The sequence below is a fragment of the Vibrio sp. 1F169 genome, from assembly GCF_041439605.1.
GTDB lineage: Bacteria > Pseudomonadota > Gammaproteobacteria > Enterobacterales > Vibrionaceae > Vibrio > Vibrio tasmaniensis_A.
Genome location: NZ_JBGOOI010000006.1, coordinates 1 through 57,671, shown reverse-complemented (window position 1 = coordinate 57,671; position 57,671 = coordinate 1). Strand labels below are relative to the sequence as shown.

Genomic DNA, 57,671 nt, shown 5'->3' with positions numbered 1-57,671 from the left:
ACCTTCAGCGATCATGTCACAACGAACGATGCCACCGAAAATGTTTACGAGTACTGCTTTAACATTGTCATCAGAAAGGATGATCTTGAATGCTTCAGCTACACGCTCTTTTGTCGCGCCGCCGCCTACATCAAGGAAGTTTGCTGGCTTGCCGCCGTGTAGGTTTACGATATCCATCGTACCCATCGCAAGGCCTGCACCGTTAACCATACAGCCAACGTTGCCATCAAGTGCTACGTAGTTCAGTTCCCACTGAGCTGCGTGCGCTTCACGCTCGTCTTCTTGTGAAGGATCGTGCATTTCACGAAGCTTTGGCTGACGGTACATTGCGTTTGAGTCAATGTTGATCTTGCCGTCTAGACAAAGCAGGTTGCCTTCGCCAGTAATTACAAGCGGGTTGATTTCTAGTAGAGCTAGGTCGTACTGAGAGAACATTTGGCCAAGACCCATGAAGATCTTAACGAACTGTTTAATTTGATCGCCAACTAGACCAAGTTTGAACGCAAGTTCACGGCCTTGGTAAGCTTGAGGGCCCACTAGAGGATCGATCGCTGATTGGTGAATCAACTCTGGAGTTTCTTCAGCGATTTTCTCAATGTCCACGCCGCCTTCAGTTGACGCCATGAATACAATTTTGCGCGTTGCACGGTCAACAACAGCACCTAGGTAAAGTTCGTTAGCAATGTTCGATGCTTCTTCAACTAGGATCTTTGTTACAGGTTGACCATTAGCGTCTGTTTGGTAAGTCACTAGGTTTTTACCTAGCCACTTTTGTGCAAACTCTTTAACGCCTTCTTTGGTGTCATGTAGCTCTACGCCGCCCGCTTTACCGCGACCACCAGCGTGTACTTGACACTTAACGACTTTCTTGGCTGTACTGATACGACCTGCAGCTTCGAAAGCTTCTTGTGCAGTATCACATGCGAAACCTTCTGGTACAGGCAAACCGAATTCTGCAAACAGCTGTTTGGCTTGGTATTCATGCAAATTCATTTTGATATTCCGTTTATTTTCCCTTAAGGGATTATTATTTCCATAACGACACAGTTTCCTGTGGTACGTCTGTAGGGTCTTCTCAAATCAACTGCTGTCCATTTTCTAATGGCTTTACAGTTCAATTGAAGGCCAGACGTTGAGCAGCCTAGCCTTTGAAACTTTTTACGTCTAGCTAACCGGGTTAACTAGACGTTTTAGAGATACTAAACGTCTAATAGCAGACGTGCAGGATCTTCCAGGAGCTCTTTGATTGTCACTAGGAAGCCAACTGATTCTCGACCGTCGATTAGACGGTGATCGTAAGAAAGCGCTAGGTACATCATTGGTAAGATCTCAACCTTGCCATCAACAGCCATTGGACGATCTTGGATTTTGTGCATACCCAAAATTGCCGCTTGAGGCGGGTTGATGATTGGCGTAGACATTAGAGAACCAAATACACCACCGTTCGTGATAGTAAAGTTACCGCCCATCAACTCATCAACAGTTAGCTTGCCGTCACGGCCTTTGATTGCTAGCTCTTTGATGCCTTTTTCAATGTCAGCGAAACCTAGTGTGTCACAGTCTTTCAGTACTGGAGTTACTAGACCACGTGGTGTTGATACTGCCATGCTGATGTCGAAGTAGTTGTGGTAAACGATATCTGTACCATCGATAGAAGCGTTGACTTCTGGGAAACGCTTCAGTGCTTCTGTTACTGCTTTCACGTAGAAAGACATGAAACCAAGACGCGTATCGTGACGCTTCTCGAATTGGTCTTTGTACTGCTTACGAAGATCCATGATTGGCTTCATGTTCACTTCGTTGAAAGTAGTCAGCATCGCTGTGCTGTTCTTCGCTTCTAGAAGACGGTTTGCAACTGTCTTACGTAGGCGAGTCATAGGCACGCGTTTTTGGCTACGAGCCGCTGCTGGCGCTTCAACTGCTGGTGCAGATGCTGCTGCCGGAGCCGCTTTCGCTGCTGCTAGGTGTGCATCGATGTCTTCACGAGTAATACGACCACCAACACCAGTGCCTTTAACGTCAGCTGGTTGTAGGTTGTGTTCAGCAAGAAGACGACGAACAGCAGGGCTTAGTGCGTCGTTGCTTTCTTCTGTCAGTGCCGCTTTGTGGCGTTTATCAGGAGAAGCTTCTGTATCTTCAGTCGTGTCTTTCGTTGGTTCACCAGCGACAGCACCAGGCTTAATTTTAGCCAGAAGCTGCTTAGAAAGTACCGTAGCACCCTCTTCTTCGATGATAGCTTCCAGAACACCCGCTTCAGGAGCCGGTACTTCTAGAACTACTTTATCTGTTTCGATGTCTACAATGACTTCATCACGTGCAACGGCTTCGCCTGGTTTTTTGTGCCAAGTCGCTACTGTTGCATCAGCCACAGATTCAGGTAAATCTGGAACCAGAATTTCAATTGTCATGTGCGTATTTTCCTTTTACTTCTAGTTCTTAAGTAGGGTCAAAGCGTCGTCAACTAACGCCTTTTGTTGTTTCAAGTGTACCGACATATAGCCAACAGCTGGTGACGCTGATGCAGGACGACCTGCGTATTGAATATCAGCACCCACTGGGATAGCAGCTCGGAAATTATGTTGGCTACTGTACCAAGCACCTTGGTTTTGTGGCTCTTCTTGACACCAAACGTAATCGACTACATTGGTGTATTGTGCGATGGCAGCTCTCACGTCCTCATAAGGGAACGGGTAAAGTTGCTCAATACGTACAATAGCGACATCGTCTTGCTCGTTCTTACGTCTTTGGTCAAGCAGGTCAAAGTAAACCTTACCTGAACAGAACACGACGCGTTTTACGTTCTCAGGAGCCAGATCATCAATTTCTGCGATAGCTGGTTGGAACGTGCCTTCTGCCAAATCTTCAAGAGAAGATGTACACAAAGGGTGACGAAGCAATGACTTAGGTGACATTACAATCAGTGGACGACGCATTGGTCGAACAACCTGACGGCGAATCATGTGATAAACCTGAGCTGGCGTTGAAGGAACAACAACCTGCATGTTTTGTTCAGCACACAACTGAAGGTAACGCTCAAGACGCGCAGAAGAGTGCTCAGGGCCTTGGCCTTCATAACCGTGAGGAAGCAACATAGTTAGACCACATAGACGTGCCCACTTTTGCTCACCTGATGAAATGAATTGGTCGATAACAACTTGTGCACCGTTTGCGAAATCACCAAATTGTGCTTCCCAAAGGGTGAGACCGCTTGGCTCTGCTGTCGCATAGCCATACTCAAATGCGAGTACCGCTTCTTCAGATAACACAGAGTCAAACACTTGGAATGGCCCTTGTTTATCATGAATGTTCGCAAGAGGAACATACGTGCTTGCATCTGATTGATTGTGCAGTACTGAGTGACGGTGGAAGAACGTACCACGACCTGAATCTTGGCCAGAGATACGAATACGCTTACCGTCGTCAACAAGTGTTGCGTAAGCCAGTGTTTCAGCCATACCCCAATCGACTTGTTTCTCACCATTCACCATGGCAGTTCGATCGTTGTACAGTTTATTTACTCGGCTTTGCAGCTTGTGGCTGTCTGGGTATTGGCAAAGTTTAGTACCAAGCTCTTTCAGGCGCTCGATATCAATCTTATTGTCCCACTCGATGTTCCAGTCGTGACCTAGGTAAGGAGACCAGTCCACAGAGTGAAGTGCCATTGGGCGCCACTCTTTAACCACAACTTCACCGTGATCAAGTGCATCACGATATTCGTTAACCAGTTGAGTTGCCGTATCAATACCAAACTCTCCACGCTCCATTAGCACGTCAGCGTAAAGCTTACGTGGTGTTGGATGCTTCTTGATTTTTTGGTACATCAAAGGCTGTGTTGCATTCGGCTCATCGGCTTCGTTGTGACCGTGGCGACGGTAACAAACCAAATCAATAACAACATCACGCTTGAAGGTATTACGGTAATCCAATGCAAGACGCGCTACGAACGCAACCGCTTCTGGATCATCAGAATTAACGTGGAAAATCGGAGCCTGAACCATCTTCGCGATATCTGTACAGTACATCGTAGAACGTGTATCGCGAGGGTTAGACGTCGTAAAACCAACTTGGTTATTTACAACGATACGAACCGTACCACCAACACAGAAACCACGAGCTTGAGACATGTTGAACGTCTCTTGTACTACACCCTGGCCAGCGATAGCTGAATCACCATGGATAGTAATTGGAAGTACACGACTGCCATCTTTATCGTCTAGACGATCTTGGCGAGCACGTACCGAACCGATAACTACCGGGTTTACGATTTCTAAGTGAGATGGGTTAAATGCAAGTGCTAAGTGAACGTTGCCGCCTGGTGTTGCGAAATCCGCAGAGAAACCTTGGTGGTATTTCACATCACCAGTGCCCCACGAGTCATCGCTGTGCTTGCCCGCAAACTCGTCAAACAGGTCTTGTGGCTTTTTACCAAGCACATTGACCAGCATGTTTAGACGACCACGGTGAGCCATACCAACAACAACTTCACGCATGCCTTGTCCACCAGCATGACGAATAATTTCCTTCGTCATTGGGATCAACGCATCACCACCTTCCAACGAGAAGCGTTTTGCGCCTGGGAATTTAGCACCAAGATAGCGCTCAAGACCTTCAGCAGCCGTTAGCTCTTCTAGGAAAGCTTGCTTTTCTTCTTTATCGAAAGAGGGTTGACCAGAAACAGACTCTAAACGTTGTTGGATCCAACGCTTTTGCTCTGTGTTAGTCATGTGCATGTATTCAGCACCAATCGAACCACAATACGTTTGCTTTAAAGATTTGTACAAATCTCGAAGCACCATCGTCTCTTGGCCAATGGCGTAGGAGCCGACGTTAAACGTCTCATTGAGGTCATCTTCGGTAAGAGTGTGGAAAGAAGGATCCAGTTCAGCGACTGTATCTCTTTCCCATAAACCTAGGGGGTCTAGATTTGCTGATTGATGCCCTCGGAATCGATAGGCATTAATAAGTTGCAGAACCTTTACTTGTTTCGCATCGACATCTGGATCACTAACTTGGACACTGTAATGCTTTGTTTCTTGAGCGAGTCGACGGAAGTATTCACGAACACGAGAGTGTGGTTGTTCCACTGCTTCTGAAGCTTGCACAGGCAGTTCTTCAAAAACACTTCTCCATTCGTCACTTACCGAATCGGGGTCACTAAGATACAGTTCATAGAGTTCTTCTACGTACGTTGCATTGGCGCCAGCCAAGTGTGAAGACTCGAGCCATGCCTTCATCACGCCGTTGTGCATATTTTCCCTTAACCAGTAGTTTTCACGTTTGCTGCGGTCTATGCCGAGCTATTAAAAGGCCGCCCCAAAACTTCTAGGGCGGCAATTTTTATATAACTTAAACCGAACGATTCACTAGCATGGTCTTAATGTGACCAATCGCTTTCGTCGGATTTAATCCCTTAGGACAAACACTTACACAATTCATGATGCCATGGCAACGAAAAACGCTAAATGCATCATCAAGATCGGACAGACGTTCGTCTGTCGCCGTATCTCGGCTATCTATTAGCCAACGGTATGCTGCAAGTAGGCCTGCTGGTCCGATGAACTTATCTGGATTCCACCAGAATGATGGGCATGAAGTCGTACAACATGCACACATAATACATTCATACAAACCATCTAAATGAGCACGCTCATCAGGGCTTTGTAGGTTTTCACGAGCCGGTGGCACATTGCCATCAGACACTAAGAACGGCTTAACTTTTTCGTAGTTATCGTAGAACTGAGTCATGTCTACGATTAAATCACGCACAACAGGCAAACCTGGAAGTGGGCGAATTACGATCTTATCTTGGCCAGAAAGTGCAGACAGTGGCGTGATACACGCCAATCCATTTTTACCATTCATGTTCAAACCATCAGAACCACATACACCTTCACGGCATGAGCGACGGAATGAAATCGTTGGATCTTGCTCTTTCAAAAGAATAAGCGCGTCCAAAAGCATCATGTCAGAACCTTCTTCCACCTCTAGGGTGTACTCTTTCATGTAAGGTTTCTGGTCCACATCTGGGTTGTAACGGTATAAAGAGAAATTCAGTTTCATGGTCATATCTCCTTAGTACGTACGTGCTTTCGGCGGGAATGCTTCACGATGGATAGGTTCCATGTTCACGCCACGCTTAGTCATACTTTCTGATTCAGGGTTGTACAGAGAATGGCATAGCCATTGCTCATCATCACGATCTGGGAAGTCGAAACGAGCATGCGCTCCACGACTCTCTGTACGGAAGTTTGCTGCAACCGCGGTTGCGAATGCCGTTTCCATCAAGTTTTCAAGCTCTAAACACTCAATACGTTGCGTGTTGAACTCAGTCGACTTGTCTGAAAGGTGTGCATTTTTAAGACGCTCACGAATCACTTTCAGCTCTTCTAAGCCGTCAGCCATCGCTTTACCTTCACGGAATACAGAGAAGTTGTTCTGCATACATTGCTGAAGGTCTTTACGAATTACCGCAGGATCTTCACCGTCAGTACTGTTTTCCCAACGATTGTAGCGCTCTAGTGAACGTTCAATGTCAGCTTCAGTTGCAGGTTTTGCTTCAGCTTGTTTGTTCAAAGTCTCACCAAGGTGAAGACCTGTCGCACGACCGAACACAACCAAATCAAGTAGCGAGTTGCCACCTAGACGGTTTGCACCGTGTACTGATACTGAAGCGATTTCGCCACAAGCGAATAGACCTTGAATTTCAACGTCTGTACCGTCTTCAGTTTGTTTAATTGCTTGACCAGAAACCTGTGTAGGAACACCACCCATCATGTAGTGACACGTTGGGATTACAGGAATTGGTTCTTTAACAGGATCAACGTGAGCGAACGTACGAGAAAGCTCACATACACCCGGTAGACGAGATTCAAGCGTCTCTTTACCTAGGTGATCGAGTTTCAGCTTGATGTGTGGACCCCATGGACCATCACAACCACGACCTTCACGAATCTCAACCATCATCGAACGAGCTACAACATCACGACCAGCTAAATCTTTAGCATTCGGAGCATAACGTTCCATGAAGCGCTCGCCGTCTTTATTGAGAAGGTAACCACCTTCACCACGACAACCTTCTGTTACCAAAACACCTGCGCCAGCGATACCCGTTGGGTGGAACTGCCACATTTCGATGTCTTGCATTGGAACGCCTGCACGAATCGCCATGCCAACACCGTCACCAGTGTTAATGTGAGCATTGGTTGTTGATGCGTAAATACGACCAGCACCACCAGTAGCAAGGATTGTTGCCTTCGCTTTGAAGTAGCAAACCTCACCCGTCTCCATACAAAGCGCGGTAGTACCTAAGATTGCACCATCTTCGTTTTTAACAAGATCCAGTGCATACCACTCAGAGAAAACCGTCGTTTTGTGTTTAATGTTTTGTTGGTAAAGCGTGTGTAACAGTGCGTGACCAGTACGGTCGGCTGCCGCTGCGGTACGAGCCGCTTGCTCACCACCAAAATTCTTAGATTGGCCACCAAACGGACGTTGGTAAATACTACCGTTATCAAAACGAGAAAATGGAAGACCCATTTTTTCTAGTTCGATAACCGACTCAGGACCATTTTTACACATGTATTCGATAGCATCTTGGTCGCCGATGTAATCGGAACCTTTTACCGTGTCGTACATGTGTTGTTCCCAGTGATCTTCATGCGCATTACCAAGAGCAACGGTGATACCACCTTGCGCAGATACAGTATGAGAACGAGTTGGGAAAACTTTAGAAAGCAACGCACAAGATAGGCCTTGCTCAGAAATTTGTAGCGCGGCGCGCATACCAGCACCACCAGCGCCAATTACTACAGCATCAAACTCACGAACAGGAATAGTCACTTACGCACCCCACAAAATAAACAGACCAGAGAAGAAATATCCTAGAAGAACCGCAACAACACCGACTTGAAGACCAACGCGCAATTTTGCACATTTGATGTAGTCAGTTAGTACTTGCCACAAGCCGATCCACGCGTGAACCAAAATTGAAGTAAGCGCTAACATGGTGAAGACTTTAGTGAAAGTACCACCAAAGAATTGCGTCCAAGATGCGTAAGAAATATCACCTGAGAAAGCACAGAAGCTCACTAGGTAGATAGTGTAAAGCGTCATAATGATGGCTGTTGCACGAATCAATAGATAATCATGCACACCATTACGACCAAAAGTAGAAACGTTGTTTACCATACTAAGATCCCCGCTAGTAGAGACAATACCGCTGTTGCTGCGAATGCAACCTTCGCGCTCTTAGCGCCAGATTCCAGCTCTTCAAAGTGACCAAGGTCCATAAGAAGGTGACGAATACCACCAGCAATGTGGTAAGCCAAAGCGGTTAAAATGCCCCACAGAATAAACTTCACGAAGAAACCGTCGACAATGTCGCTAGCTTCCATAAAGCCTACAGGGGAAGAGAGGGAAATGGATAGTAACCAAAGCAGAATTCCGATCGCAACAAAAGTAATCACCCCAGACACACGGTGTAGGATGGAAGCTATTGCTGTGATAGGAAAGTGGATGGTCTGTAAATCTAAATTAACAGGTCTTGTCTTTCTTTCTTTCACGGGCTCGCTCACTCAGCTCCATTGAGCATGATGGTCATTAAATAACCTTATGTATTGTTATGGACAAAATTTGATTGCAAACCCTCAAAATTTAACATTAACTTAACAAATAACGTAAGTTGAGCCTTAGATAATTGTAAAATAATTGTTAACAGCTAGGTTTCCGAAGACACCTCACATTTCTTCTTAGCCTTGCATTTATAAGGTTTTAACCAAACTTTTCAGCGCCACTATACGGCTGGCAACATTCTAATACAATTGATGCAACAAATAATGCTACACAGCACAGACTTTTAACGAATTTAATGTAAAAAACACTAACAAGTGCACACAAAGCTGCAGAAAAATTGACTTTCTGACGTAAGACCAGTAAAAAAATGGCACATAAACATCCTGGACGGATTAATAATAACAAAGGAGATTGTTATGGCGGATAAGAAAGCTACCCTTCATATTGAAGGTCAAGCGCCGATCGAATTGCCGATTACAGAAGGTGTACTTGGTACTCCAGTCATCGACGTTCGTACACTGGGTTCTAATGGTTTTTTCACTTTTGATCCTGGTTTTCTTGCCACTGCATCTTGTGAATCGCAAATCACTTATATTGACGGTGGAAAAGGTATCCTTCTACACCGTGGTTATCCAATTGATCAACTGGCCAATAACGCTGATTACTTAGAAGTTTGTTACATTCTTTTATACGGCGAAGCTCCTTCTCGAGCTCAATACGAAGAGTTCAAGACGACTGTCACGCGTCACACCATGGTTCATGAGCAAATTGCTAGTTTCTTCCACGGCTTCCGCCGTGATGCTCACCCAATGGCTGTTATGTGTGGTGTGGTAGGTGCGCTTGCTGCGTTCTATCATGATTCATTAGATGTTAATAACGACACACACCGTGAAATTGCGGCATACCGCCTAATTTCAAAAATGCCAACACTGGCTGCAATGTGTTACAAATATTCTATCGGTCAACCGTTTATCTACCCACGCAATGACCTAGGCTACGCAGAAAACTTCCTGCACATGATGTATGCGAATCCATGTGAAGAATATGAAGTGAACCCTGTTGTTGCTCGCGCAATGGACAAAATCTTTACGTTACACGCAGATCACGAACAAAATGCTTCAACGTCAACAGTTCGTTTAGCTGGCTCTTCGGGCGCAAACCCATTTGCTTGTATTGCTGCTGGTATCGCTTCTTTGTGGGGTCCGGCTCACGGCGGTGCTAACGAAGCTTGTCTAATGATGCTTGAAGAGATCGGTAGCGTAGACAACATTGAAGAGTACGTAGCAAAAGCAAAAGACAAAGATGACCCATTCCGTTTAATGGGCTTCGGTCACCGTGTTTACAAGAACTACGATCCACGTGCAACGGTAATGCGCGAAGCGTGCCACGAAGTACTTAAAGAACTGAACATTCAAGATCCACTACTTGACGTAGCAATGGAACTTGAGCGCATCGCTCTCTCTGATGAGTACTTTGTATCGAAGAAACTATACCCGAACGTAGATTTTTACTCTGGTATCATTCTGAAAGCGATCGGCATTCCGGTATCAATGTTCACAGTAATCTTCGCGATGTCTCGTACTATCGGTTGGATTGCACACTGGAACGAAATGCACAGCGATCCGACGAACCGCATCGGTCGTCCTCGTCAGTTGTACACTGGTGAAGAACAGCGTGATTTCCAAGCTCTACACGAGCGCGAATAGTAAAGTTTCGACTTTTCTAATCGATTAAAATCAAAAAGGGTTGATGTATTAACATCAACCCTTTTCTTTTATATGCTCTCAACTCCGTCATCCTCAAGAGTGAGGGACGAGCGAGTTGGGGATCTCACTAATTGTATCGACAAGCTTTTAGAGATTCCCTACTCCTTCCTTCGTCAGTCTAGGGAATGACGAATTACTTGAGATCTCTCGAAATAAAATCCATTAGAGTTCTAACTAGCCAGTCTCATCGACGGGTACAAATTTATAGTGACTCGTATCCTACATCCCATATTTTCTTTTTATACCGGGTTGTCGATATCGATAAACTCAACAGCTAAGCCATGCTCTTTCGCTAGCCACTCACCTAATGCCTTCACACCATAACGTTCTGTTGCGTGGTGGCCTGCGGCAAAGTAATGAATGTCTTGTTCACGTGCTGAGTAAGTTGTGCGCTCTGAAATTTCACCAGAGATAAATGCATCAATACCTTGAGAAGCCGCTAACTCAATGTAATCTTGACCACCACCGGTGCACCAACCGACAGTCGTAATCATTTTGTCTTGGTTCTCTGGAGCAATGTGTAATGGCTTGCGGTTCAAAGCTTGGCCAATCTTTTCTGCGAACTCTGAACCGGTCATTGGCGCACTCAACTTGCCAAACATCGCAACGGATTGTGGGTGCCCTTCCAAACCGCCTTCGACTTCTATCTCAAGTAACTCCGCCAGTTTCGCGTTATTACCAAGCTCAGGGTGGATATCAAGCGGCAAGTGATAACCTAAAAGGTTGATGTCATTTTTAATCAAGGTACGAATGCGCTTGCCCTTCATGCCACGAATCGCTTCTGACTCGCCTTTCCAGAAAAAGCCGTGATGGACTAACAAAGCGTCTGCGTTCAGTTCTACCGCTTTATCAATCAAGGCTTGAGAAGCTGTCACACCAGTAACGATTCGCTTCACTTCTGTTGCACCTTCAACTTGAAGACCATTAGGACAGTAATCTTTAATCTGCTGTGGCTGCAGTTTTTCGTTAAGTAGCTTTTCTAATTGTAAGTTATTCATTTTTCTTTCCAGCTTACCTTTATAATAACGTCGTTATATCAATTTACGGGTAGAATGTCGAAAGCCCCAGGGTTATGTTTATAAAGAGCTAGTTTATGAGGAAGAGATGACAGCACTGCAATGTTTTTACCAATGGGTCATCGACTCACCGCCATTACTAGAAATCAAGCCACCGGTTTCGGATCTCAGTGCATTCTCTAGCCACCATGCCATCGACTCATCACATACTTATGATGGTAATCCTAGATTAGGTTTCCTCTACCAGCATCTATGCGAACAAGTCATCGTTGCCTCACCGAATTACTCGATAAAGCACGACGAGATTCAGATCAATGTGGAAGGTAGAACTCTCGGTGCAATCGACTTTATTCTTGAAGAAGAGAGCAGCCAAAAACTGCAACATTGGGAAGTGGCGATTAAGTTTTACCTGCTCCATGAACAAACATGGTTTGGGCCAAACTCTCATGATCAATTGGATAAGAAGCTCGATAGGATGCTAAGCCACCAGCTTGGTATGTCATCTTCAGCCGCCTTTATTGAACAGTATCCAGAGATCGATGTCGACTCAAAACATCTCCTCATGCAGGGGCGTATATACCAACCCCTTCTTAGATCAAAAAGTACCTACTGAATGTTTGGGCTACGAAATTAATTCAAGCCAAGTAAACGGTTTTTGGTGCTATCAAAACCAAGCTCATTTAATTACTGAAGTGCTCTACCCTCTCACCAAAGAGCAATGGGCAGCTGGGACAGATGATTTCAGCGGTAAACCCATCACCGAGTTTGGTGACCGCTTTGTTCATGGACAAACCAAATCAGGACAGTTTTGGTTTGTGATGCCACAAAGCTGGCCACACGGCTAATCTATTCAGCCATTGAGTTGATTTAGTCTTAGCCACTTACTCACAGACAAATAAAAAGGGCTGATGCTTTCACATCAACCCTTTCACTATTTACTTGATGGCTCTACTAATCTGTATTCGATTATAGGCCAGCGGCTGCAAATACTTGGTTAACAATCTCTTGAGCTTCTGCTTCGATTGCTTTCAGGTGCTCTTCACCTTTAAAGCTTTCACAGTAGATCTTGTAGATGTCTTCTGTACCTGATGGACGAGCAGCAAACCAACCGTTTTCAGTCGTCACTTTTAGGCCACCAATCGCAGCACCATTACCTGGAGCGTGCGTTAAGCGTGCAGTAATCGCATCACCAGCAAGCGTCTCAGCAGAAACCATCTCTGGAGATAGCTTCTTAAGCACGTCTTTTTGTGCGCCGTTAGCTACTGCTTGAATACGGTTGTACTTAGATTCGCCATGTTTAGCGGCAAGTTCTTCGTAGTATTCTTGTGGGTTCTTGCCCGTTACTGCTGTGATCTCAGCGGCAAGTAGGCAAAGAATCAGGCCATCTTTATCTGTTGACCAAGGCGTACCGTCTTTACGTAAGAAAGATGCCCCCGCACTCTCTTCACCACCGAAACCAAACTGACCGTTATAAAGACCATCAACGAACCATTTGAATCCCACTGGCACTTCGCAAAGCTCGCGACCTAAGTCAGCAACAACGCGGTCAATCAGAGCACTTGATACCAATGTTTTACCCACTGCAACGTCTTTACCCCAACCTTCACGGTTACGGTATAAGTAGTCAATACACACCGCTAGGAAGTGATTTGGATTCATCAAGCCTTTTGGCGTAACAATGCCGTGGCGATCGTAGTCTGGGTCGTTGCCAAACGCTAATTGATAGTCGTCTTTAAGTGCTAGTAAACCTGCCATTGCGTATGGAGAAGAACAGTCCATACGAACCACACCATCTTTGTCTAGAGACATAAATTGGAACGAAGGATCAACAGCTTCACTGACCAGAGTCAGGTCTAGGTTGTACGCTTTGCCAATTTGACGCCAGTAATCAATACCGCTACCACCCAGTGGATCAACACCAATCTTGATGTTTGCTTTCTGGATTGCTTCCATATCAACCACGTTAACCAAGTCAGCAACGTAAGGAGCAACTAAATCAACTTCTTTCACTAGCTCAGACTGTTTAGCCTGTGCGATAGGAGTGCGCTTAACGCCTTGCATTTGCTCAGCAATGATCACATTCGCACGATCTTCAATCGCTTGAGTCAGTTCAGCTTCAGCAGGGCCACCGTGTGTCGGGTTGTATTTAATGCCCCCGTCTTGAGGTGGGTTATGTGAAGGCGTGATAACAATGCCGTCAGCTTTTTTATCATTCACTAGATTGTGCGTAAGAATCGCGTGCGAGATACCTGGAGTTGGAGTAAAGCCATTGTTTTCTTGAACGATAACTTCAACGCCGTTTGCAACTAGCACTTCAATAACCGTAGAAAAAGCAGGCTCAGATAGAGCGTGAGTATCTTTGCCTAAGAAAAGTGGGCCTGTTGTACCTTGATCGGCACGAACCTCAGCAACCGCTTGTGCGATCGCTAGAATGTGGTTTTCATTAAATGTTGATTTGTCTGCTGTACCGCGGTGACCTGAAGTGCCGAACAGTACTTTATGATCTGGGTTAGTAGCATCCGGTTGCTGTAAGAAATAGTTTGCAACTAAAGCCGGGATATTATGAAGATCTTCCTGCTGAGCTTTCTGCCCGGCACGAGGGTGCATAGCCATTATCGACATCCTTATATAAAATTTAAAAACAAAAAAACCTCATAATATCTTCTTAGCCATGGATATTATGAGGTTTAAATCAGATTTCGTTAAATTGAACCTGTTACTTTTTCTATCAATTCTGCTTGGAAATTCATGCGGCTCATAAGCTGTTCAACCATCTGTCTTTTTCGGCTTGTATTGTTATTCGTAATAACCCAAAAAGGACTTTGTGGAATAGCTTTAGGCTTAGTTGTGTTGCCGTTTGCTAACAACGTCGCTTCGTTGTCTGCAAAGTAAACACGCTTGCGGCCTTTTACTTGAGTTGCTTCTGAAAAGCTTAAAGGGTCGATTTTATGCAGTGTTGATAACACAAGCATGAAACGATCAATGGCTTTCTTTAGTGATGCAAACTCATCTGATATTAGTAGTGAGCGCATTTCTTTAACGCCATCGAACTTCTCTGGAGTAAAGCCTACCTCTTTGCTAACAACGATACCTTTTGGCTCAACGATCTCTTCGATCGGAACCGTGCCTTGGTTATCAACCAGTAACAAGCGGCGCAGAATATCTGAAGCGCTTTCGCCAATACGTTCTGTCTGACCCGCAATAAAACGGTATAGGTCCTCATCAACCTCAATTGTTTTCATTCGCTTTTCACAATCTCAATGTTTAAACTCTGAGGGATTATAGCGAGATCCGCGCGGATACTCTACGTCAAACCCACCATGAATAAGATAAAAATGTCAGTACAGCTCAACTATAAAATTGAAGGTGAGGGTCACACCATTGTTTTGATCCATGGATTATTCGGAAATTTGGACAACCTTGGCTTGCTCGCTAGGGATCTAAAAGCCGATCATCAGGTACTTAGCATCGATCTACGTAACCACGGTCAATCTTTCCATAATGACACTCATAATTATCAAGCTATGGCACAAGATGTGGCTCAACTGCTGAATGTTCTAGAGCTAGAAGATGTCACTGTGATTGGTCACTCGATGGGTGGCAAGGTAGCGATGGCACTGACACAGCACCTGACGCTGCGTAAATTGATTGTCTTAGATATGGCACCAGTCGCGTACACCCAAAGTCGTCACGACAACGTATTCGCAGGCCTACAAGCTGTGATAGAAGAAAAACCGACATCACGCTCAGAGGCGCTTAAGGTCCTCGCAAAACATATCGAAATTGATGGGGTTCGCCAGTTCTTAACGAAATCTTTGTTCAAATCAGAACAAGGCATCATGGAATGGCGTTTCAATGTTGCCTCGCTATTAAACAACTACCCACAGATTATTGGTTGGGAACCGATTGACAAAACCTCGGTCAAAACCTTGCTAATCAAGGGTGGTGACTCAGATTACCTGACGGCTGAACATCAAACCGCCGTTCAACAGCAGTTTTCCAACGCAAAGGCACATGTTATCGCCAATACTGGACATTGGCTACACGCGGAAAAGCCCGCTGAAGTGCTCCGTGCAATAAGGAAATTCATCACTTAGATAGGTTGATTAGTCGATATAAATGAGAGCTGTGTAATCACAGCAGATTAACTTTATCTCACAACAGTGATATAGTGCGCCCAAGCAAATTTGGTATATAAGGTTCCCATGCTTTACGACTACATGAACATCATTGAATCTGTTGGTTTAGATCTTCTGTTTGCCGCGATTTTCTTTCTAATCGGAATGGCAATTAAAGACGTTCTAAAGCAGGGAAATGTTCCTGCATTTGGTCGTCGTATCGTATGGTTAGTACTTTTCCTTGGCTGCGCAGGCTTTATCGCAAAAGGGATAATCCAACTAAGCTGGGAAGGAACTGGAATCTAACGATTTCCTCCGAACTTTATTACACCGACAACAGACAAAATGAAAGGTAATGATTCTATGGCAAGTGTAGGTCTCTTCTTTGGTAGCGATACAGGTAACACTGAAGCTGTTGCTAAGATGATTCAAAAGCAATTGGGCAAGCAGCTCGTTCAAGTTCAAGACATTGCAAAAAGCAGCAAAGAAGATATCGATAACTTCGATCTGCTGTTGCTTGGTATCCCTACGTGGTACTACGGCGAAGCACAATGTGATTGGGATGACTTTTTCCCTGAGCTAGAAGCTATTGATTTCTCAACTAAGCTTGTTGCTATTTTTGGTTGTGGCGACCAAGAAGATTACGCAGAATACTTCTGCGATGCTATGGGTACTATCCGTGATATCGTTGAAGCAAAAGGCGGTACTATCCTAGGTCACACGTCAACTGAAGGCTACGAATTCGAAGCATCGAAAGGTTTAGTTGAAGGCGATGACAGCCAGTTCGTTGGTCTATGTATCGATGAAGACCGTCAACCTGAGCTGACTGATGAGCGTGTATCTAACTGGGTTAAACAAATCCACGAAGAGATGTGCCTAGCAGAGCTTGAAGACTAATTCATTAGCGGTCATTAATTGTTACAATTAATGACCGTTATGTAGATATGAAAAAACCTCCTTATAGGAGGTTTTTTTCTATTCAATATTTATCAATCAACACTCAGCTTCTAATGCTTCGTCATCCTCTCTAAATTGTGGCTTCTTTCTCACATAGAGAGTTCGCTGAATTTCCGAAACCACACTTCCCTGCTTATCTTTAACGTGGATGACAAATTCGGGGAAACACTTCTCACCAAGTTGTGTCTGACGATAGATATCCTCAAGTTGCCCTTGGCTTATCTCAAAGTCTGCATACAAGTCGGATTGACCAGGCTTGATAAAGTTAATACTCGCCTCTTTATCCCAAACATAATATCGCTCACCTAAAATCCCCATTAACATTAACGAGTAAACGGGATCGGTAAGAGAAAAGATACTGCCGCCATATTGAGTCCGATTAGCGTTCTTATTCCACCACCGCAACTTGAGCACAGTCTTAACAACCCTAAAGTCAGCGCTAATGTGGGCTATTCGAATTCCCGAGCCCCAAAAGGGAGGCCAAATATTGAGTGCAAATTTTACAATATTAGGTTTATATATTTTTGCGAGTTGCTTATTCATAACAACAATCCATGTTCATATCAAAAAACACCGTCACCTGGCTGGTCGTACCTCCACTATAAGTGAGATACTTCCAATTTACAAAACAGATTGTGATGTCAGTGAGTAACCCTTTGAAGTTCGTGGTTTATTGTTATGCCTGACTAAACTATAATGGTATTAATATTGAATTCTGTTAATTGCTGCAGATCATCAACAGGAAAGTATATGTCAGACAATAATCAAGCGCTAAAAGATGCTGGTCTTAAAGTGACCCTCCCACGGCTCAAAATTTTAGAAGTATTACAACAACCAGATTGCCAACATATTAGTGCTGAAGATTTATATAAAAAGCTGATCGACTTAGGTGAAGAGATTGGTCTTGCGACCGTTTATCGCGTACTAAACCAATTCGATGATGCAGGCATTGTAACTCGTCACCACTTTGAAGGTGGTAAGTCTGTATTCGAACTTTCAACACAGCATCACCACGATCACCTAGTATGTTTAGACTGCGGTGAAGTTATCGAGTTCTCTGATGATCTTATCGAAGAAAGACAAAAAGAAATCGCTCAACGCTACAATGTACAGCTAACTAACCACAGTTTGTATCTGTATGGTAAAAGCATCACTGGGGATTGCAAAGGCAACCCAGACGCACATAAAGCGAAGAAGTAACACAGAACGCTGGCTTAGGCCGGCGTTTTTTATTTGGGCTGATACTGTATTAAGAATCACAGTAGCTTGGCCCACAATTTGGTTATTTCCCAGGCACAAAAAAAACCGGCTCTAAGCCGGTTTTTTATTAAGCGTCTCTTGAGAAACTAAGCTCCGAGAAACAGAGTAGAGAAAAACAAAGCCATTAAGCCTCAGTTTTACCCCAAGTGTCACGTAGACCAACCGTGCGGTTGAATACTAGCGCGTCTGCTTTAGAGTCTTTCGAATCTACACAGAAATAACCTGTACGTTCAAACTGATACGCTTGCTCTGCCACACCTTCTGCTAGGCTAGGTTCAACAAAACCGTTTAGCGTAACAAGTGATTCAGGGTTTAGCGTTGCAGCGAAATCATCTGCAGCAGCAGGGTTTGGCACTGTGAATAGACGATCGTATAAACGAATCTCAGCAGGCAACGCTTTATCAGCAGATACCCAGTGAATAACGCCTTTCACTTTACGGCCATCTGCAGGGTTCTTACCCAATGTTTCATTGTCGTAAGAACAGAAGATAGTCGTAATGTTGCCTTCTGCATCTTTTTCGATACGTTCAGCTTTGATCACGTAAGCGCCACGTAGACGAACTTCTTTACCTAGAACCAAACGCTTGTACTTTTTGTTTGCTTCTTCACGGAAGTCATCACGCTCAATCCAAACTTCACGTGTAAATGGTACTTCACGAGTACCCATTTCTGGCTTGTTCGGGTGGTTTGCTACCGTCAATGTTTCTACTGTATCAGCGTCGTAGTTTTCAATCACGACCTTGATAGGGTCAAGAACAGCCATTGCACGAGGTGCATTTTCGTTCAGATCATCACGAATACAAGATTCAAGTGAACCGAACTCAATCATGTTCTCTTGCTTAGTCACACCAATACGTTTACAGAATTCACGAATCGAGCTTGAAGTGAAGCCACGACGACGCAAACCAGAGATAGTTGGCATACGTGGATCGTCCCAACCTTCAACTAGGTTTTCAACCACAAGTTGGTTGAGCTTACGCTTCGACATTACCGTGTATTCAAGATTCAGACGGCTAAACTCGTATTGACGAGGTTGGCAATCAATCGTGATGTTATCTAGAACCCAGTCATACAAACGACGGTTGTCTTGGAACTCAAGAGTACAGATAGAGTGCGTAATACCCTCTAGCGCATCAGAGATACAGTGAGTGAAGTCGTACATTGGGTAAATGCACCACTTGTCTGCAGTCTGATGGTGGTGAGCAAAACGAACACGGTAGATAACAGGATCGCGCATAACCATGAATGAAGAGCTCATGTCGATCTTAGCACGTAGACACGCTTTACCTTCTTCAAAGCCACCGTCACGCATTTTTTCGAACAACGCTAAGTTCTCTTCAGGGCTGCGATCACGGTATGGGCTCGCTTTACCTGGCTCTTTTAGCGTGCCACGGTACTCACGGATTTGATCAGGACTTAGCTCGTCAACGTACGCTAAGCCTTTATTAATTAATTCCACAGCATAAGCGTAAAGCGTATCGAAGTAGTTTGATGAGTAACAAATATCACCAGACCATTCAAAGCCTAACCAGCTTACATCATTCTTAATTGACTCAACGTATTCAACGTCTTCTTTTTCAGGGTTTGTATCATCGAAACGAAGATTACATTGTCCCTGGTAGTCCTGAGCAATACCAAAGTTCAAGCAAATAGATTTAGCGTGACCAATGTGCAGGTAGCCATTTGGCTCCGGCGGGAAACGAGTATGCACGCTACTGTGTGTACCATCCGCTAAATCTTTATCGATAATTTGGCGAATGAAATTCGATGGACGAGCCTCAGCTTCACTCATCTATAGCACCTCTATGTATTTAGTATTGTCAGAGAAAGTTATCTTTTGTACCAATGAAAATGGTCGCTTACAGCGCCTGTCAAAGATAGAAAGATCATTGTTGCTAATCATCCACAATTCTTCGCCTTTGCACAATAAGAACCGTCCGTTAATTGCGATTATTTCTGCTATTCGATGAAGAATAGAACGAACCGGGTTCATTGACCTTAAACAGTAGGCACAAAAAAGCCTCCCGTTTGGGAGGCTTTCAATTTGAAACTTACTTAAGAGTAACTTTACTTCTTAATTAAGTACTTCCGTCACTATGGAAGTTTTACATCAGATAGGTCTTCACCTGCACCGATAGCTTTCATTTCGCCAGCTACGATTTCAGCTAGTGGGCCTAGGATAACCTGTAGGTTGTTTTCACCTAGTTTAACCACACCTTTAGCGCCAAGCTTCTTAAGAACAGCTTCATCTGCGATAGAGCGGTCTTTAAGAGTTAGACGTAGACGAGTGATACAAGCGTCGATTGAAGTTAGGTTGTCGTGACCACCTAGAGCTTTCAGGTATTGACGCGCAACTTCACCTTTTGGTGCGTCGCCAGCAGGAGCTGCTACAGCTTCGTCATCATCTTCACGACCTGGCGATTTCAAGTTGAAAGCGCGGATTGCGAAAGAGAAAGTGAAGAAGTATAGAGCACCGAAACCAAGACCGATTAGTAGTAGTACGAATGGTTTAGTTGCTAGACCCCAGTTCAATACGAAGTCGATGAGACCAGCAGAGAAACCGAAACCGTGCAGAGTACCAAACATGTTTGCAACTACTAGAGACAGACCTGTAAATACAGCGTGCATTGCGTATAGAGCAGGAGCTAGGAATACGAACATGAATTCTAGCGGCTCTGTGATACCTGTTAGGAATGAACAGAATGCAACTGAGAACAATGCGCCACCAACTTGGCTGCGTTTTTCAGCAGGAGCAGCTAGGTACATTGCAAGTGCAGCACCTGGTAGACCGAACATCATTACTGGGAAGAAACCGTTCATGAACACGCCAGCGCCTTTATCGCCACCGAAGAAACGGTGTAGGTCGCCAGATTTAACAGTTTCAGTCACTTCTTTAACTACAGTAGTGATTTCTGGAGTTACAGAGTTAGCGAATGTGAATGTGTGCTCTTGGCCAACAACTAGAGTTTTAGCTAGTGATGGGTCAACACAAAGTTGAGTGATGTTAGCGAATGCGCCTTGACCAGCAACGATGATTTCTTGACATGTACCCATACCAAACCAGAAGTATGAGTTCAATACGTGGTGTAGACCTACAGGGATAAGTGCACGGTTAAGAGTACCGTAAACGAATTGACCAATAGCGCCAGACGTTGATACTGCGTGAGCCAATGCGTCTAGACCAGATTGAACACCAGGCCAAACCACACCAGACACAGCACCTGCAACAAGTGCAAATAGACCAGCCATGATAGGTACTAAACGTTTACCCGCAAAGAAAGCCAGCCACTCAGGAAGACGTGTTGCATGGAAAGCGTTGTAAGAGTGACCTGCGATGATACCAGCGAAGATACCGCCGAAGAATGACATGTTTACGTCAGCGTTAATTGTTGTTGCTGTCGCTGTTAGTACGAAGTAAGCAACTGCACCAGCAAGACCTGCTGCGCCGTTACCGTCTTTAGAAAGACCAATCGCGATACCTAGACCAAATAGCAATGGTAGGTTACCGAAGATAGCTCCACCAGCTTGCGCCATGAATGGAATATCAAGTAGATCGCCTTGACCTAAACGTAGTAGAAGCGCCGCAATCGGAAGTGTTGCGATAGGTAGCATTAATGCCTTACCTAGCTTCTGTGCATATCCTAGAATATTCACCAGTTGTTTCCCCCTATAGGATTTTTTAGAATTCATTTGAGAAACTTATTTTAGTCGCTCAATTTAGTCCTATTCAGTGTATTCAATTAATTTTGCCCCGCAAATTAAAACCTTACCATTTGTGATCCTAATCACCAGTTTTTACCAAATCCAGAGGTTTTTGCTAGCGAGATCATAAAACTTATTTTATCATTCAAAAAAATGAGCGTTTATAGATAAAATTCAAATCTAATCATTAGGCAAAAACATGGTATTCCTAATTTTAGATTACCCTATGAATAATCATTAACAATGAACCTAAATGTATAATAAAGATCAATTGTTCATATGTTTTTCAACAACTTAAATAGCTTCCCATTTTGAAGCCGTTCGCCCATAAAAGATAAATCGTTACGTAAATGATGCTCGCAAACTAAGTCCACATTTAGGTAACGAACAAATTTAAAAGATCTCACGAAATAAGGATTAGCTGACTATGTACGCGCTAAGTAACTGTAAAATTTACACTGGTAGTGATGTTCTAACCGATCATGCCGTCGTAATAGAAAATGAACTGATCAAAAAAGTCTGTCCTATCTCTGAATTGCCAGAAGGAATCGAGGTTCGCGATCTAAACGGAGCAAACCTAAGCCCAGGTTTCATTGACTTACAGCTGAATGGTTGTGGCGGTGTAATGCTTAACGATGAGATCACGGCAGAAACAATGCAGATCATGCACGAAGCAAACCTTAAATCAGGCTGTACTAGCTTCTTGCCTACGCTCATCACCTCTTCAGACGAAGATATGCGTGCAGTTATTACTGCAGCTCGTGAATATCACAACCAGTACCAAAACCAATCACTTGGTCTACACCTTGAAGGTCCATATCTAAACGTTGCAAAAAAAGGCATTCATAGCGTCGATCACATTCGTAAATCAGACAGCGAAATGATTGAACTGATTTGTGAGAACAGCGACCTAGTTGCAAAAGTAACATTGGCACCAGAGCTAAATGATCCCGAACATATCGAGCGCCTACACAAAGCTGGCGTTGTCGTTTCAATCGGCCATACAAACGCGACTTACGCAGAAGCTCGACAAAGTTTCGAATCTGGTATCACTTTCGCTACTCACCTATTCAATGCGATGACCCCTATGGTCGGTCGTGAACCTGGCGTTGTTGGCGCGATTTACGACACGCCAGAAGTTTATGCTGGTATCATCGCTGACGGCTTCCACGTTGATTACGCAAACATCAGAATTGCGCACAAAATCAAGGGAGAAAAGCTAGTATTAGTGACGGATGCCACAGCTCCTGCAGGTGCTGACATGGAATACTTTATTTTTGTCGGTAAGAAAGTATATTACCGAGATGGTAAGTGTGTTGATGAAAACGGCACACTGGGCGGCTCAGCTCTGACTATGATTGAAGCAGTTCAGAATACAGTTGAGCACGCTGGTATCGCTTTAGACGAAGCTCTTCGCATGGCTACGCTATACCCAGCTGCGGCTATCGGTGTAGAAAGCAAGCTAGGTCGAATCAAAAAAGGCATGGTTGCAAACCTAGCTGTATTTGACCGAGACTTTAACGTTAAAGCGACTGTTGTTAATGGACAATACGAGCACAATTAAGTATGAATGGCGGACAAATAGGTAACGTAGACTTAGTTAAACAACTAAACAGTGCGGCGGTATACCGACTAATAGACCAGCAAGGGCCTATCAGTCGTATACAAGTGGCTGATGTAAGCCAACTCGCACCGGCAAGTGTTACAAAAATTACCCGCCAACTTTTGGAGCGCGGCCTCATTAAAGAGGTTGCGCAACAAGCGTCTACTGGCGGTAGACGCGCGATCTCCCTAACCACAGAAGTCGACCCTTTTCATTCTGTCGCTGTACGCTTAGGTAGAGACTATATTCAAATAAGCCTTCATGACCTTGGCGGTCGTGAGTTGGCTTTCCAACAACAAGACCTAGATTATTCAGACCAATCAGACCTTACACAAGGCTTGGTCAATAACCTCAAGGCTTTCATTGCTGAGCATCAGCCAAAGATCGACCAACTGATTGCCATTGGTGTCACCCTTCCAGGCTTGGTTAACCCAACAACCGGTGTTGTTGAGTACATGCCAAACACGGACATCGATAACCTCGCATTGAGCGATATTATTCGCGATACTTTCCATGTGGCTTGTTTTGTTGGTAATGACGTTAGAGGAATGGCGCTTGCTGAGCACTACTTCGGTGCAAGTAAAGACAGTCAAGATTCTATTTTGGTCAGTGTGCACCGTGGTACGGGTGCTGGTATTATCGTTAATGGACAGGTTTTCTTAGGCCATAACCGTAACGTGGGTGAAATTGGTCATATCCAAATTGATCCGCTAGGAGAACAATGCCAGTGTGGTAACTTCGGTTGTCTTGAAACCGTAGCGGCAAACCCTGCCATTGTTGATCGAGTACAAAAGCTCATTAAGCAAGGCTATGAATCTTCTTTAACAGAACTTGAACATATTACAATTCAAGATGTTTGTGACCACGCAATCAATGGCGATGAACTCGCGAAGCAAAGCTTAGTCCGAGTAGGAAACCAATTAGGTAAGGCTATCGCGATGACGATTAACCTGTTTAACCCTCAGAAAGTAATCATTGCTGGTGATATTACTAAGGCACAAGAGATTGTTTTCCCTGCAATTAAGCGCAATGTAGAGAATCAGTCGTTAACGACTTTCCATAGCGGCCTGCCTATTGTAGCATCACAGATCGATAAACATCCTACGATGGGAGCCTTTGCCATGATTAAGCGCGCCATGCTCAACGGTGTGTTACTGCAAAAGCTTCTTGAAGACTAAAGAAAACAATTCTGATTTTCCGCGGGCCGTGTTTGTATAAACACGGCCCGTTTTTTTAAGCTAGGGAACTACAACAACAAGTTATGGAACTTATATTAATATCCACTGCGTTTATCGCAGGATTTATTGCTTTAAAATGCCACCTCCCCCCATTAGTTGGTTTTTTGGTTGCAGGTTTCGGGCTTTATGCCCTTGGCTTTGAAACCAATGACACCATCATTACTTTGGCTGACCTTGGTGTCACCCTTCTCTTATTTACTATTGGCTTAAAGCTGGACATCAAAACCCTACTCTCTAAAGAGATCTGGGCTGGCGCAACGATCCACAATCTTTTATCCACTCTGTTTTTTGCAGCCGCTCTATTTGGTTTTAAGTTCCTAGGTATTTCATCTCTAGCAGCCATGTCAATAGAACAGATCGTTCTACTCGGTTTTGCTCTTTCATTTTCTAGTACTGTATTTGCGGTCAAGTCTCTACAAGAGAAAGGGGAAATGAATGCTACCTATGGCACACTAGCGATTGGCATTCTGGTCATGCAAGATATCTTTGCTGTCGTATTCTTGACTGCATCGACGGGCAAAATTCCAGAGTGGTATGCGATCGCACTGTTCGCTTTGCCTTTCTTTCGCCCATTGTTCTACAAAGTCCTCGATTGGGTTGGGCACGGTGAAATGTTGGTGCTATTCGGTATCTTCTTCGCATTAGTTGTTGGTGCTGGCTTGTTCCAGTTTGTAGGAGTAAAACCAGACTTAGGTGCCCTTATCCTAGGTATGCTATTAGCCGGTCACCCAAAAGCTTCAGAGCTATCGAAGTCGCTGTTTAACCTCAAAGAGCTTTTCCTCGTCTGCTTCTTCTTGAATATTGGCTTGTCAGAACAGCCAACTATTCAGGGTTTTATGCTTGCAGTCTTGTTCTTATTGTTACTGCCAGTGAAAGGCGTTCTGTACTTCTTGGTACTAAACCGATTCAAGTTCCGTGTTCGAACCTCCCTACTCACTTCTTTGTCACTGTTTAACTACAGTGAATTTGGCCTCATCGTCGGTGGCCTTGCTTTTAAGATGGGCTGGATGTCTGGCGACATCTTGGTGGCAGTGGCTATAGCCGTTTCATTGTCGTTCTTAATCGCTGCACCTCTCAACAAAGCGGGTCACAAACTTTATCAACAATCAGGTCGCTGGTTAAAAGAGCACGCTGCTGAGAAGCTCCACCAACGTGACAAACGAATTGACCCAGGTCGGGCTCAAGTTCTAATTCTTGGTATGGGACGCATTGGTACTGGTGCCTACGACGAATTACGCTCACGCTACGGCAAAGTGAGTTTAGGTGTAGAAGTTCGTGAAGACGCGGCACATAACCACAGAAGCCATGGCAGAAACGTTATTTCTGGTGACGCAACTGACCCGGATTTCTGGGAACGAATCTTAGACACAGCAAACGTAAAACTGGTGATCTTGGCTATGCCTCACCACCAAGGTAATCAAACCGCCTTAGAACAATTAAAATCACGAAACTTTAAAGGTCAAATAGCGGCAATTGCCGAATATCCAGATCAGCTCGAAACACTGAAAGAGAATGGCGTCGATGCGGCATTTAACATTTACAGCGAAGCTGGTAGCGGTTTTGCCCGACATGTTTGTGAACAATTGAATCCGAACATCAATAAAATATGATACTCAACATGTTCCATTTAACCTCTCAAAATTGCGATTTTTTTGCACTTTTGAGAGGTTTTTGTTCAAAAAACCAACCGCAATTAGACGCCACTCACCAAAATCACCTTAAAGGTAGATATTTTCTAACATAAACCCCTTTATATTATTTTTTTGCTCACATTCGGTTGCTTTTTTTAGCCAGAATGGCAAATTGAATGCAGTTGATTTAGAAATTATTTAAAAGGAAGTTCTATGTGTTCAGTATTTGGCATTCTCGACATTAAAAGTGATGCCGCAGCACTTCGCCCTATTGCTTTAGAAATGTCTAAAAAGCTTCGTCACCGTGGCCCAGACTGGTCTGGTATCTATGCCGGTGAAAAAGCTATCCTTGCTCACGAGCGTCTAGCTATCGTCGGCTTAAACAGTGGTGCTCAACCACTATACAGCCAAGACAAAAAGCACATTCTTGCAGTTAATGGCGAAATCTATAACCACAAAGAACTTCGCGCTCGCTACGAAGATAAATACCAGTTCCAAACTGACTCTGATTGTGAAGTCATTCTTGCGCTTTACCAAGAGATGGGTGCCGACCTTTTAGAAGAACTTAACGGTATTTTCGCTTTCGTTTTATATGACGAAGAGAAAGACGAATACCTAGTCGGCCGCGACCATATTGGCATCATCCCGCTTTACCAAGGCTACGATGAGCACGGCAACTATTACGTTGCTTCAGAGATGAAAGCACTGGTTCCAGTTTGTAAGACGATCAGTGAGTTCCCTCCTGGTAGCTTCTACTCTTCTAAAGATGCAGAACCTCAACGCTACTACATCCGCGATTGGAACGAATACGCAGCCGTTCAAGGTAACAGCACAAGCAGAGAAGAGCTAACTGAAGCGCTAGAAGCTGCTGTTAAGCGTCAACTAATGACTGACGTTCCTTACGGTGTACTTCTATCTGGTGGCCTTGATTCATCAATCACTTCTGCAGTCGCTAAGCGTTTTGCAGCAATGCGTATCGAAGATGATGAGCAATCAGAAGCTTGGTGGCCACAACTACACTCATTTGCTGTTGGCCTAGAAAATGCTCCCGACTTGATTGCTGCACGTGAAGTTGCGGACAAAATCGGTACTGTACACCATGAGATGACTTACACCATTCAGGAAGGCTTAGATGCCATCCGTGATGTTATCTACCACATCGAAACTTACGATGTAACGACCATTCGTGCATCGACGCCAATGTACTTGCTTGCTCGTAAGATCAAAGCAATGGGTATCAAAATGGTACTTTCTGGTGAAGGTGCTGATGAAATCTTTGGCGGCTACCTGTACTTCCATAAAGCGCCAAACGCAAAAGAGTTCCACGAAGAGACGGTACGTAAACTTCTTGCTCTAAGCATGTTTGACTGTGCCCGTGCAAACAAATCACTTGCAGCATGGGGAGTCGAAGGTCGTGTACCATTCTTGGATAAAGAGTTCATCGATGTGGCTATGCGTTTAAACCCTGAAGACAAAATGTGCGGTAACGGTAAAATGGAGAAACACATCCTACGTGAGTGTTTTGAAGACTACTTACCAGATTCAATCGCATGGCGCCAAAAAGAACAGTTCTCTGATGGTGTTGGCTACGACTGGATTGATACATTGAAAGCAACGGCTGAAGAAAAAGTAACGGATCAACAAATGGAAGCTGCTCAGTTCCGTTTCCCTTACAACACACCAACAACCAAAGAAGGTTATGCTTACCGTGAAATCTTTGAGGAGCTATTCCCTCTAGAATCGGCGGCAGAGTGTGTACCTGGCGGCCCTTCAGTTGCCTGTTCATCAGCAAAAGCGATCGAGTGGGATGAGTCATTCAAAAACTGTGTAGACCCATCAGGCCGTGCGGTACAAGCCGTTCACAACGACGCCTATAACGCTTAAGCGTTTGAAAAATCAAATACTAAAAAAGGCGCATTATGCGCCTTTTTGTTTTAAGCCTAGTTTTTACTTTTTTAATATTTGACTTATACGTGAGCTTGTAGTGCTTCGTTTTCAATACTGATCGGAACCACTTGGCTGATCATTTTTACGAGCATAATGGATCGAGCTTCGCCATCTTTCTGATGGTAAATAGCTTCAACACCCGCAAACTGGCCACTATTAATTTTGACAACTTGCCCTGTCTCAAATTCAACACAGCAATCTTCAACTTCGCTACTACAACACTTCTCGAACTCTTTTAGCTCAAAAACCAAATCACCTTGGACTTCATACGGCCTTGCACCGAACTTAATAAAGTCGACAACACCACGAGTTGAACGAACGGTAGTAAAGCTTGGGCCTTGCTCATAATCAAAACGGACAAAGATATAGGATGGGAACAGCGGTTCTTGGACCAGCTTCTCTTTCCCTCTCACTACCTTTTCGACTTCTATTTGAGGGTAAAAGCACTCTACCCCCTGATTTTCTAGGTGCTGTTGAGCGCGTTTTTGATCACCACGCTTACAGTAAAGTAAATACCAACGTTTCATTTAACTCGCCATCTTCGTTCTTTGGACATTTAACCACAGCCTAAAACAATTTAGTCGCCGTTAATAAATGAGTCCTGATAAGCGAGAAATTACGCGGAACAGACAGACTTATCAACCAAAAAGTCATAGGTAAAAAATTTGGTCAGTCATTGTACAAGGAACATTTAGAGATCAAAAGACTCATTGCTGTAAGCATATGTATATCGCAGATAATATGAATAACATTCCCTATAAGATCATAACGATAGGCTAGGGCAATAGATCTAAACATTTTTATTGGATAGGGTTTTAAAAAAGGTTACTAACCAACCAGGTCAAATATGGAAAATTAGTTTGCAGCACAAGTAGAATGGGCCACATTAAAAGTAAATTTATTTAATATCAACACCTTAGCAAAACCAAGTTATCGTGACCACAAAATACGCCTATTGCAGACTTTTACCCTACTGTGTATACATGAATAACTATAAAATCTTTTAATACCTAAAATTAGTAAAACTTATGCCAAGCAATCACAACATCTTTGGCCACCCTAGAGGCCTATTTTTATTATTTAGCACAGAGCTATGGGAACGTTTCTCCTACTACGCGATGCGTGCCATCCTTGTTTTATTTTTGACTGACACGACCCTCAACGGTGGACTGGGTTGGTCAACGAAAGACGCACTTGATCTCTACGGTATTTACACTGGCTTAGTCTACATCACGCCATTGATCGGTGGCTGGATTGCCGATAACTACTTAGGACAACGTAAATCGATCCTAGTGGGTGGTGTATTAATGGCACTCGGCCAGTTTACACTCGCTCTTCCTAACGGCGCTATTGGCTTAGACCAAGTAAATGCTCTTTATCTAGGTTTAGCACTACTTATCAGTGGTAACGGTATGTTTAAGCCAAACATCTCGACCATGGTTGGCGACCTATACCAAGAAGGCGATAACCGCCGTGACGGTGCATTCACCATTTTCTACATGGGCATCAACTTAGGTGCATTATTAGGTGGCTTGATTTCAGGCGCTGCTGTCGACTCTTTCGGCTGGAAAGCAGGTTTCTTAGCCGCTGGTATTGGTATGGTTATTAGCTTAATCATGCAAATGACAATGGCTCAATCTTGGTTAGGTAACATTGGTTCAGTGCCCGCAGCTGCGCGAGCAAAAGCACTGAACAAATCAAAAGAAAAAACGCCACTAACCAAAGAAGAGTTCGATCGATTAAAAGTTATTCTGGTTATGGGTCTATTCGTCATAGTTTTCTGGGCGGGCTTTGAACAAGCTGGCGGTCTGATGAATATCTATACTCAACAATATACTGACCGCATGATTGGTGGCTTTGAAGTCCCAGCGGCGTGGTTCCAATCTCTGAACCCATTCTTCATCATTACACTTGCACCAATCATTGCTGCATTTTGGGTTAAGCTTGGTAAGCGTGAACCAAATTCTCCAGTGAAATTTGCAATGGCTTTGTTCTTCCTAGCTCTTGGTTTTGTGTGCATGATGGGCGCTGTAATGGAGCAAGGTGGCGACCTAACAGTGAAAACATCAATGCTGTGGCTAGTCGGTGCTTTCTTCTTCCATACCCTTGGCGAACTTTGTCTATCTCCTATTGGCCTGTCGTTGGTCACTAAGTTAGCTCCGCTTCGTCTCGCATCGCTAATGATGGGTGCATGGTTTGGCTTCAACGCTGTCGCAAACTACGTAGCTGGCCTTGTGGGTTCTCACGTTGGTGAGCTTGGCGCAATGTCTATCTTCGGTGGTATCGCAATTACAGCGACAATAAGTGGCGTCTTACTTCTTCTTTGTGCTGGCAAGCTTGTATCATGGATGCATGGCGTAGAAAGCAACATGATGCTTGAAGCAGAGCCAAAAGCAGAAACTTCGGTTGCTTAATATCTAGACCTATTTCAAGAAGAAACATCCAGATCAAAAAGGGCTGCTCAATGAGCAGCCCTTTTGTTATTTTTAGATGTGCATGACAGTTTAGGCGAAGTCGTATTTAACGATACAGCGCCACTAACTCCGCCATCATATCGATGTGCGAGTCTCTATCATTCAGACACGTAATGTAGCTAAAGTCTGAGCCACCAGCGTCAATGAAGGTCTCTTTACACTGATCCGAAATCTCTTCTAACGTTTCTAAACAATCCACAGAAAATGCAGGCGCCATAATATCGATTTTTTTGATGCCTTTGCTTGGCAATGATTCAAGTGTCTCGTCAGTGTATGGCTTCAACCACTCTTCTCGACCAAATCGAGATTGGTATGTCATGGTGATATCGTCCGCTGATAAGCCTAACTCAGCAGCAAGGAGCTCTGTTGTCGCTTCACAATGCTGTGGGTAGATGTCGCCTTCATCAGCCAATCGTTTCGGAATACCGTGGAAAGAACAAACTAAATGATCGGCTCTACCATTTTTATCCCAATGGCTACGCACGCTTTCAGCCAATGCTTTTGCGTAGCTTGGGTGCGCGTAGTAGTCGCGAATAAAGCGATAGCTCGGAATCACTGGCATCTGCTTAAAGGCCTTGGTTAAGCCATCAGATACGGCCGCTGTGGTTGTGCCTGAGTATTGAGGATATAAAGGCAATACGATGATGTCTTCAACGCCCTGATCCATTAATTGCTCAACGCCCGTTTTAAGGCTTGGGTTACCATAGGTCATACCCAGCGCTACGGGTATCTGTAATTTTTTCTGGAGCTTTTCGGCTTGTCTTTGAGAGTACACAAGCAGTGGTGAGCCTTCATCCATCCAAACAGACTGATACAGCTTAGCCACTTTCGGCGCTCTAATCGGTAAGATCACCCCATGTAAAATAGGACACCACAACCAACGCGTTAAGTTTACGACTCGCTTGTCGTGTAAGAATTCACTCAAAAATCGACGAACGCCAGCTGGGGTCGCTGAGTCTGGTGTTCCTAAGTTCACCAGTAAAACGCCCTGCTTGTTATTATTTTCCATAGATACCTGAGACCAATATGTGATTTTCTGGAACGTAATATACTAATCTACATAAGTTTAAGATCATTGTTGTGCCACAAAATTTAAGAATAATCGTTCTTAACCTATGTGATCACAACATCACATTGATCGTTAGCCGCGCGAATCTAAGCCGTACCACGGAAACAGTGCACAATCGAGTTTATCTAGATTGGTATATGACTAAAAATTGAAACAAAAAAAGCGACCTTAAGGTCGCTTCCAATATATCAAATTCTAAAACTGGCTGTTAGCCAATTATGCTAGTGCTTTCTCAAGTTCTGCACTAACTTCAGCAACTTGCTTAGTACCGTCGAACTTAAGGTACTTAGTGTTACCTGCTTCAGCTTCTTTACCGTAGTAAGAGATAAGCGGAGCTGTTTGATCGTGGTATACACCTAGACGTGCACGAACTGTTTCTTCTTTGTCGTCATCACGAACCACTAGCTCTTCGCCTGTGATGTCATCTTTACCTTCTTCTTTAGGTGGGTTGTACACATTGTGGTATGTACGGCCAGAAGGAAGGTGAGCACGACGACCAGCCATACGCTCAACAATCACATCGTCAGCTACGTCGAATTCAACAACGTAGTCTACTGCGATACCCATTTCTTTTAGGCCATCAGCTTGAGGGATTGTGCGTGGGAAACCGTCTAGTAGGAAACCTTTCTCACAGTCATCTTGAGCGATACGCTCTTTGATAAGACCAAGGATAATTTCATCAGAAACTAGCTGACCAGCGTCGATTACTGATTTTGCTTGCTTACCAAGCTCAGTACCCGCTTTGATAGCAGCACGTAGCATGTCACCAGTTGAAATTTGAGGGATACCAAATTTGTTCATGATGAAGTTAGCTTGAGTACCTTTACCCGCGCCAGGAGCACCTAGAAGAATGATGCGCATGTTTAATCCTCTTATAAAAATTATGATTTATACCGAAGCTCACTATCCCGCCTTTCTGGTTCAATTTAAGTCGAACAAGAGAGGTTAAGTAACAACTGAGGCTAAGCACAACTGTAAACAGAAGCAAAACGGTAAGTTTCGGTATAACGTTTAAAAATCATACAACTGGAGATGATAGGTTCATAGTGCCAGCTGATTAGGTCGAGCATTCTATCACATTAATATTCAATTTTGCTGAAATTAAGACTAAAGAATGTATCGACAGCGTTTGCGTTCGTCTCATTAGCAACTTTAGCGACATTTCGATGAAGTTAAGCGACGTTCGCAAAAAAAGCCCGCATTAGCGAGCTTTTATTTATAATTATGAGCTTAGCCCAAAGTCGAAAGACTAACGTTTTGTCAGTAGTTCGTTGATTGCACCTAAGAATTGTGACGGATCTTCCATTGAGCCCTTTTCAGCCAGCATAGCTTGACCAAGTAGTAGCTCAACCCAACGGCCAAACGCTTGTTCGTCCGCTTCATCAGCCATCTGTTTCACAAGTGCGTGCTCTGGGTTAATTTCAAAGATGTACTTAACTTCAGGTGCAGCTTGACCCGCAGCTTCAAGAAGCTTAGCCATTTGCGTGCCCATTTCGAAGTCATCAGTCACCACAACCGCAGGTGTTGTTGCTAACTTGAACGTAGTCCGAACTTCTTTAACACGACCACCTAGGTAAGATTGAGTGCGCTCAACAACAGATTTGAACTCTTCTTCTGTCTCTTTTTGCTTCTCTTTCTCTTCTTCGCCTTCAAACTTGCTTAGGTCTAAGCCCGCTTTAGTGATCGATTGGAACTGTTTGCCGTCGAAGTCAGTCAGGTAATTCATTACGTACTCATCAATACGATCGTACATTAGAACCACTTCAATGCCTTTTGCTTTGAACTGCTCCAAGTGTGGGCTGTTCTTAGCGGCAGCGTAACTATCTGCTGTTAGGTAATAGATCTTGTCTTGGCCTTCTTTCATGCGTTCAACGTAAGATGCTAGGCTGATAGTTTGTTCAGAAGAATCCACTTCTGTTGATGAGAAACGAAGTAGACCTGCGATTTTTTCTTTGTTCGCCATGTCTTCAGCAGGGCCTTCTTTCAGTACTAGGCCGAACTCTTTCCAAAACTCCAAGTACTTGTCGTTGTCATTCTTCGCCATGCGCTCAAGCATAGTGAGTATGCGCTTGGTACATGCGCCACGAAGAGACTGAGTTACCTTATTATCTTGCAGGATTTCACGAGACACGTTCAGTGGTAAATCGTTTGAATCAATCAAGCCGCGAACGAAACGCATGTAAGATGGCATGAACTGCTCTGCATCATCCATGATGAATACGCGCTGTACATAAAGCTTAAGGCCGCTCTTATGGTCACGATTCATCATATCCCAAGGTGCTTTAGCTGGGATGTAAAGTAGGCTTGTGTAGTCGTTCTTACCTTCAACTTTGTTATGGCTCCACGTTAGTGGATCAGCAAAGTCGTGAGATACGTGCTTGTAAAACTCTTGGTACTCTTCTTTCTCGATATCAGACTTGTTACGAGTCCAAAGCGCTTGAGCCTTGTTAATCTGCTCCCAATGCTTCTCTTCGGTGTCTTTACCTTCGTCATCTTTCACCGCTGTGAAGATGGAGACAGGGATACCGATGTGATCAGAATACTTACCAATCACTTCACGCAGACGCCATTCATTTAAGAACTCTTTGCCGTCTTCACGCATATGAAGAATGATGTCTGTACCACGAGATTCTTTCGTGATGTCTTCGATAGTGTAATCACCTTCACCCGCAGAGTGCCATTGCACGGCTTGGTCATTAGCAAGTCCAGCTGCTCGAGTGCGAACAGTCACTGCGTCTGCAACGATAAATGCAGAATAGAAACCAACACCAAATTGGCCAATAAGCTGAGAGTCTTTGCTTTGGTCTTCAGACAGCTTTGAGAAAAAGTCAGCTGTGCCTGACTTAGCAATAGTACCTAAATGCTCAATAACGTTGTCGCGGCTCATACCGATGCCGTTATCAGAGATCGTTAAAGTATTTGCTTCAGCGTTGAACGAAAGTTTCACACCTAAATCAGCATCGCCTTGGTAAAGGTCGCCATTTGATAGCGCTTGAAAACGAAGCTTATCAGCCGCGTCAGATGCGTTAGAGATCAGCTCACGTAGGAAGATTTCTTTATTTGAATACAGTGAGTGAATCATTAGGTGAAGTAGTTGTTTTACTTCAGATTGAAAGCCACGAGTCTCTTTATTTTGCGTTGCCGTTTCGCTCATTTTTACTCCAAAACATCTATACTTTATGTTGAATAATCATAGGGGCGTTGCACATTATGCCGCTCTTCTGTTCATTAACATGAGGATGACAAATGTAAATTCAAGGTCAAAAAGCATAAAAACACTGTTTTTTTGATCTGTTTTTATTATCCTTGAGTGTTATAAATATAAAAGAACATAAAAGAAGCCATGATTTGGTGAAGAATTAACAGAACTTCACCTGAGATTTGTCTATTTCGCACCCCAAATCATCCAAAATAGAAGAGTTCAATGAGCAATATCGGCACAAAGTTTATTCTCGCACAGCGGTTCGTATTTGACCCAAATAGCAACTCACTTGTTGATCAGATGAGCGACGGTGAAGTCGTACGTCTTGGCAGCAATGAAAGCCGCATTCTCCTGATGCTGTCAGAAAGACCCAATGAAGTTATCACTCGTAACGAATTACACGAATATGTTTGGCGAGACCAAGGCTTTGAGGTGGACGACTCCAGCTTAACGCAAGCGGTATCGACACTCAGAAAAATGCTAAAAGACTCAACCAAGTCTCCGGCATTTGTTAAGACTGTTCCTAAACGCGGTTACCAATTTATTGCGACTGTTGAACGCTCAGCACCACTGTCATCAAACGATCAGCCAACAACAGCTGAAATTGCAGAAAATGACGTAGAACCTATCTTAACATTTGCTAATACCACATTAGCTGATGAGGTCATCACTGAAACTATCGACCCAGAGCCAATTGCAAAGGCTCAAGAGCCTCATGTCGAATCGGAACAGGTGGCCCATCAGGCTAAACCTAAAACTGAAAGCCCGAATAAATGGTTAACGTTTGGAATACTGCTTGTCGCTTTCATCATGCCAGTACTCGTTTTGACGTTAACGAACCCAGCAGAGTCAGAGTTTCGAACATTAGCAGAGGTCAATGGTGTCAAAGTTCAAACACCTATTAACCACCCGACTCTGACGAGTTGGCTACCAGCGATAGAGAAATGTGTATTGCGTTACAACACCAACCACACAGGCATGCTAAAGCCAACTGAGGTGATTGCAACAGGCGGGCAAGGTAACAATCTAGCTCTAAACTATATTCACCCTCAAGATTACTCGAGCGAGAATGTAACTCTAAGAATTTACGCAAACCAGTCGGATGTAAACGACATTTGTAACGGTGGTCAGTAACATGAAATTAAAAGTATCCATTATTTTACTGGTTATCTCTGCTTTCTTTAGCGGTTGGTTGTACTGGGGTAGCGATGCAAAAGTAGAGCGTTTGCTGACACAACACGAATGGCAATCGAAAATGGTGACGCTGATTAGCGATCTCAAGCAAGAGGATTCAATCGGACCACTGCGTAAAGTTGAGTTGTCATCGAATGCAAAATACCTACCAAATGGTACGTATTTGAGAATGTCAGTGGTTAGGTTGTATAGCACTCAGACTGCACCCGCAAACGTCATCAATATCTCCGAAACAGGTCAGTGGGATATCAACGATAACTATTTACTGATTTCGCCAACGGAGTTTAAAGATGTGACTTCTGCTGAGCGCCAAGATTTTTCGGAAGAGCAGCTAGAACTGATAACTCAAGTGATTAAGATGGATGCAGAGCAAAGCCGACGCATTGATATTATTAATCAGAAAGCACTGCTGCTCACTAGCTTAAATCATGGTTCTACTGTTTTGTTCTCAAACTAAAACCAGTTCAAGCTAAAACTCGACAGTTAGTTATTTAATATCAAAAACTTAATACCGTTAAACGATATACCAATAGAAAGGGGCATGATGCCCCTTTTTTGTTAGCCGTTGGCATCAAACTACTGTTTTAGAATTATTAGGGATATCTATGAATACAGAACCAAGCTCGGTAAGTGCATCAATCTCCAAGGCAACCATCGCAATACACTATTGTCGTCAATGCAATTGGATGCTTCGTTCTAGTTGGTTATGCCAAGAATTACTGCATACTTTCAGTGAAGAGATAGAGCAAGTGAGTTTACACCCAGATACCGGAGGTCGATTTGAGGTTTTTTGTAATGGAATACAGATTTGGGAAAGAAAAGCGGACGGCGGTTTTCCTGAAGCGAAAGTTCTGAAGCAAAGAGTACGAAACATCATTGCTCCAGATAGAGACCTCGGCCACGTAGACTCAAAATAAGCCCTTTTCGAAGCCGTGATCGATTCAGTTTATTTACAACTGCCCGCTCACTAGCAGATCACCTTCAAGGCTAACCACTTTAAACGTACCGTTTTCGTATAACCCATAGCTTGCAGCATGATCATCTCGTGGGAATGTCACCGAGCTAGGATTAAAGATAAAGATGTCATTTTGGTATTCAGCAACAGGAATATGGGTATGACCATGGGCAATAATATCACCCGCCTTCAGCGCGGGGCGTTTATTGGTGTTGTACAAATGACCATGAGTTAGAAAAATACGTTGGCCTGATTCTAATAGTACCCACGAGTAATCCATCATCATTGGAAAAGACAACAACATCTGATCCACTTCGCTATCGCAGTTACCACGAACAGCAATGATCTCTTGAGAAAACGCATTCAACTTCTCTGCAACCGCCGGCGGGTTGTATCCTTCAGGGATCGGGTTTCTTGGACCATGATTCAGAATGTCACCCAATAGCACTAAATATTGCGCACCAGACGCTTGGTAGAGTTCTAATACCTTTTCTGTTGCTGGCAGCGAACCGTGTAGGTCTGAAGCAAAAAATAATTTCACACGTACTTCTCCATAAAATTTATGAGCCTATTGTACGTATCTAACAGCTACACGTCATCTCTCGCCATACCATTGATCACGATATTATTGTAACTAACCATACCAACTATTTTATGGTCACTGACCACAGGGGCACGACTGATACCAAAGCGTTCAAACAGGCGAGCACAATACTTCACATTCATATCGGCAGACACGCTTAGCGCTGGCTTGGTCATGATCTCATAAACATTGGTTCGCTTTGGAGATCGGTTCTTAGCCAGTACTTTCTTGGCAATATCATTCATCAATACGATGCCGTATTCGTCATCTTCGTGGCGCTTATCAACAATGATAGCTTTCACTTTGTGCTTCTTAGCCATCTCTATCGCTTCCAACACAGTGGTTAGTCCATCGATAATCACATACGTATTAGCCATTACATCGCTTACTCGGATTTTTTCACTGCCACTCATAACTCGTCCTCCACAACCTTAGTTAATGTTTCAACTTGGTGCGCGACCCCGACTGCATCTTCGACATCAATCTGCACTGCTATCCCTTGCCCTGACTCTTGGTCGAACTCCCCCACTTCCCCAATAGTTTCTAGAATATGCCTAGCTAGATGCTCCTCGACGACAAACAGCAGCACATCTTTCTGCACCTCTAACGTTAACCCAAAGAAGGTGCGTTTTTGATTTAGCCCCTGCCCTCTGGCATTGTTAATCACGGTTGCCCCTGTTGCACCCGCATCACGCGCGGCGTCGAGCACGATATCGGTCTTGCTCTCTTCTACAAACGCTAAGATAAGTTTAAAGCGCATCTTTGCTCTCCTTAGAGGATTGTGATCGGTTTAGCCATTGCGTTATTTGGGCATACCCCATCACGGATATAATTGGAAATAAGCTCGCGAAAGCAATCAACCCAAAGCCATCAATTACCGGATTTCTTCCTGGCACCGTTGACGCGAGTCCCAACCCAAGTGCCGTCACTAAAGGAACCGTCACCGTTGATGTCGTAACCCCACCAGAATCGTAAGCCAATGGAATAATCAATTTGGGAGCATAAAAGGTCTGAATCACCACAATGACATAACCAACAATGATGTAGTAATGGATAGGGTCGCCAGCCACGATGCGATAACTACCTAGCGATATGCCAATCGCTACGCCTAACGCCACGGAGATCCTCAGCCCGTTAACACTAATACTGCCACCAGATACTTGGTTCGCCTTAATCGCCACTGCAATCAAAGAGGGCTCGGCTATCGTGGTACTGAACCCAATACAAAACGCGAAAAGGTAAACCCAGTAATAATCAAACCAAGCCAAGGTAAGGCCTGAACTGACCTTGAACTCAGTCAAAAAACTGGGTTCGGTGAGTTGCATTGCCATAGTCTCCCCTAAAGGAAACAGCGCGAGCTCTAACCCCATCAAAAAGAGCGACAACCCAAGAATGACGTAAAAGAAACCTATCAGCACTTTGCCTAAGTTATTAACTGGCTTACGCAGCACCGCTAATTGGAAACCGAAGATGATCACCGCAATCGGAATCACATCCATGACAGTGCCAAGAAAGGTGTCAATAAATTGCTGAGCACTGATCATGTCACCACCATCCCGTAGACCATGACAAACATCATCGGCAGCAGTGAAGCAAAGGCGATCAATCCAAAGCCATCAATCATCGGATTTCGCCCTTTAATCGCAGAGGCCAAACCCACTCCCAATGCGGTCACTAACGGAACGGTAATGGTCGATGTAGTCACTCCGCCAGAGTCGTACGCAATCCCAATGATGTTTTCAGGAGCAAATGCAGTGAGCACCACAACTCCAATATAACCTCCGATGATCATGTACTGAATTGGCCAACCTTTTAAGATTCGCAGCACACCAAGTAAGATGGCGATCCCCACCGACAATGCTACGGTGAAACGCAAACCATCGGCGTACTGTTCCATTTCGTCTAGAGAGTTGGGAATAACACCACCTTCAGCGGCCACTTCTGCTGCTTCGGCGGCCACTGCGGTTAATGCGGGTTCCGCAATGGTGGTACCAAACCCTAAACAGAAAGCGAAGGTCAATAACCAAAACACGCTCCCCTTACGAGCAAAAGCTTGAGCCATCGACTCGCCGATTGGGAACAGACCCATTTCAAGGCCAAAGATAAAAAAAGTCAGTCCAAAAACCACCAACACTAAGCCAGTTAGAATAGACAACAGATGAGGGAGTGGTTCTTGCAAAACAGCAAGCTGGAAGAAAGCAATTACCGCCACGATCGGCAAGAGATCCCTTAGGCTACCTAACATGGCTCGAAACAAAGCAAGCACTGCCGTCATCGCAACTCCTAGTCATTGAAATTGTGTCTGGTTATTAATTACTAATAATCATGGCAAATCCTTATCATTCCTTATGTGACAAATATTACGCAGTTGGTAACATATCGGAGTAAAGTGCATAAGTGTGATAGCGGTATACATCCTAACCTGATGAATTTAATTTCATTCTTTCGTAAATTGATACGGCGTAATTTGGGTATCACACGATTGAAACCTTATGATCGTTATAGTGATTTTTTCGTATTGATTGGCGTTCAAAAACAAGCCATGTCTATAATTATGTTTAATAGGGAGATTGGTATGAAGATATTGTTAACTGGTGGTACGGGATTTATTGGTTCTGAATTGGTCAAAAGTTGGAATACTGACGATGTGACATTGTTGACACGGAGCCCCGAAAAAGCGAAGCAAAACCTAAATCACCTGAACCAGAATAACCTTCATTACATTCAATCTCTTGATGAGCTCAGTGATCTCAATGACTTTGATGTGGTGGTCAACCTCGCGGGTGAACCGATTGCCGATAAGCGTTGGAGTACAGAGCAAAAAGAGAGGATCTGTAACAGCCGCTGGCACATCACTGAAAAGCTGGTCGAATTAATTCATGCCAGTAGCAACCCACCACACGCTTTTATTAGCGGCTCAGCCGTCGGTTACTATGGCGATCAACAACACCCATTTGATGAATCACTACAAGTAGAAGACGAAAGTTTTCCTCACAAAGTCTGCGCGCACTGGGAAGATATAGCCAAGAGAGCCCAATCCGATGAGACGCGTGTGATACTACTAAGAACGGGGATTGTGTTAGGTGAAAATGGCGGTGCGTTGAAGAAGATGCTAATGCCCTACAAACTCGGAGTAGGCGGACCACTTGGTTCAGGCGAACAGTACATGCCTTGGATTCACATGCTTGATATGGTGAGAGCCATCAACCACTTATTGTCAACTCCTCACGCTCAAGGGGAATTTAATATGTGTGCCCCGCACCCTGTCACCAACAAACTGTTCAGCAGTACACTCGCCAAGCAACTACGCCGACCTCATTTCTTATTCACTCCGAAATGGGCAATGTCGCTTCTGATGGGTGAATCTTCTTGTCTGCTCTTTGACAGCATTCGTTCCAAACCAAAGAAACTCACTGAAATAGGATTTATCTTTAGTTACTCAAGAATAGAACCAGCCTTAAAAAACTTGTTACAACATCAAGATTAATTCTTTACCCTTGAGCGATAAAGACTCTAATGAAGGATTAAGCGTGAACAAGTCGATTCTGATCACCGGTTGCTCAACGGGTATTGGCTATACATGTGCGCATGCACTACAAAAGCGTGGTTTCCACGTCATTGCATCGTGTCGTCATCCGCAAGATGTACAGCGTCTGCAAGATGAGGGACTGACCTGCATACAGCTCGACCTTTCTAACCAAGAAAGCATTGAACAAGCTGCACAACTTGCTATTGAGCTAGCGCCTAACGGATTATATGGTTTATTCAATAACGGCGCTTATGGTCAAGCTGGCGCGCTAGAAGACTTACCAACCCAAGGTCTCAGAGAGCAATTCGAAACCAACTTCTTTGGCTGGCATCATCTTGTTTGTCAGATACTTCCGCACATGCGCGAACGCGGCGAAGGTCGAATCGTACAAAACAGTTCCGTATTAGGCTTTGCAGCCATGAAATATCGTGGTGCTTACAACGCTTCAAAGTTCGCGCTAGAAGGCTGGACAGATACGTTACGTTTAGAACTGCATGGCAGTGGTATTAATATCTCGTTATTGCAGCCAGGTCCAATAGAAACCCAATTTAGAAATAATGCCCTGAAAGCTTTCAATAAATGGATCACCATTGCTGGCAGCGCTCATCAAGAAGCTTATCAACAACAAAAAGACCGACTCGAAAAAGAATCATCGAACAACGCTTTTGTTCTCCCGCCTGAAAGTTGTATTGAACCGGTTTATCACGCACTCACCGCCGATAAGCCCAAACTCAGATACCGAGTGACGACCCCAACTAAAGTGTTCGCGGTATTGAAAAGAATTCTACCGAGTCGCTTGCTAGACCCTATTTTGAGAAAAGCAGCATAAATTACTAACTTTGCATCAACAGTCGCAAACTTTAATGTAACGATGTAATTTTTCCGTAACAATAAGATGTCATGATTGTCCTATCTCATCAATTATTCCCAATTGATGAACCTAATCTGGATATTTCATGACTTTAAACCGCCTTAATTGGGTCGGTGTGAGTCTGGCGATTACGTTGTTTATTCTGTTTTGAGTATCTTACGCTATGCCTCACTGACCACCTCAATGATAACGCTATGCCTTCCCTGTTGAGATCACCACTCTATCAACATAGAAGCATAGCGTTTTTCTATTTTGGCTCTTTTTATTTGAGATAACCAAGTTAGATCTTGAAGTTACCAGCATCTCCCCCCATATTTGCAACGTACCCACAAAACACACCTCAAGGAACGTAAATGCAATCTCCGCATATTGTTGAACTTAATGAGCAGAACTTTCGTCAAGTATTAGAAACCTCAATGCAGACGCCTGTACTCATCCACTTTTGGGCACCAATGAGCCAAGAAAGTGCTCAGGTGCTCCCTGAACTGCAAACATTAACTCAGCAATACAACGGCGCTTTTACTTTAGCTCTGTTGAATTGTGAACAAGAGCAGGCAATTGCTAGCCAATTTGGCGTACAAGCACTCCCTACTATTGCACTGTTTGTTAACGGTCAGCCTGTTGATGGTTTGGGTGGCCCACAAAGCATAGAAGCGATTGTTGAAATGTTAGGAAAACATCTTCCTAGCCAAGACGAGCTCGCACTGCGTCAGGCTCTCGAGCAAATGCAAGCAGGCGAGCACGCACAAGCGCTCGCAGCAATGCAACAATTGCCAATAGAGCTGACGAGCAAAGGCGAGGTAAAACTGGCGATCGCAGAGTGTTTACTAGAAACGCAACAGTTTGATCTAGCTGAAACTCAACTGTCGACTATCCCTCTAGAATATCAAGACAATTACTACAAAGGCTTAGTCGCTAAACTCGAACTGCACAAACAGGCGGCAGACAGCCCTGAAATTCAAGCGCTAGAAACCGCTCTTCAACAAGACCCAAATGACGCTAAGACAGCATCAGAATTAGCATTGCAATATCACCAAGTGAATCGCAACGAAGAAGCAATGGAACTGTTATGGTCTTTCCTAGCAAAAGATCTAAATGCTTGCGATGGCGATATGAAAAAAGAGTTCATGGATATCTTAAGTGCGCTTGGACAAGGTAACCCAGTCGCCAGTAAGTACCGCCGACAGCTGTACTCTCTGCTCTACTAACTAAACCCTAAAAGCACTAAAAATAAGTATCGTATATCTCATCGAAAACTGACAATTCAATCAATTAGTTTATCGAATTAAATGATGTAAAATGGGCCATAAAATCAATATTTTATGGCCCATTTCTCATTTATAAATTTGCTCAGAATTTAAATATGAGCCAGTATCAATACTGAACTATCAAAAACTTAAACTTGCAAAGGATTTTGTATGGCTATTGATACATTGATTACTATCGGCGTCTTTACTGCCGTCGCAATATTGTTTATTTTCGCCGGAGTAAAAACGGTTCCGCAAGGCAATAACTGGACAGTAGAACGCTTCGGCCGTTATACACAAACCCTCCAACCAGGTCTGAACCTGATCATTCCATTTATCGATAAAATCGGACAACGCATCAGTATGATGGAACGTGTTCTCGACATCCCAGCACAAGAAGTCATCTCCAAAGATAATGCAAATGTGGTTATTGATGCGGTGTGTTTCGTACAAGTGATCGATGCGCCTAAAGCGGCTTATGAGGTGAATGACCTTGAGCACGCGATTCGTAATTTAACTCTCACCAATATCCGTACTGTACTGGGCTCGATGGAACTGGATGAAATGCTCAGCCAGCGAGACATGATTAACACCAAATTATTGAATATCGTTGATGAAGCGACAAACCCTTGGGGTGTCAAAGTTACGCGTATCGAAATTAAAGACGTACAGCCACCAGCCGATCTTACTGCTGCGATGAATGCCCAGATGAAAGCCGAGCGTAACAAACGTGCAGATATCCTAGAGGCAGAGGGTGTACGACAAGCTGAGATATTGAAAGCAGAAGGCCACAAGCAATCAGAGATCTTAAAAGCAGAAGGCCAAAAGCAAGCCGCGATACTTCAAGCTGAAGCTCGTGAACGGGCTGCCGAAGCTGAGGCTAAAGCGACAGAAATGGTATCAACAGCGATTGCTCAAGGTGACATGCAAGCAGTCAATTACTTTATTGCACAAGGTTACACCGACGCACTGAAGTCTATTGGCCAAGCAGAAAACGGTAAGATCATCATGCTACCGCTCGAAGCGACTGGACTAATGGGTTCTGTTGCGGGTATTGCAGAGATGTTTGCACATAAGAATGACAAGGGTAGTAAGGACTAACTTATGGTCGAATTGCTCGAACAAGTAAACTACTGGCATTGGTTAGCGCTTGGCCTAGCATTGTTAGCGCTTGAGCTAATTGGAACCGCTGGTTACTTTTTATGGATAGGCATATCTGCCATGCTGGTCGGCGCCTTATTAGGCGCACTACCAATCGGTTGGCAGATGCAATGGCTATCCTTTGCGAGCTTCTCGCTTATCACCACTTGGCTGTGGTGGAGAAGACAGCTATCTAGTGACAAGCAATCTGACTCTACTCGAGACCTTAATCAGCGAGAGAAACAACTGATTGGAAGAAAGACTCGCCTGTTAGAGCCGGTACAAAAAGGTAACTGCAGGATAAAGCTAGGGGATAGCTCATGGTCTGCGATGAGTACACATGATATTGATGCGGGAGAGGAAGTCGTGATTACTGCTGTCGATGGCATTGTTCTCACGATAAGCCCTACTAAACAATAATCAAGAAAACCCTCCGTCAAAGCCATAAGTAACCAACTTATGGCTTTTTCTCTACAAGTGAATCGATAATTGGGCAATGGCTATTTGAGTCACCAGGGCATTGTTCAACCCACTCTTTCAATGTCTTCTGAATGATCAATAAGTCTTCAATTTTTTTATTCACTTCTTCCAATTTACTTAGCGCTTTCGCTTTAACATCGGCACTTTCGCGACATGGGTTGTCGGCTAATTCAACAAGCGCACGACACTCATCAAGCGAAAAACCAGCGCTTCTCGCTTTCGCTACGATTCCGAGCTCCTTGAGCTGTTTCTCACCATAAGACCGATAACCATTTTCAGAACGTAACGGGGCAGATATCACCCCTTTGTCTTCATACAAACGAATAGACTTAGGTGATAACTGCGTGAGGCTTGCAACTTCGCTTATGTTCATAATATTACTCAAGTAAATATCGCTTAAAAACTATTTAGAAACCTAAGACTATTATTCAAACATCTAGGAATGCTAACTACCGAAACAAAAACATTGAAGCAATATAATGTTCGAAAATAAAGTCTGCTGTTTATGGCTATTTTACATCAAATGATGAAAGTAGCTTAGATTTTCCAACAAACCCAAACACCAACTATCAACAAGTTACTGAATGAAACAGCAAAATAGGCATTCGTTATTTTTCATAGGAAATTTTTTGATTTTTGAGAAATACCTCACATACTAATGAATATCTCTTGTTTGAAGAGATTTTTAGTGAGGTGTCATCATGAAATGTTATCTAGCGTTAATTTTTAGCTTAGTTTTAAGCTTCTCTGTATCCGCCCAAAATGTAGGAAGCACTGCATCTGGACCGATCATAAAATGTGACTTAGGAAGTAGTGTTGTAGAATATATGCCTATCGTTATATGCAAGCATAGTAATGGTAAGGTTCTACACTAACAAAAAAGGAGCCTAGGCTCCTTTCCTTTAAAACTCGATTAATTGTTTGATTATCGTTTTACGTTCTTCTTTGGAAGCTTTGTTAAACCAATATTCGAACATTTCAATCTCTTTGACATTATCACCTAAAGAATCAACAACACCATTTCGATTTGCTACAGACCAGTTAATAACGGAGTCTCTTTGTTCTGTTGGAATTTGTTCAAACCAATATTTTGACATCTCTTGAGCTTGGCTTACCGGCTCTTGCTGAAGCGCGGGAACTGCAACTACAGGTGCGGCTGCGGCTACAGGTGCTGCCATAACAGATTTAGCTGTTGCGTTTTTATCACCCGTATTTACGATTGCTTCGATGTAGCCAGCAGGAATAGAAAACGAAATGCTGTTCGCATTTGAAACCTGGACATCAAAAATTAGATCTTTAAAAGGTGCTTCGTTGAAGATTTCATTAGATACAGGAAATTTCACATACTGTGTTTGAGTACATATATCGCTGCATGTTTCAGCTGAAGCCGCATAAGGTTTTAATGGCACTTTACCTTCAGAACCTTGAACTAAGACAGAGCGATACTCGTTGTAATTTTTAAAGTACTGAAGCTCCATCGTTATGTATGAATCAGGTACCGTTACAGTACTGTTCGGGGTAACGTAATTTAGCTCTAAAGACGAGTTAACTAGCTGACCTTGTCTGACTTCAAGCACATCAGGGGACAACGACTCACCAACGACGATTTGATAATTTTGCTTACTCTCTATTCTTTTAACGGAATCTGTAAAATCACTATTAGAATCTAATGTTGTACATCCAATTAAGAATAAAGGAATCGATGCTAAAACTATTTTTTTCATATTAACTACCTCGAGGGTTTCCCCATAATATTATTTCGATGCCTTTTCTTTCTTAGGCTGGACCAGAAATGAATATGCGCCGACTAACAAGCCAGCGCATCTCTTTACTTAAAGCATGGTTTCAATTAGAAGCCGTACTCTAAACCAATACGTGTAACGAACGTATCTGTGTTAGCAATAGAACCTTTATCGTCAGCTTTGATATCACGCTGTGCAATACGGATGTAAGGAACAAAGCCGTTATGAACGTACATTAGCTGACCTGAGATTACGCTATCTTCATCAGCGTTTTTAACACCATCAGTTTCAGACTCTAGGTTAGCCGCGTAGCCTAGTTTGAAGCCCCAAGGGCCGTTCCAGTACTGACCGATTACAGAGTATGAAGCCTGTTCTGATTTAGCGCCGCCTTGAACATCTGACTCACCCGCTTTGTAGGCTGCAGAAATACCGAAACCTGCTGGAAGTGACGCTTCAAAACCGATTAGATAACCAAATGTATCAGCCATTTCAGCAGAAGTTGCAGCAACTGCAGGAGTTGCGCCGCCAAAGTTTACACCATCACAACCTGTAGCAACTAAACATGTACCAGCAGCAGTTCCAGCTGTTGCAGCTGTTAGTTGACGATCTGATTCTGATTCAACAGCAGCGTGGAAAGTAACCGTATCAGCTAAACGGTAGTGAGCAGCCGCGCCGTAGAAGTAGTTATCTTTAACACTTGAGTCACCACGACCTGTTGCTAGGTTGAATGTAAAACCATTCAAGTCAGCAGAATCGTATCGAGCCATATCACCATGACGGTCACGGTTGTATTTAACATCGCCGCCCCAGTCCCATACTGCGCCCAAACCTGGGTTAGCATAAGGCCAGTCAATTACTTCATACATTGGCGTCAGCATACGACCAAAACGTACTTTACCCCAGTCACCTTGCAGGCCTAAGAACGTATCACGATTACCTAGTGTCGCACCGTCACCGTTTTCACCAACGTAACCAGATTCAATTTGCATGAATACGTTCACGTTCTCGAACATGTCTTTACTTGCACGGAAACCAATTCGAGATTCATTCTCGTAATCGTATCCCGTACCTGTATCAGTTTTTACGCCGTTTTTAGTTTTTTCTGAATCGTAGTTAACAACAGAGATTGCTGCTACACCGTAAGCCTGAACGTTAAAATCTGAGATAACACCAACTTGAGAAGATTCAGATGCGAATGCACCACTTGAAATCATCGCAACTGCAGCACCAAGTAAAGTACGTTTGAAAATTTTGTTTTCCATGGAATAAAACTCCTAAAAATGGATATAGCTGTTTGAATATTTCCCGCCTAAAGTTGGCCGCCGTAGAGAGAAATACCTTTTCTTGTTTGAGAACCCTGAAACACCGAATTCTCGATTTCCTTTCTGGTTATACACAATGTGCATCCATGCCAATAAGACTAACTTCACCCCAAAAAAGATCAATGAGAACTTAATTTTCATCTAAAAAAATATGAGTTGGTGCAAATTTATCATGTACTTAGTGATCCAGATCTACTAATTGAAAAACCCGAAGGGGAAAACAACAAACTCATTAAAAAACAAAAACTTACCAAACCCTCAACCTCTTAAAAATAGATATCACTCGCATTTAACAAACAACTAGAACAACATTTCATTAATGTTGAGCGTCATCACGGTCCTAATTTCATAGTTCGTATAGGAACAAATTTCTCAACAATTAAAAAGTGATCATTTTTATATCAGAAACAAAAAAGGCACTCCCTTGAAAGGAGTGCCTTTGAGCTTTTTTTATCTGTATTTACTTACGAAGGAAGGGCTATTAGATCTTCTTCTATTCTTATTTCGATACATAAATCTTGTGCTTTGGTCAGTTTAGAGTCCACAACTTCACTAGCAAATAAGATGTCCGTTTTCTGAGATATATTACCCTTGACGTATCAAATCAAGATATTCTTGCTCCGAAATAACCTCGACACCTTTATCTCTAGCGCCATTTATCTTCGTTTCACCTACTTTTTCCCCGGCTACTAGATAAGTTGTTTTACTTGTCACTGATTTACCAACTTTTGCCCCTAGCGATTTAGCATGTTTTTCCATGTCACCGCGCTTCCCTTGTAGCATTGTTCCTGTGAAAACAATAGTTGCACCTGCTATTGGTGAAGATGAATCCTCTTGTTCTGAATGCTTAGTCGTAAGACTTAAGTTAAACCCAAGCCCATAAACTTTTAGAAACTCTTCTTTAATGTTAGCTAAACCTTCAACAATCGCTTCTGCGCTAACTGTCGCAAACCCATCTAACTTGGCAATGCTTTCTGCGGTAGCGTCAAGCAACTCTAGCAATGAGTAATGTTGAAGAAGCTTCTCGCAATTGCCTCCCCCCAAACGACTTACTCCAAATGCTGAAAGAAAACGCCAGTCTTCAATTTCAATATCTTTACTTGCCTGTAGTTGATCAGATAGGTTCTTAGATGTCTTATCACCAAACCCATACATTGCAAAGTGATGCGGTTTCAAGTCATATATTTGATGAATATGATTAACTCCGAGATTGACTAGTTTCTCGATGTTTTTAGGGCCAAATCCGTCATTGTTGCCCAAGGTTTTGAAAAAATGCACCAACGTATTTTCTGTTTGTGCAGGACAGTCACTTTTATTTGGACATACCAAGTGATCGGATTCCCAAAGAAGATGAGACTGACAGCTAGGGCATGACTCTGGTATTTGAGGCGGTGCTGGTTTTATCACTTTTTCTATTTTCGGGATCACCAAGCCGCTTCTAACAATTTGAAGTATTGCGCCTGGGCCTACGCCATTGGTTTTAACCATGTTGTAATGGTGAACCGTTACCCTACTAATAGTCGCACCACTAATTCGAGTCGGAACTAACTCAGCTACAGGAGTAACTCGACCTGTTCTGGATGTTTGAGGTGTAACACTAATAACTTCTACTTCTTCTGATTCATCGTTAATTTTGAAGGCTATTTGCCACCGATGAAACTTTCTCGTTGCCCCCATGTTTTCCTTTATAAGGGGATCTGTAGCTTCCAAAATAACGCCATCGACATCATAACCGACCGCATTCCAGATCTTATCAATGGTCTTTTCAAAATCAACGATCAAGTCCTCATGACTGCCAATCCAGTCATCAATTAGGCTAAATGGGTAGAATACGCAGGCGCCGTCCTTAATTGCCTCTAGAACTCTTTCATCAACGTTTTTTTCTGCAATTATAGCCGCTTGTATGTTTCGTGAATTTTCAAAATATTGACTTAACTTTTCTTCAAAATAAGCTTTGTCGATAACGATCTCACCAGCGCCTAAGCCTCTATCTCCATTTTTAGCCACTTTTAGGCCGCGTTCAAAAGCTCTCGATACGTCCTGACCTTTTACGCCGTCACCACGTGTGTAAAGCTTTTCTCCGTCATCAAAAGCAGCATAACCGTCAAGCTTTGGAGTCACTCTAATTTCTATAGCTTTAGTATCAAGGCCTATCTCTACAGCAGCTTTGACGATTCTATCTAACCATTTCTTAATTTCTTCTTTTGAATATGCCTTATCTGTAGACAACATCTTTTGCGGTAAAGTCACGGTTTTACCAAGGTTCATTACCTCGGACTCTACAGAAGTAATATATGGATGATTTGGACTATTTTGAGCAAATACCTCTCTAAAGGTGTCGTAAAGAGCATCTTCAATTACAGGAAAACCTGAACGATACAAAGCATTCGCAACCTTCAGTAAACCTAGAAGTTCATCTTCACTCAGCTCATCAATACTTCCATTGCTAATTGCAACTTCTAACGTATTTAAATCAACATCTACTTCCAGATCTCGAATTGTGGAGAGTTGATTATTGTTAAACTTAAATTCTGTCATTATCTACTACCAATCGGTTCTTTGTTCTGTTGTAGAAATTAGCCCAACATCACATGCTAATTTCTAGGGATGGATCAACTTAGTAAGTAAAGCTTTCTCTGTCGTGATTGAAACATCAAAAAGGGCTCCCTTAGGAGCCCTTTTTATAAATATAGATTATTTACAAGGCTAAACAATGCAGCTAAGCATTCGCAGCCGTCATAAAGTCACGGATTTGCTTGCGGTAGTCGGACAAACGATTTGGCGTCATTAAATTACGTGACTCATCCAATACGTTTCCGCCCATATCATCGGCAATTTTCTGTGCAGCACTCAGCATCACATTGAAGTTTTGATCAGCTTGACCATAACAAGGCAGCGTCATAAAGAACGAAATACCTTTGGTGGTAAAGTCAGCAGGATCGTCATGTTCTAGTGTTCCTGGCTGCATCATATTTGCTACGCTGAAAATAACTTTTGGTTCATCGCTCGCTTGTGCAAAGCAGTGGTAGATCGACATTTCACCATAAGCTAGGCCGTTGTTCTCCATGCTACGGAAAAGTTCAGTACCCACAAATGGGATCTCCCCGGCACAGTGAACATTTAGAACAATGACTTCAAGGCCAAGATCTTCATCTGAATGAGTTTTTTCATCTAACTTACTTTCGTTAACTAAATTAACTTCGTCACCCAACTGAGCTTCTTCTGCTAAGTTAGCATCTTTATCTAACTTAGTTTCTTCAACCGAAGTAACACTTTGTGCAGCAACCACTTCTTTCCCAATAAATGGTTCGCTTGGCGTTAAGCCTTCGCTAGAAAGCAGTGGATCAGCGACCACATCAGAGGCTTCTTCAAACGAACCGTACTGCTCTTTAAAGCCTGCGTGATTTTGTTTTTGCTCGTCAGTCAATTCAAAGTTAGGAACTTCAGGTTCAACAACCTTCTCTTCCTCAACCTGTTCAAGCTCACCTTTAACTTCGATCGGGTCTTCAACACTGAAAGAAGGAAGATCATTCAATTCTATTTCGTCTTCGTGAGCTTCTTTTTGCTGTGGCGCTGACAATGGATCTGAGTCAATCAGCGGATCAGTTGCAGACGGTGAGACAGCAAAATCCGGTTCTTTACGCTCTTTTCGGATTATCTCAAAATCATCCTCAGGAGCGAATGAACGGTTTGGGATCGTTTCAGCTTCATCTAAGCTGTCGTTATCAAGCTTACCAAGCGGCTTATCTCCAAACTTTGCTTTCCCTTCTTTCTTACTCGTCCATAGACCATGGAACAATAATGCGGCGATAGCTAATGCGCCAACAATAATGAGTACAAATCGCAATTCCTGCATTTTTCGCTCTCAGCTTTCTTAGTCAACTAGCTATAAACACGCTGTCACTAAGTTAGGTTAATTTGGCTAATCTCACTACTCTATCAAAAGTAGCCACTGTTTTAGAACCACTTAATACAATTAGTTCATTACTTGGTGTGATTTTCACCACGCTTTTTTTCTTAATTTCGGTCGAGTACACTAGAGATGTTTGCTATTTAACCAAATTCACATGTGACCCAATTTAAATATGACTATTGAATCTGTTCCTCGCTCTGGCTTTGGCTATTTTATTTTCGGAATAAAAATTGCCTTATCGCCGAGTATCCGTAAGTTTGTACTGCTTCCTCTTATCGCTAACATGTTACTCGTGGGCGGTGCTTTATTTTATATTTTCTCCAACTTAAACACTTGGATTGAAGGCTGGATTGGTGCATTGCCAAGTTTCTTGTCGTGGTTGTCATATATCCTATGGCCGCTACTTGTGTTAACCGTTTTGGCTACGTTTTCGTATTTCTTCAGTACACTCGCTAACTTTATTGCCGCACCTTTCAACGGATTACTCGCGGAAAAAGTCGAAGAACTGCTGAGTGGTAAAAAAGTCAATGATGATGGTTTACTGGATGTACTTAAAGACACCCCTCGTATTTTAGCAAGAGAATGGCGCAAGCTTGTCTATATCCTGCCAAAAGCGATCGGTTTGTTCCTACTTTTGTTAATTCCAGCGCTAGGACAAACTGTTGCACCGTTTTTATGGTTCATTTTCACTGCATGGATGTTAGCTATTCAGTACGCTGACTACCCATTCGACAACCATAAAATCAAGTTTGATGACATGAGAATTAATTTGAAACAAAAGCAAGGTAAGAGCTACAGCTTCGGCGCACTTGTTTCCGTGTTTACTACCATTCCAGTTTTAAACCTGATTGTGATGCCAGTTGCCGTCTGCGGCGCTACTGCAATGTGGGTTGCAGAGTTTAAAGACCAAGCTCTACGCTCTCGTCTATAGCTATCGCCTATAGTTCTACAGCCTGCTCTAACAACGCCTATCTTTTTGAAGTTCTGATTTCAATAAAGATAGGCGTGAATCCTGCGACATCTCTATATGATATAACTTTTTAATCCTTTTACCTTTTTTTCAACTTGTTTAATCTAAATTCAAGCTAAACAAACATCGAAAGACACTAGACGGTAAATTGGTAGATATACTACGTTTAGTTCTGTCATTAAATGAAGGAATATCGCATGAGCAAGATCTACGAAGACAACACCCTAACGATTGGTAACACACCTCTAGTCCGCCTAAACAAAGTAAGCAAAGGTAACGTCCTAGCTAAGATCGAAGCTCGTAACCCAAGCTTCAGCGTTAAGTGTCGTATCGGTTCAAACATGATCTGGGAAGCAGAAAAAGCAGGTACGCTTAAGCCAGGTATCGAGCTTGTTGAGCCTACCAGTGGTAATACAGGTGTTGCTCTTGCATTTGTTGCTGCAGCGCGCGGTTACAAGCTAACACTAACAATGCCTGAATCAATGAGCCTAGAACGTCGTAAGCTGCTTAAAGCTCTTGGCGCAAACCTAGTGCTAACTGAAGCACCAAAAGGTATGAACGGCGCGATTGCTAAAGCTGAAGAGATTGTTGCTTCAGACCCAGACAAGTATCTACTACTGCAACAATTCAACAACCCAGCGAACCCACAAATTCACGAGCAGACAACTGGCCCTGAAATTTGGGAAGCAACAGATGGTGAGATCGACGTGTTTGTAGCCGGTGTAGGTACAGGTGGCACTATCACTGGAACAAGTCGTTACATTAAAGGTGAAAAAGGCAAAGCCATCACTTCTGTAGCCGTTGAACCAGCAGAATCTCCAGTGATTGCGCAGGCACTTGCAGGTGAAGAAATCAAACCAGCACCACACAAAATCCAAGGTATTGGCGCAGGTTTCATTCCTGGCAACCTAGATTTAGACATTATTGACCGTGTAGAGTCAGTAACTTCTGAAGAAGCAATTGAGATGGCTCAACGCCTAATGAAAGAAGAAGGTATTCTAGCGGGCATCTCATCTGGTGCAGCAGTAGTAGCAGCAAACAGAATTTCGGAACTGCCTGAATTTGCAGGGAAAACTATCGTTACTGTACTACCAAGCTCGGGCGAACGTTACCTTAGTACGGCCCTATTTGCTGGTATCTTTACGGAAAAAGAGAACCAACAATAATATGTGGTCAAATCAATTTTTCGTCCAAAAAAGCCCCATTTAGGGGCTTTTTTGTTGATCCCTGCCTCACCTTTGGTAATATCGGGTCTGTTTTATTTTTCGCTTCAAAATAAAAGAAGCAATAAACAAATTCTGAAAGTCATGAGTACTCAACAAAAGACGACCATGGCTGGATAAAAATTTATAACCAGTCTAAGTTCTAACACGAACATGGCGTACTAGCCTCTAGCGCATTTGAGCTAAAGCAGTTAAGCTAAATCTGGTTACAAACTTACAAAAAATAAATTAATTGGGGTATATAAAATGTACGAGAAGCAAGTAGAAATCACAGCAGAAAACGGTCTTCACACTCGTCCAGCTGCACAGTTTGTTAAAGAAGCAAAATCTTTCGACGCTGACATCACAGTGACTTCTAACGGCAAAAGCGCTAGCGCGAAAAGCCTGTTCAAACTACAAACTTTAGGCCTAGTAAAAGGTACTAACGTTACTATTTCAGCTGAAGGCCCTCAAGCTCAGCAAGCTGTAGACCACCTAGTTGCTCTTATGGATCAACTACACTAATACGGTCTCCTTCTTTCAAAGCCATTTTGCACAGCAAAGTGGCTTTGTTCGAAATAGATAGCAATAAGCGCGACATTAGTCGACGACTTAAAGTCACACATTCTCCCGTTTACAGTTGAACAACTAAGGTAAGGCTATGATTTCAGGCATCCTAGCATCTCCTGGTATTGCTTTCGGTAAAGCACTACTACTTCAAGAAGATGAAATTGTCCTAAACACTCAATCTATCTCAGACGATCAAGTTGAAGCAGAAGTTCAGCGTTTTTTTGACGCTCGTAACAAATCTTCTCAACAACTTGAAGTTGTAAAGCAAAAAGCACTTGAAACTTTTGGCGAAGAAAAAGAAGCAATCTTTGAAGGCCACATCATGCTGCTTGAAGATGAAGAGCTAGAAGAAGAGATTTTAGCACTCATCAAGAAAGACAAAATGCACGCAGACAACGCGATCCACACAGTGATCGAAGAGCAAGCTGTTGCACTTGAGTCGCTTGATGATGAGTACCTAAAAGAACGTGCGACTGATATCCGTGATATCGGTACTCGCTTCGTTAAAAATGCACTAGGCATCAACATTGTATCTCTAGCAGATATCAATGAAGAAGTTATCCTAGTTGCTTACGATTTAACGCCATCTGAAACGGCACAAATCAACCTAGACTACGTTCTTGGTTTTGCTTGTGACATCGGCGGTCGTACATCTCATACTTCAATCATGGCACGTTCACTTGAGCTTCCTGCTATCGTTGGTACTAACGATATCACTAAGCAAGTTAAAAACGGCGACATGCTTGTGCTAGACGCGATGAACAACAAGATCATCATCAACCCTTCTGACGCTGAATTAGCAGAAGCTAAGAAAATCAAATCTGATTTCGAAGCAGAAGCAGTTGAACTAGCAAAACTAAAAGACTTACATGCTGAAACTCTAGACGGTCACCGTGTAGAAGTTTGTGGCAACATCGGTACAGTAAAAGACTGTGACGGTATTCTGCGTAACGGCGGTGAAGGCGTTGGTCTGTACCGTACTGAATTCCTATTCATGGACCGTACTGCACTTCCTACTGAAGAAGAGCAATACGTTGCTTACAAAGAAGTAGCGGAAGCAATGGAAGGCGAGTCAGTGATTATCCGTACTATGGATATCGGTGGCGATAAAGACCTACCATACATGGACCTTCCACAAGAAATGAACCCTTTCCTAGGCTGGCGTGCAGTACGTATCAGCTTGGATCGTCGTGAAATTCTACGTGACCAACTACGTGGTATCCTACGTGCATCTGCACACGGTAAACTACGCATCATGTTCCCAATGATCATTTCTGTTGAAGAGATCCGTGAACTGAAAAAAGCAATCGAAGAGTACAAAGTTGAACTTCGCGCTGAAGGCCTAGCTTTCGATGAAGAAATCGAAATCGGCGTAATGGTTGAGACTCCAGCAGCAGCTGCAATCGCACACCACCTAGCGAAAGAAGTATCTTTCTTCTCTATCGGTACTAACGACCTAACGCAATATACTCTTGCGGTAGACCGTGGTAACGAAATGATTTCTCACCTATACAACCCACTATCTCCAGCGGTTCTTCTTGTTATCAAGCAAGTAATCGATGCTTCTCACAAAGAAGGTAAATGGACAGGTATGTGTGGCGAACTAGCAGGTGATGAGCGTGCAACTCTACTTCTTCTTGGTATGGGTCTAGATGAGTTCTCTATGAGCGGTATCTCTATCCCTAAAGTTAAGAAAGTAATCCGTAACTCTAACTTCGCTGAAGTTAAAGCTATGGCTGACGAAGCACTATCTCTACCTACAGCTGCAGAAATTGAAGCTTGTGTAGAAAAGTTCATCGCTGAGAAAACTCAGTAATCACCAAGAGCTTAATGAAGTTAGACGGCTAAAAATAGTCGTCTAATTTGTTAGATTGGTATAGTATATTCTACAGAATAAAACTAAACGTTAGGAGCATGACACAATGGGTCTGTTTGACAAACTGAAAAAGCTTGTATCTGATGACAGCGCTGATGCTGGTGCAATCGAAATCATCGCACCTCTTTCTGGTGAAATCGTAAACATCGAAGACGTGCCAGATGTAGTTTTCGCTGAAAAAATCGTTGGTGATGGCATTGCTATCAAACCAGCTGGCGATAAAATGGTAGCTCCAGTTAACGGTACTATCGGTAAAATCTTCGAAACAAACCACGCATTCTCTATCGAGTCTGACGACGGTATTGAGCTTTTCGTTCACTTCGGTATCGATACTGTTGAACTTAAAGGCGAAGGCTTCACTCGTGTAGCTGAAGAAGGTCAATCTGTTAAAGCTGGTGACACAATCATCACTTTCGACCTTGCGCTTCTAGAAGAGAAAGCAAAATCTACGCTTACTCCAGTTGTTATCTCTAACATGGACGAAATCAAGGAGCTGAACAAGCTTTCTGGTTCTGTAACTGTTGGCGAAACTCCAGTTCTTAAAGTAACTAAGTAATCCTGATTACTTATCTGCTTTAATTAAAACGCTACCTAAGGGTGGCGTTTTTTGTGCCTGCTATATTCGTTCAATACCTCAGATAGGCATTACTGACTATCACACCGAAACCCTTCTCCTAGTTCCCTCAACCAATGACAACTACACTGACCGTTTATCCCCTGCTATCCGACCTAGTTTTTTACTAAACGTTGTTAAGCGCTATTCAAGGCATTTCGCCTATACATCAAATTACACTTGTGAATTTTAACAAACAGAGATCTCTGATATCTCGTTCTACTCGATTCTGAGATGACGACTAAAGACTTCGATTCAGGTAAACAATTGATCAATACCGCCTATAGTCGTCATTCCCTACAGTGAGGAACGAGCGTGATAGGGAATCTCTCTTTTGCGTCTGCTTACCAGCACTGCACTTTTCCAAATATACCTTCGCTAAATAACAGGCAATAAAAAACCCAGCCGAAGCTGGGTCTGTTTAGCGCTCATCTCTCACCACGAGCTAATTTGTGGAAGCCTAACGTTGACGCTTGTGATCAACAACGCTTAAAGTCAACGTGGCCTTTCAACCGATTAACCTAGTAGGCTAAGTGCTGAGTTTGGAGCTTGTTTCGCTTGCGCAAGAATTGAACTTGAAGCCTGTGAAAGAATCTGAGACTTAGTCATATTAGTCGTTTCTTTCGCGAAATCGGTATCTTTGATACGACTCTTAGATGCATTAACGTTCTCGTTGATGTTATCTAAGTTGTTAATTGCGTGGTCAAAACGGTTTTGGAATGCACCAAGCTCAGAACGGTGGCTATCTACATATTTAAGTGCCGCATCGATAACAGCTACAGATTCTTGAGCACCACCAACAGAGGTTACGTCGATAGTATCAACCGTTACTTGCTTACCTGGCTGCATGCCTAACTCACCAGATAGACCACCAGAGAATGAGATAGCGCCATCAACTTTGTTGTTGCCA

General features: G+C 43.4%; 51 protein-coding genes and 2 pseudogenes (1 of these 53 running past the window's edge). 24 read left to right on the top strand and 29 right to left on the bottom strand.

Features of this window, described 5'->3' with window-relative positions:
* The 7 genes from sucC to sdhC form a co-directional block, all read right to left on the bottom strand.
* A protein-coding gene (gene sucC / locus ACED53_RS04185; RefSeq protein WP_009847317.1) for an ADP-forming succinate--CoA ligase subunit beta crosses the window boundary here: on the bottom strand, positions 1-993 show its 5' portion. It extends 174 nt beyond the left edge of the window; 993 of the gene's 1,167 nt are visible here — the first part of the coding sequence; its start codon is at positions 991-993; its stop codon lies off the left edge, out of view.
* A gap of 206 nt (positions 994-1,199) precedes the next feature.
* Positions 1,200-2,408: a 2-oxoglutarate dehydrogenase complex dihydrolipoyllysine-residue succinyltransferase gene (gene odhB, locus ACED53_RS04180; protein WP_009847318.1), complete on the bottom strand. Its 1,209-nt coding sequence runs from the start codon at positions 2,406-2,408 to the stop codon at positions 1,200-1,202.
* A 21-nt stretch (positions 2,409-2,429) separates the two neighbouring features.
* Positions 2,430-5,249, bottom strand: a complete 2,820-nt coding sequence (gene sucA / locus ACED53_RS04175) for a 2-oxoglutarate dehydrogenase E1 component (RefSeq protein ID WP_009847319.1) — start codon at positions 5,247-5,249, stop codon at positions 2,430-2,432.
* A 97-nt stretch (positions 5,250-5,346) separates the two neighbouring features.
* A complete protein-coding gene (locus ACED53_RS04170; RefSeq protein ID WP_009847320.1) occupies positions 5,347-6,060 on the bottom strand; it encodes a succinate dehydrogenase iron-sulfur subunit in 714 nt (237 codons plus the stop codon).
* A gap of 12 nt (positions 6,061-6,072) precedes the next feature.
* Positions 6,073-7,839, bottom strand: a complete 1,767-nt coding sequence (gene sdhA / locus ACED53_RS04165) for a succinate dehydrogenase flavoprotein subunit (protein WP_009847321.1) — start codon at positions 7,837-7,839, stop codon at positions 6,073-6,075.
* Complete coding sequence (gene sdhD / locus ACED53_RS04160; protein WP_004734215.1) at positions 7,840-8,187, bottom strand: succinate dehydrogenase, hydrophobic membrane anchor protein; 348 nt, start codon at positions 8,185-8,187, stop codon at positions 7,840-7,842.
* Positions 8,181-8,573: a succinate dehydrogenase cytochrome b556 subunit gene (sdhC, locus tag ACED53_RS04155; RefSeq protein WP_012604532.1), complete on the bottom strand. Its 393-nt coding sequence runs from the start codon at positions 8,571-8,573 to the stop codon at positions 8,181-8,183. The genes sdhD and sdhC overlap by 7 nt, the downstream gene beginning before the upstream one ends.
* Positions 8,574-8,987: 414 nt before the next feature.
* On the opposite strand from sdhC, the gene ACED53_RS04150 reads away from it, so the two are divergent.
* A complete protein-coding gene (locus ACED53_RS04150) occupies positions 8,988-10,277 on the top strand; it encodes a citrate synthase (protein ID WP_004734217.1) in 1,290 nt (429 codons plus the stop codon).
* A 299-nt stretch (positions 10,278-10,576) separates the two neighbouring features.
* Here the strand turns inward: ACED53_RS04150 and ACED53_RS04145 are convergent, their stop codons facing one another.
* Positions 10,577-11,335: a Nif3-like dinuclear metal center hexameric protein gene (locus ACED53_RS04145; protein ID WP_017100865.1), complete on the bottom strand. Its 759-nt coding sequence runs from the start codon at positions 11,333-11,335 to the stop codon at positions 10,577-10,579.
* A gap of 106 nt (positions 11,336-11,441) precedes the next feature.
* Between ACED53_RS04145 and ACED53_RS04140 the strand changes: the two are divergent.
* Positions 11,442-12,198, top strand: a pseudogene (locus tag ACED53_RS04140) (DUF1853 family protein).
* Between the two features lie 121 nt (positions 12,199-12,319).
* On the opposite strand, the gene pgm reads toward ACED53_RS04140, so the two are convergent.
* Together pgm and seqA are read right to left on the bottom strand one after the other, a co-directional pair.
* Positions 12,320-13,966: a phosphoglucomutase (alpha-D-glucose-1,6-bisphosphate-dependent) gene (gene pgm, locus ACED53_RS04135; RefSeq protein ID WP_029222966.1), complete on the bottom strand. Its 1,647-nt coding sequence runs from the start codon at positions 13,964-13,966 to the stop codon at positions 12,320-12,322.
* Between the two features lie 89 nt (positions 13,967-14,055).
* Complete coding sequence (seqA, locus tag ACED53_RS04130; protein WP_012604536.1) at positions 14,056-14,595, bottom strand: replication initiation negative regulator SeqA; 540 nt, start codon at positions 14,593-14,595, stop codon at positions 14,056-14,058.
* Between the two features lie 93 nt (positions 14,596-14,688).
* On the opposite strand from seqA, the gene ACED53_RS04125 reads away from it, so the two are divergent.
* The 3 genes from ACED53_RS04125 (at position 14,689) to fldA (ending at position 16,368) form a co-directional block, all read left to right on the top strand.
* Positions 14,689-15,450 (top strand): alpha/beta fold hydrolase, encoded by a 762-nt coding sequence (locus ACED53_RS04125; protein WP_012604537.1) that lies wholly within the window; start codon positions 14,689-14,691, stop codon positions 15,448-15,450.
* 108 nt (positions 15,451-15,558) lie between these two features.
* Positions 15,559-15,777 (top strand): DUF2788 domain-containing protein, encoded by a 219-nt coding sequence (locus tag ACED53_RS04120; RefSeq protein WP_009847328.1) that lies wholly within the window; start codon positions 15,559-15,561, stop codon positions 15,775-15,777.
* A 57-nt stretch (positions 15,778-15,834) separates the two neighbouring features.
* Positions 15,835-16,368 carry a flavodoxin FldA gene (fldA, locus tag ACED53_RS04115; RefSeq protein ID WP_009847329.1) on the top strand — a complete coding sequence of 178 codons (534 nt, stop codon included), beginning with the start codon at positions 15,835-15,837 and terminating at the stop codon, positions 16,366-16,368.
* Positions 16,369-16,464: 96 nt separating this feature from the next.
* On the opposite strand, the gene ACED53_RS04110 is transcribed toward fldA, so the two are convergent.
* Positions 16,465-16,971 carry a DUF4442 domain-containing protein gene (locus tag ACED53_RS04110; protein ID WP_017100868.1) on the bottom strand — a complete coding sequence of 169 codons (507 nt, stop codon included), beginning with the start codon at positions 16,969-16,971 and terminating at the stop codon, positions 16,465-16,467.
* Positions 16,972-17,178: 207 nt separating this feature from the next.
* Between ACED53_RS04110 and fcrX the strand changes: the two genes are divergently transcribed.
* Entirely contained in the window at positions 17,179-17,628 is a 450-nt protein-coding gene (gene fcrX / locus ACED53_RS04105) for a ferric iron uptake transcriptional regulator FcrX (protein WP_004734226.1), read from the top strand.
* A 184-nt stretch (positions 17,629-17,812) separates the two neighbouring features.
* Here the strand turns inward: fcrX and glnS are convergent, their stop codons facing one another.
* A complete protein-coding gene (gene glnS / locus ACED53_RS04100; RefSeq protein ID WP_012604539.1) occupies positions 17,813-19,480 on the bottom strand; it encodes a glutamine--tRNA ligase in 1,668 nt (555 codons plus the stop codon).
* 302 nt (positions 19,481-19,782) lie between these two features.
* A complete protein-coding gene (gene nagE / locus ACED53_RS04095) occupies positions 19,783-21,342 on the bottom strand; it encodes an N-acetylglucosamine-specific PTS transporter subunit IIBC (RefSeq protein ID WP_029225474.1) in 1,560 nt (519 codons plus the stop codon).
* A 475-nt stretch (positions 21,343-21,817) separates the two neighbouring features.
* On the opposite strand from nagE, the gene nagA reads away from it, so the two are divergent.
* The 4 genes from nagA (at position 21,818) to asnB (ending at position 27,746) form a co-directional block, all read left to right on the top strand.
* Entirely contained in the window at positions 21,818-22,954 is a 1,137-nt protein-coding gene (nagA, locus tag ACED53_RS04090; RefSeq protein ID WP_017100869.1) for an N-acetylglucosamine-6-phosphate deacetylase, read from the top strand.
* A 2-nt stretch (positions 22,955-22,956) separates the two neighbouring features.
* Positions 22,957-24,171, top strand: coding sequence for an ROK family protein (locus ACED53_RS04085; protein WP_009847335.1), 1,215 nt, complete (start codon positions 22,957-22,959; stop codon positions 24,169-24,171).
* Positions 24,172-24,254: 83 nt separating this feature from the next.
* Positions 24,255-25,841 carry a cation:proton antiporter family protein gene (locus tag ACED53_RS04080; protein WP_009847336.1) on the top strand — a complete coding sequence of 529 codons (1,587 nt, stop codon included), beginning with the start codon at positions 24,255-24,257 and terminating at the stop codon, positions 25,839-25,841.
* A 234-nt stretch (positions 25,842-26,075) separates the two neighbouring features.
* Complete coding sequence (gene asnB, locus ACED53_RS04075; protein WP_017100870.1) at positions 26,076-27,746, top strand: asparagine synthase B; 1,671 nt, start codon at positions 26,076-26,078, stop codon at positions 27,744-27,746.
* 83 nt (positions 27,747-27,829) lie between these two features.
* Here asnB and rfaH read toward each other — a convergent pair whose 3' ends face one another.
* Positions 27,830-28,336, bottom strand: a complete 507-nt coding sequence (rfaH, locus tag ACED53_RS04070) for a transcription/translation regulatory transformer protein RfaH (protein ID WP_012604543.1) — start codon at positions 28,334-28,336, stop codon at positions 27,830-27,832.
* A 501-nt stretch (positions 28,337-28,837) separates the two neighbouring features.
* Here rfaH and ACED53_RS04065 point away from each other — a divergent pair.
* Positions 28,838-30,223: a peptide MFS transporter gene (locus tag ACED53_RS04065; RefSeq protein WP_012604544.1), complete on the top strand. Its 1,386-nt coding sequence runs from the start codon at positions 28,838-28,840 to the stop codon at positions 30,221-30,223.
* 106 nt (positions 30,224-30,329) lie between these two features.
* Here the strand turns inward: ACED53_RS04065 and hemH are convergent, their stop codons facing one another.
* From hemH to htpG, 3 genes are all read right to left on the bottom strand, one after another.
* On the bottom strand, positions 30,330-31,292 hold the full coding sequence (gene hemH / locus ACED53_RS04060; RefSeq protein ID WP_017100871.1) for a ferrochelatase: 963 nt from the start codon (positions 31,290-31,292) through the stop codon (positions 30,330-30,332).
* Between the two features lie 276 nt (positions 31,293-31,568).
* A complete protein-coding gene (adk, locus tag ACED53_RS04055; protein WP_009847341.1) occupies positions 31,569-32,213 on the bottom strand; it encodes an adenylate kinase in 645 nt (214 codons plus the stop codon).
* 388 nt (positions 32,214-32,601) lie between these two features.
* Complete coding sequence (gene htpG / locus ACED53_RS04050) at positions 32,602-34,506, bottom strand: molecular chaperone HtpG (protein ID WP_017100872.1); 1,905 nt, start codon at positions 34,504-34,506, stop codon at positions 32,602-32,604.
* A 270-nt stretch (positions 34,507-34,776) separates the two neighbouring features.
* On the opposite strand from htpG, the gene ACED53_RS04045 reads away from it, so the two are divergent.
* From ACED53_RS04045 to ACED53_RS04035, 3 genes are all read left to right on the top strand, one after another.
* Positions 34,777-35,688: a transcriptional regulator gene (locus tag ACED53_RS04045; RefSeq protein WP_017100873.1), complete on the top strand. Its 912-nt coding sequence runs from the start codon at positions 34,777-34,779 to the stop codon at positions 35,686-35,688.
* 1 nt (position 35,689) lies between these two features.
* Entirely contained in the window at positions 35,690-36,205 is a 516-nt protein-coding gene (locus ACED53_RS04040; RefSeq protein ID WP_029223803.1) for a regulatory protein ToxS, read from the top strand.
* Between the two features lie 148 nt (positions 36,206-36,353).
* A complete protein-coding gene (locus tag ACED53_RS04035) occupies positions 36,354-36,665 on the top strand; it encodes a SelT/SelW/SelH family protein (protein ID WP_017100874.1) in 312 nt (103 codons plus the stop codon).
* Between the two features lie 33 nt (positions 36,666-36,698).
* On the opposite strand, the gene yfcE is transcribed toward ACED53_RS04035, so the two are convergent.
* Genes yfcE through ACED53_RS04010 form a run of 5 tightly spaced genes read right to left on the bottom strand, consistent with a single transcriptional unit; the run spans position 36,699 to position 39,561 of the window.
* A complete protein-coding gene (gene yfcE / locus ACED53_RS04030) occupies positions 36,699-37,244 on the bottom strand; it encodes a phosphodiesterase (protein ID WP_017100875.1) in 546 nt (181 codons plus the stop codon).
* A 47-nt stretch (positions 37,245-37,291) separates the two neighbouring features.
* A complete protein-coding gene (locus tag ACED53_RS04025; RefSeq protein WP_009847347.1) occupies positions 37,292-37,699 on the bottom strand; it encodes a CBS domain-containing protein in 408 nt (135 codons plus the stop codon).
* Positions 37,696-38,046 carry a P-II family nitrogen regulator gene (locus ACED53_RS04020; RefSeq protein ID WP_009847348.1) on the bottom strand — a complete coding sequence of 117 codons (351 nt, stop codon included), beginning with the start codon at positions 38,044-38,046 and terminating at the stop codon, positions 37,696-37,698. Before ACED53_RS04020 ends, ACED53_RS04025 begins: the two co-directional genes overlap by 4 nt.
* Positions 38,036-38,830 (bottom strand): DUF1538 domain-containing protein, encoded by a 795-nt coding sequence (locus ACED53_RS04015; protein WP_012604552.1) that lies wholly within the window; start codon positions 38,828-38,830, stop codon positions 38,036-38,038. The genes ACED53_RS04020 and ACED53_RS04015 overlap by 11 nt, the downstream gene beginning before the upstream one ends.
* Complete coding sequence (locus ACED53_RS04010; RefSeq protein ID WP_009847350.1) at positions 38,827-39,561, bottom strand: DUF1538 domain-containing protein; 735 nt, start codon at positions 39,559-39,561, stop codon at positions 38,827-38,829. Before ACED53_RS04010 ends, ACED53_RS04015 begins: the two co-directional genes overlap by 4 nt.
* Positions 39,562-39,861: 300 nt before the next feature.
* Between ACED53_RS04010 and ACED53_RS04005 the strand changes: the two genes are divergently transcribed.
* The 5 genes from ACED53_RS04005 (at position 39,862) to ACED53_RS03985 (ending at position 44,493) form a co-directional block, all read left to right on the top strand.
* Positions 39,862-40,773 (top strand): TIGR01777 family oxidoreductase, encoded by a 912-nt coding sequence (locus ACED53_RS04005; protein WP_017100876.1) that lies wholly within the window; start codon positions 39,862-39,864, stop codon positions 40,771-40,773.
* Positions 40,774-40,816: 43 nt separating this feature from the next.
* On the top strand, positions 40,817-41,644 hold the full coding sequence (locus ACED53_RS04000; protein ID WP_012604555.1) for an SDR family oxidoreductase: 828 nt from the start codon (positions 40,817-40,819) through the stop codon (positions 41,642-41,644).
* A 395-nt stretch (positions 41,645-42,039) separates the two neighbouring features.
* Positions 42,040-42,894, top strand: a complete 855-nt coding sequence (locus tag ACED53_RS03995; protein ID WP_017100877.1) for a co-chaperone YbbN — start codon at positions 42,040-42,042, stop codon at positions 42,892-42,894.
* A 210-nt stretch (positions 42,895-43,104) separates the two neighbouring features.
* Entirely contained in the window at positions 43,105-44,034 is a 930-nt protein-coding gene (locus ACED53_RS03990; RefSeq protein WP_009847354.1) for an SPFH domain-containing protein, read from the top strand.
* Between the two features lie 3 nt (positions 44,035-44,037).
* On the top strand, positions 44,038-44,493 hold the full coding sequence (locus ACED53_RS03985; protein ID WP_017100878.1) for an NfeD family protein: 456 nt from the start codon (positions 44,038-44,040) through the stop codon (positions 44,491-44,493).
* A gap of 37 nt (positions 44,494-44,530) precedes the next feature.
* Here the strand turns inward: ACED53_RS03985 and cueR are convergent, their stop codons facing one another.
* The 6 genes and pseudogenes from cueR to zipA all read right to left on the bottom strand — a co-directional run bounded on the left by cueR (position 44,531) and on the right by zipA (position 51,473).
* Positions 44,531-44,926 (bottom strand): Cu(I)-responsive transcriptional regulator, encoded by a 396-nt coding sequence (gene cueR / locus ACED53_RS03980; RefSeq protein ID WP_029225476.1) that lies wholly within the window; start codon positions 44,924-44,926, stop codon positions 44,531-44,533.
* A gap of 529 nt (positions 44,927-45,455) precedes the next feature.
* Entirely contained in the window at positions 45,456-46,277 is an 822-nt protein-coding gene (locus ACED53_RS03975) for a hypothetical protein (RefSeq protein ID WP_009847357.1), read from the bottom strand.
* A gap of 125 nt (positions 46,278-46,402) precedes the next feature.
* Positions 46,403-47,557, bottom strand: a complete 1,155-nt coding sequence (locus ACED53_RS03970) for a porin (RefSeq protein WP_009847358.1) — start codon at positions 47,555-47,557, stop codon at positions 46,403-46,405.
* A 524-nt stretch (positions 47,558-48,081) separates the two neighbouring features.
* Positions 48,082-48,213: pseudogene (locus ACED53_RS03965) on the bottom strand (DNA ligase); the annotation flags it as partial.
* Complete coding sequence (locus ACED53_RS03960) at positions 48,203-50,155, bottom strand: BRCT domain-containing protein (protein WP_102579954.1); 1,953 nt, start codon at positions 50,153-50,155, stop codon at positions 48,203-48,205. The pseudogene ACED53_RS03965 and the gene ACED53_RS03960, both read right to left, overlap by 11 nt.
* Positions 50,156-50,336: 181 nt before the next feature.
* On the bottom strand, positions 50,337-51,473 hold the full coding sequence (zipA, locus tag ACED53_RS03955) for a cell division protein ZipA (RefSeq protein WP_017100881.1): 1,137 nt from the start codon (positions 51,471-51,473) through the stop codon (positions 50,337-50,339).
* 229 nt (positions 51,474-51,702) lie between these two features.
* Here zipA and cysZ point away from each other — a divergent pair, with 229 nt between their 5' ends.
* The 5 genes from cysZ (at position 51,703) to crr (ending at position 56,704) form a co-directional block, all read left to right on the top strand.
* On the top strand, positions 51,703-52,461 hold the full coding sequence (gene cysZ, locus ACED53_RS03950) for a sulfate transporter CysZ (RefSeq protein WP_017100882.1): 759 nt from the start codon (positions 51,703-51,705) through the stop codon (positions 52,459-52,461).
* A gap of 236 nt (positions 52,462-52,697) precedes the next feature.
* Positions 52,698-53,666, top strand: a complete 969-nt coding sequence (cysK, locus tag ACED53_RS03945) for a cysteine synthase A (RefSeq protein WP_012604562.1) — start codon at positions 52,698-52,700, stop codon at positions 53,664-53,666.
* A 303-nt stretch (positions 53,667-53,969) separates the two neighbouring features.
* Positions 53,970-54,227 carry an HPr family phosphocarrier protein gene (locus tag ACED53_RS03940; protein WP_004734263.1) on the top strand — a complete coding sequence of 86 codons (258 nt, stop codon included), beginning with the start codon at positions 53,970-53,972 and terminating at the stop codon, positions 54,225-54,227.
* A 136-nt stretch (positions 54,228-54,363) separates the two neighbouring features.
* Positions 54,364-56,088 carry a phosphoenolpyruvate-protein phosphotransferase PtsI gene (ptsI, locus tag ACED53_RS03935; protein WP_017100883.1) on the top strand — a complete coding sequence of 575 codons (1,725 nt, stop codon included), beginning with the start codon at positions 54,364-54,366 and terminating at the stop codon, positions 56,086-56,088.
* Positions 56,089-56,194: 106 nt separating this feature from the next.
* Positions 56,195-56,704: a PTS glucose transporter subunit IIA gene (gene crr / locus ACED53_RS03930; protein ID WP_009847364.1), complete on the top strand. Its 510-nt coding sequence runs from the start codon at positions 56,195-56,197 to the stop codon at positions 56,702-56,704.
* A gap of 573 nt (positions 56,705-57,277) precedes the next feature.
* On the opposite strand, the gene ACED53_RS03925 is transcribed toward crr, so the two are convergent.
* Positions 57,278-57,671, bottom strand: a 394-nt coding sequence (locus ACED53_RS03925) for a flagellin (protein ID WP_371692853.1), incomplete at its 5' end; no start/stop codon positions are given.

Excerpts from the sequence above, each read along its gene's own strand:
- ACED53_RS03970 (WP_009847358.1), bottom strand. The coding sequence starts at position 47,557 with ATGGAAAACAAAATTTTCAAACGTACTTTACTTGGTGCTGCAGTTGCG.
- ACED53_RS04045 (WP_017100873.1), top strand. The coding sequence starts at position 34,777 with ATGAGCAATATCGGCACAAAGTTTATTCTCGCACAGCGGTTCGTATTT.
- adk (WP_009847341.1), bottom strand. The coding sequence starts at position 32,213 with ATGCGCATCATTCTTCTAGGTGCTCCTGGCGCGGGTAAAGGTACTCAA.
- ptsI (WP_017100883.1), top strand. The coding sequence starts at position 54,364 with ATGATTTCAGGCATCCTAGCATCTCCTGGTATTGCTTTCGGTAAAGCA.
- ACED53_RS03940 (WP_004734263.1), top strand. The coding sequence starts at position 53,970 with ATGTACGAGAAGCAAGTAGAAATCACAGCAGAAAACGGTCTTCACACT.
- ACED53_RS03990 (WP_009847354.1), top strand. The coding sequence starts at position 43,105 with ATGGCTATTGATACATTGATTACTATCGGCGTCTTTACTGCCGTCGCA.
- ACED53_RS04040 (WP_029223803.1), top strand. The coding sequence starts at position 35,690 with ATGAAATTAAAAGTATCCATTATTTTACTGGTTATCTCTGCTTTCTTT.
- htpG (WP_017100872.1), bottom strand. The coding sequence starts at position 34,506 with ATGAGCGAAACGGCAACGCAAAATAAAGAGACTCGTGGCTTTCAATCT.
- fcrX (WP_004734226.1), top strand. The coding sequence starts at position 17,179 with ATGTCAGACAATAATCAAGCGCTAAAAGATGCTGGTCTTAAAGTGACC.
- odhB (WP_009847318.1), bottom strand. The coding sequence starts at position 2,408 with ATGACAATTGAAATTCTGGTTCCAGATTTACCTGAATCTGTGGCTGAT.
- ACED53_RS04150 (WP_004734217.1), top strand. The coding sequence starts at position 8,988 with ATGGCGGATAAGAAAGCTACCCTTCATATTGAAGGTCAAGCGCCGATC.
- ACED53_RS03975 (WP_009847357.1), bottom strand. The coding sequence starts at position 46,277 with ATGAAAAAAATAGTTTTAGCATCGATTCCTTTATTCTTAATTGGATGT.
- ACED53_RS03995 (WP_017100877.1), top strand. The coding sequence starts at position 42,040 with ATGCAATCTCCGCATATTGTTGAACTTAATGAGCAGAACTTTCGTCAA.
- pgm (WP_029222966.1), bottom strand. The coding sequence starts at position 13,966 with ATGGCTATGCACCCTCGTGCCGGGCAGAAAGCTCAGCAGGAAGATCTT.
- ACED53_RS03960 (WP_102579954.1), bottom strand. The coding sequence starts at position 50,155 with ATGACAGAATTTAAGTTTAACAATAATCAACTCTCCACAATTCGAGAT.
- ACED53_RS04145 (WP_017100865.1), bottom strand. The coding sequence starts at position 11,335 with ATGAATAACTTACAATTAGAAAAGCTACTTAACGAAAAACTGCAGCCA.
- ACED53_RS04005 (WP_017100876.1), top strand. The coding sequence starts at position 39,862 with ATGAAGATATTGTTAACTGGTGGTACGGGATTTATTGGTTCTGAATTG.
- sdhD (WP_004734215.1), bottom strand. The coding sequence starts at position 8,187 with ATGGTAAACAACGTTTCTACTTTTGGTCGTAATGGTGTGCATGATTAT.
- fldA (WP_009847329.1), top strand. The coding sequence starts at position 15,835 with ATGGCAAGTGTAGGTCTCTTCTTTGGTAGCGATACAGGTAACACTGAA.
- ACED53_RS04025 (WP_009847347.1), bottom strand. The coding sequence starts at position 37,699 with ATGAGTGGCAGTGAAAAAATCCGAGTAAGCGATGTAATGGCTAATACG.
- ACED53_RS04020 (WP_009847348.1), bottom strand. The coding sequence starts at position 38,046 with ATGCGCTTTAAACTTATCTTAGCGTTTGTAGAAGAGAGCAAGACCGAT.
- nagA (WP_017100869.1), top strand. The coding sequence starts at position 21,818 with ATGTACGCGCTAAGTAACTGTAAAATTTACACTGGTAGTGATGTTCTA.
- asnB (WP_017100870.1), top strand. The coding sequence starts at position 26,076 with ATGTGTTCAGTATTTGGCATTCTCGACATTAAAAGTGATGCCGCAGCA.
- ACED53_RS04035 (WP_017100874.1), top strand. The coding sequence starts at position 36,354 with ATGAATACAGAACCAAGCTCGGTAAGTGCATCAATCTCCAAGGCAACC.
- ACED53_RS04170 (WP_009847320.1), bottom strand. The coding sequence starts at position 6,060 with ATGAAACTGAATTTCTCTTTATACCGTTACAACCCAGATGTGGACCAG.
- ACED53_RS04080 (WP_009847336.1), top strand. The coding sequence starts at position 24,255 with ATGGAACTTATATTAATATCCACTGCGTTTATCGCAGGATTTATTGCT.
- ACED53_RS04120 (WP_009847328.1), top strand. The coding sequence starts at position 15,559 with ATGCTTTACGACTACATGAACATCATTGAATCTGTTGGTTTAGATCTT.
- ACED53_RS04110 (WP_017100868.1), bottom strand. The coding sequence starts at position 16,971 with ATGAATAAGCAACTCGCAAAAATATATAAACCTAATATTGTAAAATTT.
- zipA (WP_017100881.1), bottom strand. The coding sequence starts at position 51,473 with ATGCAGGAATTGCGATTTGTACTCATTATTGTTGGCGCATTAGCTATC.
- ACED53_RS04085 (WP_009847335.1), top strand. The coding sequence starts at position 22,957 with ATGAATGGCGGACAAATAGGTAACGTAGACTTAGTTAAACAACTAAAC.
- ACED53_RS04065 (WP_012604544.1), top strand. The coding sequence starts at position 28,838 with ATGCCAAGCAATCACAACATCTTTGGCCACCCTAGAGGCCTATTTTTA.
- sucA (WP_009847319.1), bottom strand. The coding sequence starts at position 5,249 with ATGCACAACGGCGTGATGAAGGCATGGCTCGAGTCTTCACACTTGGCT.
- cysZ (WP_017100882.1), top strand. The coding sequence starts at position 51,703 with ATGACTATTGAATCTGTTCCTCGCTCTGGCTTTGGCTATTTTATTTTC.
- hemH (WP_017100871.1), bottom strand. The coding sequence starts at position 31,292 with ATGGAAAATAATAACAAGCAGGGCGTTTTACTGGTGAACTTAGGAACA.
- seqA (WP_012604536.1), bottom strand. The coding sequence starts at position 14,595 with ATGAAAACAATTGAGGTTGATGAGGACCTATACCGTTTTATTGCGGGT.
- ACED53_RS03985 (WP_017100878.1), top strand. The coding sequence starts at position 44,038 with ATGGTCGAATTGCTCGAACAAGTAAACTACTGGCATTGGTTAGCGCTT.
- glnS (WP_012604539.1), bottom strand. The coding sequence starts at position 19,480 with ATGAGTGAAGCTGAGGCTCGTCCATCGAATTTCATTCGCCAAATTATC.
- ACED53_RS04125 (WP_012604537.1), top strand. The coding sequence starts at position 14,689 with ATGTCAGTACAGCTCAACTATAAAATTGAAGGTGAGGGTCACACCATT.
- cysK (WP_012604562.1), top strand. The coding sequence starts at position 52,698 with ATGAGCAAGATCTACGAAGACAACACCCTAACGATTGGTAACACACCT.
- ACED53_RS04010 (WP_009847350.1), bottom strand. The coding sequence starts at position 39,561 with ATGACGGCAGTGCTTGCTTTGTTTCGAGCCATGTTAGGTAGCCTAAGG.
- crr (WP_009847364.1), top strand. The coding sequence starts at position 56,195 with ATGGGTCTGTTTGACAAACTGAAAAAGCTTGTATCTGATGACAGCGCT.
- rfaH (WP_012604543.1), bottom strand. The coding sequence starts at position 28,336 with ATGAAACGTTGGTATTTACTTTACTGTAAGCGTGGTGATCAAAAACGC.
- cueR (WP_029225476.1), bottom strand. The coding sequence starts at position 44,926 with ATGAACATAAGCGAAGTTGCAAGCCTCACGCAGTTATCACCTAAGTCT.
- ACED53_RS04015 (WP_012604552.1), bottom strand. The coding sequence starts at position 38,830 with ATGATCAGTGCTCAGCAATTTATTGACACCTTTCTTGGCACTGTCATG.